Annotated in this window: 63 protein-coding genes and 1 pseudogene (2 of these 64 cut by a window edge); 57 read left to right on the forward strand and 7 right to left on the reverse strand. The window is 70.9% G+C overall.

What is annotated here, in order from left to right; genetic code table 11:
- The 20 genes from rplC to rplO form a co-directional block, all read left to right on the forward strand.
- A protein-coding gene (gene rplC / locus BMY61_RS12125; RefSeq protein WP_042451745.1) for a 50S ribosomal protein L3 crosses the window boundary here: on the forward strand, positions 1–476 show its 3' portion. The gene continues 169 nt to the left of window position 1, outside the view; 476 of the gene's 645 nt are visible here — the last part of the coding sequence; the start codon falls outside the window, past its left edge; it ends in the stop codon at positions 474–476.
- 4 nt (positions 477–480) lie between these two features.
- Entirely contained in the window at positions 481–1158 is a 678-nt protein-coding gene (rplD, locus tag BMY61_RS12130) for a 50S ribosomal protein L4 (RefSeq protein WP_042451747.1), read from the forward strand.
- Positions 1158–1475 (forward strand): 50S ribosomal protein L23, encoded by a 318-nt coding sequence (rplW, locus tag BMY61_RS12135; RefSeq protein ID WP_042451749.1) that lies wholly within the window; start codon positions 1158–1160, stop codon positions 1473–1475. Before rplD ends, rplW begins: the two co-directional genes overlap by 1 nt.
- A 42-nt stretch (positions 1476–1517) precedes the next feature.
- The gene (rplB, locus tag BMY61_RS12140) at positions 1518–2354 is read left to right on the forward strand and encodes a 50S ribosomal protein L2 (protein ID WP_042451751.1); all 837 of its coding nucleotides are present in this window, start codon (positions 1518–1520) and stop codon (positions 2352–2354) included.
- An 11-nt stretch (positions 2355–2365) separates the two neighbouring features.
- On the forward strand, positions 2366–2647 hold the full coding sequence (gene rpsS / locus BMY61_RS12145; RefSeq protein WP_042451753.1) for a 30S ribosomal protein S19: 282 nt from the start codon (positions 2366–2368) through the stop codon (positions 2645–2647).
- A gap of 46 nt (positions 2648–2693) precedes the next feature.
- On the forward strand, positions 2694–3041 hold the full coding sequence (gene rplV, locus BMY61_RS12150) for a 50S ribosomal protein L22 (RefSeq protein WP_042451909.1): 348 nt from the start codon (positions 2694–2696) through the stop codon (positions 3039–3041).
- Complete coding sequence (gene rpsC, locus BMY61_RS12155; RefSeq protein WP_042451755.1) at positions 3041–3865, forward strand: 30S ribosomal protein S3; 825 nt, start codon at positions 3041–3043, stop codon at positions 3863–3865. The genes rplV and rpsC overlap by 1 nt, the downstream gene beginning before the upstream one ends.
- 2 nt (positions 3866–3867) lie before the next feature.
- Positions 3868–4287 (forward strand): 50S ribosomal protein L16, encoded by a 420-nt coding sequence (gene rplP / locus BMY61_RS12160; RefSeq protein ID WP_042367673.1) that lies wholly within the window; start codon positions 3868–3870, stop codon positions 4285–4287.
- Complete coding sequence (gene rpmC / locus BMY61_RS12165; protein ID WP_042367671.1) at positions 4284–4508, forward strand: 50S ribosomal protein L29; 225 nt, start codon at positions 4284–4286, stop codon at positions 4506–4508. Before rplP ends, rpmC begins: the two co-directional genes overlap by 4 nt.
- A complete protein-coding gene (gene rpsQ, locus BMY61_RS12170; protein WP_042451758.1) occupies positions 4508–4780 on the forward strand; it encodes a 30S ribosomal protein S17 in 273 nt (90 codons plus the stop codon). The genes rpmC and rpsQ overlap by 1 nt, the downstream gene beginning before the upstream one ends.
- Positions 4781–4879: 99 nt before the next feature.
- Positions 4880–5251: a 50S ribosomal protein L14 gene (gene rplN, locus BMY61_RS12175; protein ID WP_042451761.1), complete on the forward strand. Its 372-nt coding sequence runs from the start codon at positions 4880–4882 to the stop codon at positions 5249–5251.
- 15 nt (positions 5252–5266) lie between these two features.
- The gene (rplX, locus tag BMY61_RS12180; RefSeq protein WP_042367806.1) at positions 5267–5590 is read left to right on the forward strand and encodes a 50S ribosomal protein L24; all 324 of its coding nucleotides are present in this window, start codon (positions 5267–5269) and stop codon (positions 5588–5590) included.
- A complete protein-coding gene (gene rplE, locus BMY61_RS12185; protein ID WP_042451763.1) occupies positions 5590–6159 on the forward strand; it encodes a 50S ribosomal protein L5 in 570 nt (189 codons plus the stop codon). The genes rplX and rplE overlap by 1 nt, the downstream gene beginning before the upstream one ends.
- Positions 6160–6162: 3 nt before the next feature.
- On the forward strand, positions 6163–6348 hold the full coding sequence (locus BMY61_RS12190) for a type Z 30S ribosomal protein S14 (RefSeq protein WP_037575347.1): 186 nt from the start codon (positions 6163–6165) through the stop codon (positions 6346–6348).
- 174 nt (positions 6349–6522) lie between these two features.
- Positions 6523–6930: a 30S ribosomal protein S8 gene (gene rpsH, locus BMY61_RS12195; protein ID WP_042387004.1), complete on the forward strand. Its 408-nt coding sequence runs from the start codon at positions 6523–6525 to the stop codon at positions 6928–6930.
- A 23-nt stretch (positions 6931–6953) separates the two neighbouring features.
- Entirely contained in the window at positions 6954–7493 is a 540-nt protein-coding gene (gene rplF / locus BMY61_RS12200) for a 50S ribosomal protein L6 (protein WP_042451765.1), read from the forward strand.
- A gap of 3 nt (positions 7494–7496) precedes the next feature.
- On the forward strand, positions 7497–7880 hold the full coding sequence (gene rplR, locus BMY61_RS12205; RefSeq protein WP_042451767.1) for a 50S ribosomal protein L18: 384 nt from the start codon (positions 7497–7499) through the stop codon (positions 7878–7880).
- A 46-nt stretch (positions 7881–7926) separates the two neighbouring features.
- Positions 7927–8553: a 30S ribosomal protein S5 gene (gene rpsE / locus BMY61_RS12210; protein WP_042451769.1), complete on the forward strand. Its 627-nt coding sequence runs from the start codon at positions 7927–7929 to the stop codon at positions 8551–8553.
- On the forward strand, positions 8553–8735 hold the full coding sequence (gene rpmD, locus BMY61_RS12215; RefSeq protein ID WP_037605696.1) for a 50S ribosomal protein L30: 183 nt from the start codon (positions 8553–8555) through the stop codon (positions 8733–8735). The genes rpsE and rpmD overlap by 1 nt, the downstream gene beginning before the upstream one ends.
- Before the next feature lies 1 nt (position 8736).
- Positions 8737–9192 (forward strand): 50S ribosomal protein L15, encoded by a 456-nt coding sequence (gene rplO, locus BMY61_RS12220; protein ID WP_042367651.1) that lies wholly within the window; start codon positions 8737–8739, stop codon positions 9190–9192.
- Positions 9193–9293: 101 nt separating this feature from the next.
- Here rplO and BMY61_RS12225 read toward each other — a convergent pair whose 3' ends face one another.
- The gene (locus BMY61_RS12225; protein ID WP_161791293.1) at positions 9294–10727 is read right to left on the reverse strand and encodes a glycosyltransferase family 39 protein; all 1434 of its coding nucleotides are present in this window, start codon (positions 10725–10727) and stop codon (positions 9294–9296) included.
- Positions 10728–11119: 392 nt separating this feature from the next.
- Here BMY61_RS12225 and secY point away from each other — a divergent pair, with 392 nt between their 5' ends.
- From secY to truA, 10 genes are all read left to right on the forward strand, one after another.
- Positions 11120–12433: a preprotein translocase subunit SecY gene (gene secY / locus BMY61_RS12230; RefSeq protein WP_042451771.1), complete on the forward strand. Its 1314-nt coding sequence runs from the start codon at positions 11120–11122 to the stop codon at positions 12431–12433.
- Positions 12433–13092: an adenylate kinase gene (locus BMY61_RS12235; protein ID WP_042451773.1), complete on the forward strand. Its 660-nt coding sequence runs from the start codon at positions 12433–12435 to the stop codon at positions 13090–13092. The genes secY and BMY61_RS12235 overlap by 1 nt, the downstream gene beginning before the upstream one ends.
- 112 nt (positions 13093–13204) lie before the next feature.
- Positions 13205–14038, forward strand: a complete 834-nt coding sequence (gene map / locus BMY61_RS12240; RefSeq protein ID WP_042451776.1) for a type I methionyl aminopeptidase — start codon at positions 13205–13207, stop codon at positions 14036–14038.
- Positions 14039–14199: 161 nt separating this feature from the next.
- A complete protein-coding gene (infA, locus tag BMY61_RS12245) occupies positions 14200–14421 on the forward strand; it encodes a translation initiation factor IF-1 (RefSeq protein WP_003956442.1) in 222 nt (73 codons plus the stop codon).
- Positions 14422–14454: 33 nt separating this feature from the next.
- The gene (rpmJ, locus tag BMY61_RS12250; RefSeq protein WP_009740505.1) at positions 14455–14568 is read left to right on the forward strand and encodes a 50S ribosomal protein L36; all 114 of its coding nucleotides are present in this window, start codon (positions 14455–14457) and stop codon (positions 14566–14568) included.
- Between the two features lie 191 nt (positions 14569–14759).
- Positions 14760–15140: a 30S ribosomal protein S13 gene (rpsM, locus tag BMY61_RS12255; RefSeq protein ID WP_042451778.1), complete on the forward strand. Its 381-nt coding sequence runs from the start codon at positions 14760–14762 to the stop codon at positions 15138–15140.
- A gap of 77 nt (positions 15141–15217) precedes the next feature.
- Complete coding sequence (rpsK, locus tag BMY61_RS12260) at positions 15218–15625, forward strand: 30S ribosomal protein S11 (protein WP_042367634.1); 408 nt, start codon at positions 15218–15220, stop codon at positions 15623–15625.
- Positions 15626–15755: 130 nt separating this feature from the next.
- The gene (locus tag BMY61_RS12265) at positions 15756–16775 is read left to right on the forward strand and encodes a DNA-directed RNA polymerase subunit alpha (RefSeq protein WP_042367633.1); all 1020 of its coding nucleotides are present in this window, start codon (positions 15756–15758) and stop codon (positions 16773–16775) included.
- A gap of 167 nt (positions 16776–16942) precedes the next feature.
- Positions 16943–17380 carry a 50S ribosomal protein L17 gene (gene rplQ / locus BMY61_RS12270; protein ID WP_042451781.1) on the forward strand — a complete coding sequence of 146 codons (438 nt, stop codon included), beginning with the start codon at positions 16943–16945 and terminating at the stop codon, positions 17378–17380.
- Between the two features lie 70 nt (positions 17381–17450).
- Positions 17451–18374 (forward strand): tRNA pseudouridine(38-40) synthase TruA, encoded by a 924-nt coding sequence (gene truA / locus BMY61_RS12275; RefSeq protein ID WP_042451784.1) that lies wholly within the window; start codon positions 17451–17453, stop codon positions 18372–18374.
- Here the strand turns inward: truA and BMY61_RS12280 are convergent.
- A complete protein-coding gene (locus BMY61_RS12280) occupies positions 18368–19453 on the reverse strand; it encodes a hypothetical protein (RefSeq protein ID WP_143094298.1) in 1086 nt (361 codons plus the stop codon). The two genes, truA and BMY61_RS12280, sit on opposite strands and share 7 nt — an antisense overlap.
- Positions 19454–19535: 82 nt before the next feature.
- Here BMY61_RS12280 and BMY61_RS12285 point away from each other — a divergent pair, with 82 nt between their 5' ends.
- The 6 genes from BMY61_RS12285 (at position 19536) to BMY61_RS12310 (ending at position 25860) form a co-directional block, all read left to right on the forward strand.
- Complete coding sequence (locus BMY61_RS12285) at positions 19536–21200, forward strand: ABC-F family ATP-binding cassette domain-containing protein (protein ID WP_042451787.1); 1665 nt, start codon at positions 19536–19538, stop codon at positions 21198–21200.
- Positions 21201–21470: 270 nt separating this feature from the next.
- The gene (gene rplM / locus BMY61_RS12290) at positions 21471–21914 is read left to right on the forward strand and encodes a 50S ribosomal protein L13 (RefSeq protein WP_042451789.1); all 444 of its coding nucleotides are present in this window, start codon (positions 21471–21473) and stop codon (positions 21912–21914) included.
- Positions 21915–21958: 44 nt separating this feature from the next.
- A complete protein-coding gene (rpsI, locus tag BMY61_RS12295) occupies positions 21959–22450 on the forward strand; it encodes a 30S ribosomal protein S9 (RefSeq protein WP_042451790.1) in 492 nt (163 codons plus the stop codon).
- Between the two features lie 122 nt (positions 22451–22572).
- Entirely contained in the window at positions 22573–23931 is a 1359-nt protein-coding gene (gene glmM / locus BMY61_RS12300; protein ID WP_042451792.1) for a phosphoglucosamine mutase, read from the forward strand.
- 135 nt (positions 23932–24066) lie between these two features.
- On the forward strand, positions 24067–25296 hold the full coding sequence (locus BMY61_RS12305) for an aspartate aminotransferase type Ic (protein ID WP_236656201.1): 1230 nt from the start codon (positions 24067–24069) through the stop codon (positions 25294–25296).
- Between the two features lie 69 nt (positions 25297–25365).
- Complete coding sequence (locus BMY61_RS12310; RefSeq protein ID WP_052438976.1) at positions 25366–25860, forward strand: hypothetical protein; 495 nt, start codon at positions 25366–25368, stop codon at positions 25858–25860.
- Here BMY61_RS12310 and coaA read toward each other — a convergent pair.
- Positions 25857–26837, reverse strand: a complete 981-nt coding sequence (gene coaA / locus BMY61_RS12315) for a type I pantothenate kinase (RefSeq protein ID WP_042451797.1) — start codon at positions 26835–26837, stop codon at positions 25857–25859. The two genes, BMY61_RS12310 and coaA, sit on opposite strands and share 4 nt — an antisense overlap.
- 66 nt (positions 26838–26903) lie before the next feature.
- Positions 26904–27401, reverse strand: coding sequence for an FBP domain-containing protein (locus tag BMY61_RS12320; protein ID WP_042451799.1), 498 nt, complete (start codon positions 27399–27401; stop codon positions 26904–26906).
- A gap of 155 nt (positions 27402–27556) precedes the next feature.
- Here BMY61_RS12320 and BMY61_RS12325 point away from each other — a divergent pair, with 155 nt between their 5' ends.
- Positions 27557–28531 (forward strand): daunorubicin resistance protein DrrA family ABC transporter ATP-binding protein, encoded by a 975-nt coding sequence (locus tag BMY61_RS12325; RefSeq protein WP_042451801.1) that lies wholly within the window; start codon positions 27557–27559, stop codon positions 28529–28531.
- 13 nt (positions 28532–28544) lie between these two features.
- A complete protein-coding gene (locus BMY61_RS12330; RefSeq protein WP_201777604.1) occupies positions 28545–29345 on the forward strand; it encodes an ABC transporter permease in 801 nt (266 codons plus the stop codon).
- On the opposite strand, the gene BMY61_RS12335 is transcribed toward BMY61_RS12330, so the two are convergent.
- Positions 29320–32787, reverse strand: coding sequence for an AfsR/SARP family transcriptional regulator (locus BMY61_RS12335; RefSeq protein ID WP_075003889.1), 3468 nt, complete (start codon positions 32785–32787; stop codon positions 29320–29322). The two genes, BMY61_RS12330 and BMY61_RS12335, sit on opposite strands and share 26 nt — an antisense overlap.
- A gap of 164 nt (positions 32788–32951) precedes the next feature.
- Here BMY61_RS12335 and BMY61_RS12340 point away from each other — a divergent pair, with 164 nt between their 5' ends.
- The 13 genes and pseudogenes from BMY61_RS12340 (at position 32952) to BMY61_RS12395 (ending at position 47467) form a co-directional block, all read left to right on the forward strand.
- Positions 32952–33851: an ABC transporter ATP-binding protein gene (locus BMY61_RS12340; RefSeq protein WP_042451807.1), complete on the forward strand. Its 900-nt coding sequence runs from the start codon at positions 32952–32954 to the stop codon at positions 33849–33851.
- A gap of 38 nt (positions 33852–33889) precedes the next feature.
- Positions 33890–34651, forward strand: coding sequence for an ABC transporter permease (locus BMY61_RS12345; RefSeq protein WP_052438985.1), 762 nt, complete (start codon positions 33890–33892; stop codon positions 34649–34651).
- A gap of 38 nt (positions 34652–34689) precedes the next feature.
- Positions 34690–35922 (forward strand): sensor histidine kinase, encoded by a 1233-nt coding sequence (locus BMY61_RS12350; protein ID WP_042451808.1) that lies wholly within the window; start codon positions 34690–34692, stop codon positions 35920–35922.
- Positions 35919–36560: a response regulator gene (locus BMY61_RS12355; protein ID WP_042451810.1), complete on the forward strand. Its 642-nt coding sequence runs from the start codon at positions 35919–35921 to the stop codon at positions 36558–36560. Before BMY61_RS12350 ends, BMY61_RS12355 begins: the two co-directional genes overlap by 4 nt.
- A gap of 234 nt (positions 36561–36794) precedes the next feature.
- The gene (glmS, locus tag BMY61_RS12360) at positions 36795–38663 is read left to right on the forward strand and encodes a glutamine--fructose-6-phosphate transaminase (isomerizing) (RefSeq protein ID WP_075003868.1); all 1869 of its coding nucleotides are present in this window, start codon (positions 36795–36797) and stop codon (positions 38661–38663) included.
- Positions 38664–38735: 72 nt separating this feature from the next.
- The gene (locus BMY61_RS12365) at positions 38736–39104 is read left to right on the forward strand and encodes a holo-ACP synthase (protein ID WP_042451812.1); all 369 of its coding nucleotides are present in this window, start codon (positions 38736–38738) and stop codon (positions 39102–39104) included.
- A 15-nt stretch (positions 39105–39119) separates the two neighbouring features.
- Positions 39120–40688 (forward strand): bifunctional ADP-dependent NAD(P)H-hydrate dehydratase/NAD(P)H-hydrate epimerase, encoded by a 1569-nt coding sequence (locus BMY61_RS12370; RefSeq protein WP_075003869.1) that lies wholly within the window; start codon positions 39120–39122, stop codon positions 40686–40688.
- A gap of 211 nt (positions 40689–40899) precedes the next feature.
- Positions 40900–41271: pseudogene (locus tag BMY61_RS47550) on the forward strand (L,D-transpeptidase); the annotation flags it as partial.
- Positions 41272–41363: 92 nt separating this feature from the next.
- The gene (alr, locus tag BMY61_RS12380) at positions 41364–42539 is read left to right on the forward strand and encodes an alanine racemase (protein WP_042451815.1); all 1176 of its coding nucleotides are present in this window, start codon (positions 41364–41366) and stop codon (positions 42537–42539) included.
- A gap of 689 nt (positions 42540–43228) precedes the next feature.
- Positions 43229–44398, forward strand: coding sequence for an alpha/beta fold hydrolase (locus tag BMY61_RS47060; protein WP_244904209.1), 1170 nt, complete (start codon positions 43229–43231; stop codon positions 44396–44398).
- A 38-nt stretch (positions 44399–44436) separates the two neighbouring features.
- Positions 44437–44970 (forward strand): tRNA (adenosine(37)-N6)-threonylcarbamoyltransferase complex ATPase subunit type 1 TsaE, encoded by a 534-nt coding sequence (gene tsaE, locus BMY61_RS12390; RefSeq protein ID WP_042451819.1) that lies wholly within the window; start codon positions 44437–44439, stop codon positions 44968–44970.
- 136 nt (positions 44971–45106) lie between these two features.
- Positions 45107–45271 (forward strand): hypothetical protein, encoded by a 165-nt coding sequence (locus tag BMY61_RS46075; RefSeq protein WP_161791295.1) that lies wholly within the window; start codon positions 45107–45109, stop codon positions 45269–45271.
- A 222-nt stretch (positions 45272–45493) separates the two neighbouring features.
- A complete protein-coding gene (locus tag BMY61_RS12395) occupies positions 45494–47467 on the forward strand; it encodes a S53 family peptidase (protein ID WP_042451820.1) in 1974 nt (657 codons plus the stop codon).
- A 73-nt stretch (positions 47468–47540) separates the two neighbouring features.
- Here BMY61_RS12395 and BMY61_RS12400 read toward each other — a convergent pair whose 3' ends face one another.
- Positions 47541–48113 carry a hypothetical protein gene (locus tag BMY61_RS12400; protein ID WP_042451822.1) on the reverse strand — a complete coding sequence of 191 codons (573 nt, stop codon included), beginning with the start codon at positions 48111–48113 and terminating at the stop codon, positions 47541–47543.
- A gap of 346 nt (positions 48114–48459) precedes the next feature.
- On the opposite strand from BMY61_RS12400, the gene tsaB reads away from it, so the two are divergent.
- The 4 genes from tsaB to BMY61_RS12420 are packed head-to-tail and all read left to right on the forward strand — an operon-like array spanning position 48460 to position 51614.
- Entirely contained in the window at positions 48460–49146 is a 687-nt protein-coding gene (gene tsaB / locus BMY61_RS12405; RefSeq protein WP_042451824.1) for a tRNA (adenosine(37)-N6)-threonylcarbamoyltransferase complex dimerization subunit type 1 TsaB, read from the forward strand.
- Positions 49143–49670 (forward strand): ribosomal protein S18-alanine N-acetyltransferase, encoded by a 528-nt coding sequence (gene rimI, locus BMY61_RS12410; protein WP_042451826.1) that lies wholly within the window; start codon positions 49143–49145, stop codon positions 49668–49670. Before tsaB ends, rimI begins: the two co-directional genes overlap by 4 nt.
- Positions 49660–50736, forward strand: a complete 1077-nt coding sequence (tsaD, locus tag BMY61_RS12415) for a tRNA (adenosine(37)-N6)-threonylcarbamoyltransferase complex transferase subunit TsaD (RefSeq protein WP_042451827.1) — start codon at positions 49660–49662, stop codon at positions 50734–50736. Before rimI ends, tsaD begins: the two co-directional genes overlap by 11 nt.
- Positions 50737–50756: 20 nt before the next feature.
- Positions 50757–51614 carry a polysaccharide deacetylase family protein gene (locus BMY61_RS12420; protein WP_042451828.1) on the forward strand — a complete coding sequence of 286 codons (858 nt, stop codon included), beginning with the start codon at positions 50757–50759 and terminating at the stop codon, positions 51612–51614.
- 4 nt (positions 51615–51618) lie between these two features.
- On the opposite strand, the gene BMY61_RS12425 is transcribed toward BMY61_RS12420, so the two are convergent.
- Positions 51619–52785, reverse strand: coding sequence for a class I SAM-dependent methyltransferase (locus tag BMY61_RS12425; RefSeq protein WP_236656203.1), 1167 nt, complete (start codon positions 52783–52785; stop codon positions 51619–51621).
- A 218-nt stretch (positions 52786–53003) separates the two neighbouring features.
- Here BMY61_RS12425 and groES point away from each other — a divergent pair, with 218 nt between their 5' ends.
- On the forward strand, positions 53004–53312 hold the full coding sequence (groES, locus tag BMY61_RS12430; RefSeq protein ID WP_042451831.1) for a co-chaperone GroES: 309 nt from the start codon (positions 53004–53006) through the stop codon (positions 53310–53312).
- A 108-nt stretch (positions 53313–53420) separates the two neighbouring features.
- Positions 53421–54306 carry the 5' portion of a chaperonin GroEL gene (groL, locus tag BMY61_RS12435; protein WP_042451833.1) on the forward strand. 749 nt of this gene lie beyond the right edge of the window, so the window shows 886 of its 1635 coding nt (coding positions 1–886); its start codon is at positions 53421–53423; its stop codon lies beyond the right edge, outside the window.

A 54306-nucleotide genomic window follows, 5' to 3' on the forward strand; every position in this document is an offset into this window, starting at 1 on the left:
GCGACATCGACCCGCGCAAGGTGAACAAGCCCCTCGCGGGTCACTTCGCCAAGGCCGGCGTGACCCCGCGCCGCCACCTGGTCGAGCTGCGCACGGCCGACGCCTCCGAGTACACCCTCGGCCAGGAGATCACCGCTGAGGTGTTCGAGGCCGGTGTCAAGGTCGACGTGACCGGCACCAGCAAGGGCAAGGGCTTCGCCGGTGTCATGAAGCGTCACAACTTCAAGGGCCTCGGCGCCGGTCACGGTGTCCAGCGCAAGCACCGCTCTCCCGGTTCCATCGGTGGCTGCGCCACCCCGGGCCGCGTCTTCAAGGGTCTGAAGATGGCCGGTCGCATGGGCCACGAGCGTGTCACCACGCAGAACCTCACCATCCACGCCGTTGACGCGGAGAAGGGTCTGCTGCTCATCAAGGGCGCCGTCCCCGGTCCGAACGGCGGCCTCATCCTGGTCCGCACTGCGGCGAAGGGGGCCTGAAGCAATGAGCTCCATCAACGTTCTCTCCCCCGCGGGTGAGACCGTCGGCACCGTCGAGCTGCCGGCTGAGATTTTCGACGCCAAGGTCAGCGTTCCGCTGCTGCACCAGGTCGTCGTGGCTCAGCTCGCCGCTGCTCGTCAGGGCACGCACAAGACCAAGCGTCGTGGCGAGGTCCGTGGTGGCGGCAAGAAGCCGTACCGCCAGAAGGGCACCGGCCGCGCCCGTCAGGGCTCGACCCGCGCGCCGCAGTTCGCCGGTGGTGGCGTCGTGCACGGTCCCGTGCCGCGTGACTACTCGCAGCGGACGCCCAAGAAGATGAAGGCCGCCGCTCTGCGTGGCGCCCTGACCGACCGGGCCCGCCACAACCGCATCCACGTCGTCACCGGCGTGACCGCGACCGAGGCGCCGTCCACCAAGGCTGCCCGCACGCTGCTCGGCAAGATCAGCGAGCGCAAGAACGTCCTGCTGGTCGTCGAGCGTGACGACGAGCTGGGCTACCTGAGCGCCCGCAACCTGCCGACCGTGCACATCCTGGACGCCGGCCAGCTGAACACCTACGACGTGCTCGTCTCCGACGACGTGGTCTTCACTCAGGCTGCTTTCGAGCGCTTCGTGGCCGGTCCGGTCGCGTCCGCCAAGGCTGTCGCCGCTGAGGGCGAGCTCGATGGGAGCGCCGCCTGATGAGCGAGATCACGAGCAAGACGTTCACGGACCCCCGTGACGTCCTGATCAAGCCGGTCATCTCGGAGAAGAGCTACGCGCTCCTCGACGAGTCGAAGTACACGTTCATCGTGTCGCCGGACGCCAACAAGACCCAGATCAAGCAGGCCGTCGAGGCCGTGTTCTCGGTCAAGGTCGCCGACGTCAACACGATCAACCGCAAGGGCAAGCGCAAGCGCTCCCGCACCGGTTTCGGCAAGCGCAAGGACACCAAGCGCGCCATCGTGACGCTGGCAGAGGGCAGCATCGACATCTTCGGGAACGCCCCGGCCGCCTGAGGCAGCCAGGGAATCCCGTAACGGTTAAGGACAGAAGAAGCCATGGGCATCCGCAAGTACAAGCCGACAACGCCGGGCCGTCGCGGCTCCAGCGTTGCCGACTTTGTCGAGATCACGCGGTCCGAGCCGGAGAAGTCGCTGGTCCGCCCGCTGCACAGCAAGGGCGGTCGCAACAACACCGGTCGCGTGACCGTTCGCCACCAGGGTGGCGGCCACAAGCGCGCGTACCGTGTGATCGACTTCCGTCGTCACGACAAGGACGGCGTCCCGGCCAAGGTCGCGCACATCGAGTACGACCCGAACCGCACCGCGCGCATCGCGCTGCTGCACTACGCAGACGGCGAGAAGCGCTACATCATCGCTCCGGCCAAGCTCGGCCAGGGCGACCGGGTTGAGAACGGCCCCGCGGCCGACATCAAGCCGGGCAACAACCTCCCGCTGCGCAACATCCCCGTGGGTACGGTCATCCACGCGGTGGAGCTGCGTCCGGGCGGCGGCGCCAAGCTGGCCCGTTCCGCCGGTTCCAGCATCCAGCTGCTCGCGAAGGAGGGCGTCTACGCCCACCTGCGCATGCCGTCGGGCGAGGTCCGCCTCGTCGACGCGCGTTGCCGCGCGACGATCGGCGAGGTCGGCAACGCCGAGCAGTCGAACATCAACTGGGGCAAGGCCGGCCGTATGCGCTGGAAGGGCGTCCGCCCGACCGTGCGTGGTGTCGCCATGAACCCGATCGACCACCCGCACGGTGGTGGTGAGGGTAAGACCTCCGGTGGTCGCCACCCGGTTTCGCCGTGGGGTCAGAAGGAGGGTCGTACTCGCAAGCCGAAGAAGGCTAGCGACAAGATGATCGTCCGCCGCCGCAAGACGAACAAGAAGCGCTAGGAGCAGTCTCGATGCCGCGCAGTCTCAAGAAGGGGCCCTTCGTCGACGACCACCTCATGAAGAAGGTGGACGCTCAGAACGAGGCCGGTACCCAGAACGTCATCAAGACCTGGTCCCGTCGCTCCATGATCGTTCCGGCGATGCTGGGCCACACCCTCGCGGTGCACGACGGCCGCAAGCACATCCCCGTGTTTGTCAGCGAGTCGATGGTCGGCCACAAGCTCGGCGAGTTCGCGCCGACCCGCACGTTCAAGGGTCACGTCAAGGACGACCGCAAGTCCAAGCGTCGCTGACCTGCGAAGCGAAGACACGATGACAATCACCATCAAGGGGACAACCATGGAAGCCAGGGCAGCGGCGCGGTACATCCGCGTAACGCCCATGAAGGCCCGCCGCGTGGTGGACCTTGTCCGTGGCATGAGTGCCACGGAGGCCCAGGCGGTCCTGCGATTCGCTCCGCAGGCTGCTTCGGTGCCCGTTCTCAAGGTGCTCAACAGCGCCGTTGCGAACGCCGCGCACAACTACAACCACAACGACGTCGACAGCCTCTACATCTCCGAGGCTTACGTCGACGAGGGCCCGACCCTCAAGCGTTTCCGTCCGCGGGCCCAGGGCCGCGCGTACCGGATCCGCAAGCGGACGAGCCACATCACCGTGGTCGTCGCGTCGAAGGAAGGGACCCGGTAATGGGCCAGAAGGTTAACCCGCACGGGTTCCGCCTCGGCATCACCACGGACTTCAAGTCCCGTTGGTACGCCGACAAGCTGTACAAGGACTACGTCAAGGAAGACGTCGCCATCCGTCGGATGATGACGTCCGGCATGGAGCGCGCCGGCATCTCGAAGGTTGAGATCGAGCGCACCCGTGACCGCGTGCGGGTGGACATCCACACCGCTCGTCCGGGCATCGTCATCGGCCGTCGCGGCACCGAGGCCGACCGCATCCGCGGCGACCTCGAGAAGCTGACGGGCAAGCAGGTTCAGCTGAACATCCTCGAGGTCAAGAACCCCGAGCTGGACGCCCAGCTCGTGGCTCAGGGCGTCGCGGAGCAGCTGTCCTCCCGCGTCTCCTTCCGTCGCGCCATGCGTAAGAGCATGCAGGGCACGATGAAGTCCGGCGCCAAGGGCATCAAGATCCAGTGCTCCGGCCGTCTGGGCGGCGCTGAGATGTCCCGCAGCGAGTTCTACCGTGAGGGTCGTGTGCCGCTGCACACGCTCCGCGCCAACGTGGACTACGGCTTCTTCGAGGCCAAGACCACCTTCGGTCGCATCGGTGTCAAGGTCTGGATCTACAAGGGTGATGTCAAGAACATCGCCGAGGTCCGCGCCGACAACGCCGCTGCCAAGGCCGGGAACCGTCCGCCGCGCGCGGGTGGCCCGGGCGAGCGCCCCCGTCGGGGCGGCGACCGTCCCGCCGGCGGCCGTGGCCGCCGTCCGCAGCAGAACGCCGAGGCCGCCGCTCCCGCGGTGACCGAGGCTCCGGCTGCGGCTGAGACCACTACGGAGGCCTGACCATGCTGATCCCTCGCAGGGTCAAGCACCGCAAGCAGCACCACCCCAAGCGTCGTGGTGCGGCCAAGGGCGGTACCGAGGTTACGTTCGGCGAGTGGGGCCTGCAGGCCGTCACCCCGGCGTATGTGACGAACCGGCAGATCGAGTCCGCTCGTATCTCCATCACGCGTCACATCAAGCGTGGCGGCAAGGTGTGGATCAACATCTACCCGGACCGTCCGCTGACGAAGAAGCCTGCCGAGACCCGCATGGGTTCCGGTAAGGGTTCGCCGGAGTGGTGGATCGCCAACGTGCACCCGGGTCGGGTCATGTTCGAGCTGTCCTACCCGAACGAGAAGATGGCTCGTGAGGCGCTGACGCGTGCGGCTCACAAGCTCCCGATGAAGTGCCGGATCGTCCGGCGCGAGGCAGGTGAGAGCTGATGGCCGGCACCAAGGCTGCTGAGCTCCGTGAGCTGGACAACGAGGGTCTCGTTGCGCAGCTGCGTGAGCGCAAGGAGGAGCTGTTCAACCTCCGCTTCCAGGCGGCGACCGGGCAGCTCGACAACCACGGGCGGCTCAAGCTCGTCAAGAAGGACATCGCGCGGATCTACACCCTGATGCGCGAGCGCGAGCTGGGCATCGACACGGTGAAGGACGCCTGATGACTGACAACACCAACGAGACGCGCGGTTTCCGCAAGACCCGTGAGGGTCTCGTCGTCAGCGACAAGATGGACAAGACCGTCGTCGTCGCCGTCGAGGACCGCGTCAAGCACGCGCTGTACGGCAAGGTCATCCGCCGTACGAACAAGCTGAAGGCGCACGACGAGGCCAACGCCTGCGGCATCGGTGACCGCGTTCTCCTCATGGAGACGCGCCCCACCTCCGCGACGAAGCGCTGGCGCGTCGTCGAGATCCTCGAGAAGGCCAAGTAACGAACGCGATTGGGTGCCGCCGTATGTGCATCAGGCCCTAGGGCGCTGATGTGAGCAGCGGCGGACCCGGTCCCGATCGTTGACGATCAGGAGAAAGACGTGATCCAGCAGGAGTCGCGACTGCGTGTCGCCGACAACACGGGCGCGAAGGAAATCCTTTGCATCCGCGTTCTCGGCGGCTCCGGCCGGCGCTACGCGGGCATCGGCGACGTCATCGTGGCGACCGTCAAGGACGCGATCCCCGGTGGCAATGTGAAGAAGGGCGACGTGGTCAAGGCCGTCATCGTCCGGACCGTGAAGGAGCGCCGTCGTCCCGACGGTTCCTACATCCGGTTCGACGAGAACGCCGCCGTCATCCTCAAGAACACCGACGGTGACCCCCGTGGTACCCGCATCTTCGGCCCCGTCGGCCGTGAGCTGCGTGAGAAGAAGTTCATGAAGATCATCTCGCTCGCGCCGGAGGTGCTCTAACCAATGGCTAACAGCATGAAGATCAAGAAGGGTGACCTGGTCCAGGTCATCACCGGCAAGGACAAGGGCAAGCAGGGCAAGGTCATTCAGGCCTTCCCGACCACGTCCAAGGTCCTGGTCGAGGGTGTCAACCGGGTCAAGAAGCACACCAAGGCCACGCCCACCGCCAACGGCTCCAAGGCCGGCGGCATCGTGACCGTCGAGGCCCCGATCCACGTGAGCAACGTTCAGCTCGTGGTGGAGAAGGACGGCAAGAAGGTCGTCACCCGCGTCGGCTACCGATTCGACGAGCAGGGCAACAAGATCCGCGTTGCCAAGCGCACCGGTGAGGACATCTGATGACCGACACCTCGATTGAGAAGGTCAGCCCCCGTCTCAAGGAGCGCTACCGCTCCGAGATCAAGGGTCAGCTGAACGAGCAGTTCGCTTACGAGAACGTCATGCTGATCCCCGGCCTGGTCAAGGTCGTGGTCAACATGGGTGTGGGCGACGCCGCCCGCGACTCGAAGCTGATCGACGGTGCGGTCAAGGACCTCACCGCGATCACCGGCCAGAAGCCGACCGTGACCAAGGCTCGCAAGAGCATCGCGCAGTTCAAGCTGCGTGAGGGTCAGCCGATCGGCGCCCACGTCACCCTTCGTGGTGACCGCATGTGGGAGTTCCTGGACCGCCTGATCTCGCTGGCGCTCCCGCGTATCCGCGACTTCCGTGGTCTGTCGCCGAAGCAGTTCGACGGCAAGGGCAACTACACCTTCGGTCTGACCGAGCAGGTGATGTTCCACGAGATCGACCAGGACAAGGTCGACCGTCCCCGTGGTATGGACATCACCGTGGTGACCACCGCCCAGACCGACGACGAGGGCCGGGCGCTGCTGCGGGCTCTCGGCTTCCCGTTCAAGGAGAGCTGACCCATGGCGAAGAAGGCGCTGATCGCCAAGGCGGAGCGCAAGCCGAAGTTCGGCGTCCGGGGTTACACCCGGTGCCAGCGCTGCGGCCGTCCGCACTCCGTGTACCGCAAGTTCGGCCTCTGCCGTGTCTGCCTTCGTGAGATGGCGCACCGCGGCGAGCTGCCGGGCGTGACCAAGAGCTCCTGGTAATCCTCCAGAAGTTCTGAGGTAAGCAACCTCGGATCAGTCGGGCTCCCGGCCTCCTGTAACCTTTGGAGGTCGGGGCCCGTGCTGCCCCGAATTCGTCTTACTACACCGCAGGTCCCGTGCCCCTTCTGCAAACGAGGCGCGCGGAAACCACGGTGAGAGAGGCCTTAGGCCATCATGACCATGACCGACCCGATCGCAGACATGCTGACGCGTCTGCGAAACGCGAACTCGGCCTACCACGACTCCGTCGTGATGCCCCACTCGAAGATCAAGACTCACATCGCGGAGATCCTCAAGCAGGAGGGTTACATCACCTCCTGGAAGGTCGAGGACCCGAGCGAGGGCGAGGTCGGCAAGAAGCTGACCATCGACCTCAAGTTCGGCCCGAACCGTGAGCGCTCGATCGCGGGCATCAAGCGGATCTCGAAGCCGGGTCTGCGGGTCTACACCAAGTCCACCGCTATGCCGAAGGTGCTCGGCGGCCTGGGCGTGGCGATCATCTCCACGTCGCAGGGTCTGCTCACCGGCCAGCAGGCTGCCAAGAAGGGCGTGGGTGGGGAAGTCCTCGCCTACGTCTGGTAACTAAGGGAAACGGAGGTACAGCAATGTCTCGCATTGGACGGCTGCCCATCCCGGTTCCCGCCGGCGTGGACGTCACCATCGATGGCCGCACGGTCTCGGTGAAGGGCCCCAAGGGCTCTCTCACCCACGCCGTCGCCGCGCCGATCGAGATCGTGAAGGACGAGGACGGCACGCTTGTCGTCTCCCGCCCGAACGACGAGCGCATGTCGAAGGCCCTGCACGGCCTGACCCGCACGCTGGTGGCGAACATGATCACCGGCGTGACCGCGGGCTACCGCAAGTCGCTCGAGATCAGCGGTGTTGGTTACCGTGTCGCGGCGAAGGGCTCCGACATGGAGTTCTCCCTCGGCTACAGCCACCCGATCCTGGTCCCGGCCCCGGAGGGCATCTCCTTCGTGGTCGAGTCGCCGACCAAGTTCCACGTGGACGGCATCGACAAGCAGAAGGTCGGCGAGGTCGCCGCGAAGATCCGCAAGCTGCGTAAGCCCGACCCGTACAAGGCCAAGGGCGTTAAGTACGCGGGCGAGGTCATCCGCCGCAAGGTCGGAAAGAGTGGTAAGTAACCCATGACTGTCGGTGTGAAGATCGGCAAGGGCAACGGCTACAAGGCCGCCGCCCGCAAGCGCCGCGCCATCCGCGTCCGCAAGCGCGTCTCCGGTACTCCGGTTCGTCCGCGCCTCGTGGTCTCTCGGTCCAACCGCCACATCGTGGCGCAGGTGATCGACGACCTCGCGGGCCACACCCTGGCTTCGGCGTCCACCCTCGACGTGTCCATCAAGGGCGCCGAGGCTGACAAGACCGAGCAGGCCAAGAAGGTCGGAGCCCTGGTCGCCGAGCGCGCCAAGGCTGCCGGTATCGAGCAGGTCGTGTTCGACCGCGCGGGCAACCAGTACGCCGGCCGCATTGCGGCTCTGGCGGACGCTGCCCGCGAGGCCGGTCTGGACTTCTGACCCGCTGGCCACAGGCTGACGGACGTAAACGAGAGAGGTAAATCCAATGGCTGGACCCCAGCGCCGCGGTAGCGGCGCCGGCGGCGGCACCGGCGGTGGCGAGCGGCGGGACCGTAAGCGGGATGGTCGTGACGGCAACGCCGTCGTCGAGAAGACCGCCTACGTCGAGCGCGTCGTAGCGATCAACCGTGTCGCCAAGGTTGTCAAGGGTGGTCGTCGCTTCTCCTTCACCGCGCTGGTCGTGGTGGGCGACGGTGACGGCACCGTGGGTGTCGGTTACGGCAAGGCCAAGGAGGTGCCGGCCGCCATCGCCAAGGGTGTTGAGGAGGCCAAGAAGCACTTCTTCAAGGTCCCCCGTATCCAGGGCACCATTCCTCACCCCATCCAGGGCGAGAAGGCCGCGGGCGTCGTCCTGCTCAAGCCGGCTTCCCCGGGTACCGGCGTCATCGCCGGTGGTCCGGTGCGTGCCGTGCTCGAGTGCGCCGGCGTGCACGACATCCTGTCGAAGTCCCTGGGCTCCGACAACGCGATCAACATCGTCCACGCGACCGTGGCCGCGCTGAAGGGCCTTTCGCGCCCCGAGGAGATCGCTGCCCGTCGTGGTCTGCCGCTGGAGGACGTCGCTCCGGCCGCGCTGCTGCGCGCCCGGGCTGCTGGGCAGGGGGCTGCGTAATGGCTCGCCTGAAGATCACCCAGGTCAAGTCCTACATCGGTAGCAAGCAGAACCACCGTGACACCCTGCGTTCGCTTGGTCTCAAGCGCATGCACGACGTGGTCGTGAAGGAGGACCGTCCCGAGATCCGCGGGATGGCCCACACCGTCCGCCACCTCGTCACGGTCGAGGAGGTGGACTGAGATGGCGGAGCAGAACCCGCTGAAGATCCACAACCTGCGGCCCGCCCCGGGCGCCAAGACCGCCAAGACCCGTGTCGGTCGTGGTGAGGCGTCCAAGGGTAAGACCGCTGGTCGTGGTACCAAGGGCACCAAGGCCCGTTACCAGGTTCCGCAGCGCTTCGAGGGTGGGCAGATGCCCCTCCACATGCGTCTGCCGAAGCTGAAGGGCTTCAAGAACCCGTTCCGCGTCGAGTTCCAGGTCGTGAACCTGGACAAGCTGGCCGCGCTCTACCCGCAGGGTGGCGAGGTCACGGTCGAGGACCTGGTCGCGAAGGGTGCCGTTCGTAAGAACGCCCTCGTCAAGGTGCTCGGCACCGGCGAGATCTCCGTGGCGCTGCAGGTGTCGGTCGACGCCGTCTCCGGCTCCGCCGCCGAGAAGATCACCGCCGCCGGCGGCACGGTGACCGAGCTCATCTGAGCTCGTCGCTGACGATCACGCACGAAGGCCCGGTTCCCCGCAAGGGGAGCCGGGCCTTCGTCGTTGTCCGGTCGCTGTCCCGTCGGTGCCCGGGAGCCGGTTCAGTCGGCGGTCAGCAGACCGACGGTGAGGCCCTTCAGGTAGTGCACCCCGGCGACTTGGTAGTGCCCGCGCAGCGCGGCCTGCTGGGACTTCGGGAGCCCGCTCAGGGGATCGCTCGCGTGGCCGAAGGTGACCACCCAGACCCGCGGGGCGCCGTTCAGGCAGGCGACCGGGTGCGCACACTCCTTGACCATGAGGTCGTCGCGCGCCACCGCGCTCTGTGCGACGAAGAGGTCCTTGGGGTGGACGCGGGCGGGGAAGTAGTAGTCGAGGCCGAGGTCGACCATGTAGACGGCCGAGCCGCCTCGTTCCGGCACGACCGCGTCGCCGGGGTGGTATTGCGCGCCGATGAGGCGGGCCGCGCCGCGCCAGTCGGTGCCGGTGTGGGACCACGCGTCGCTCTGCGCCTTGAGGCCCGGAAAGGCGAGCGCCGCGACCAGGACCACCGCGGCGGGAGCGGTCCAACGTGCGCGGGGGAGCCTCTCCGCGCCCGCGCCCGCCAGGATTGTCCACAGCGGGACGGTGAAGAGCAGGTAGCGCTCGACCCAGTAGGAGTTCGTGCCCTGGGAGGCGATCCAGATCGTCACGATCGGCAGGATCGGCACCGGCAGGTACCGCAGACCGTCGCGTCGGGTGCACGCGAGGACGGCCAGCACCAGCAGCGCGACCGAGATCGGCCACGAGTAGGTGAGGTCGTGGATCATGCCGGGGAAGGCGACCAGGTTCGGCCGCGGGATCCAGTTGATCTGCCGCCCGGACTGCGCGTGCCCGGCGACCAGCAGCGGTGAGAGCAGCAGCACCGCCGACACCGTGGCCGCCAGCAGGCCGCGCCACGCGCCGCGCCGGCGGGTGAGGACCAGCCACAGGTGCGAGGTCAGCACCGCCAGGGCGACCAGGTGCAACAGGCCGACGAGGACCAGCGTGCCCGCGTAGCCGAGCCATTCCAGGCGCATCCGGCGCCGCGACCAGCCGGGCTTGCAGGAAAGGATGCGGACCAGCTGCCAGGTGGCCAGCAGGACCGCGGCGGTGACCATCCCGTAGGCCCGTGCCTCCTGCGCGTATCGCAGGACCGCGGGGGTGAGCGCGAAGAGCAGGCCCGCCCAGAGGCCGGCCCGGGCGCCGAAGAGCCGCTTGCCGGTCGCGGCGGTGAGCCCGGCGGCCAGGCCCGTGGCCAGCACGCTGGGGGTGCGCAGCGCGACGGGGGAGTCGCCGAGGACGGCGGTCCAGCCGTGCAGGAAGAGGTAGTAGGCGCCGGAGACGGCGTCGACGTTGCCCAGCAGGCCCCACAGCTGCCCGAGGCTGCGGTTCGCCGCGCTCCAGGTGGCGAGCTCGTCGCGCCACAGGAGGGGGCGGCCGAGCTGCCAGAAGCCCAGCAGCAGCGCCAGCAGGGCCGACGGGAGCCAGACGGGCGTGCGCCGGAGTCGTCGCAACAACAAAGAGAGCCTCGGTCGTTCGTTTGGCCGTCCCCCGGATGGCGTCCTGTCTACCAGCCCGGGATGTGCCAGTGTGCGGCGCGAGGCGCTGTTCATGGGCAATTCACGGCTCAATTACTCCTAACGGGCACCGACGGTGAACGGCTGGGCGGACAGATCGGACAAGACACCCCGTCCCACCCGGACAAAGGTCGTCAGCAGATGAACTGGCCCTACCCCGCCCGGGTTCCGTGCTTCTTTCCTGGCACCACCGGCTGTTAGAGTCCGTGGAGTCCACTTGTAGGTTGGCCCCCCGTCTCGGTACAAGCGCTGCGAAGCGCAACCACCCGGACGGCGCCCCCCTGATCCACCGTCCCTCCCGCCGCAGTCGGCCGGGAGCAGCAGGAGGCCCCGTGCTCACCGCGTTCGCCCGGGCGTTCAAGACGCCCGACCTGCGCAAGAAGCTGCTGTTCACGCTGGGCATCATGGTCGTGTTCCGGATGGGCGCGCACATCCCCGTGCCGGGCGTGAACTACGCGGGCGTGCAGAGCTGCCTCACCACCATGAACAAGAACGGTGGCAACCAGCTGCTCGGCCTGGTGAACCTGTTCTCCGGCGGTGCGCTGCTGCAGATCACCATCTTCGCGCTCGGGATCATGCCGTACATCACGTCGAGCATCATCCTGCAGCTGCTGACCGTGGTGATCCCGCGCCTGGACGCCCTCAAGAAGGAGGGTCAGGCCGGTACGGCGAAGATCACGCAGTACACGCGTTACCTGACCATCGCCCTCGCGATCCTCCAGGCCACCGCGATCTCCGCCACCGCCCAGAACGGCGCGCTCTTCGGCAACGCCTGCCCCGGCAGCACCGTCGTCCCGAACCAGTCGGTCTTCACCGTCGCCACCATGGTCATCACGATGACCGCGGGCACCACCGTCATCATGTGGCTGGGCGAGCTGATCACCGACCGCGGCATCGGCAACGGCATGTCGATCCTCATCTTCACCTCGGTCGCCGCGCAGTTCCCCACGCAGCTGTGGAGCATCAAGGCGAGCAAGGGCTGGCTGACCTTCTTCATCGTCATCGCGATGGGTCTGGCCATGGTCGGCCTGGTGGTCTTCGTCGAGCAGGCCCAGCGCCGGATCCCGGTCCAGTACGCGAAGCGCATGATCGGTCGTCGCGCGTACGGCGGCACCTCGACCTACATCCCGCTGAAGGTCAACCAGGCGGGTGTGATCCCCGTCATCTTCGCGAGCTCGCTGCTCTACATCCCCGCGCTGGTCGTGCAGCTCAGCGGCTCGGCCCAGAAGGGCTGGGGTCAGTGGATCGACCAGAACCTCGCGAAGAACACCGACAGTGCGCTGTACATGGTCGTGTACTTCATCCTGATTGTCTTTTTTGCCTTCTTCTACGTGGCCATCTCGTTCAACCCCGAAGAAGTCGCCGACAACATGAAGAAGTATGGTGGGTTCATCCCGGGCATCCGGGCCGGCCGCCCGACGGCGGAATACCTGAACTATGTGCTGACCAGGATCACCTGGCCGGGCTCGCTCTACCTGGGCATCATCGCCCTGGTGCCCCTGATCGCACTCGGGCTGTTCTCGGCGTCTTCGAACTTCCCGTTCGGCGGTACGAGCATCCTCATCGTTGTGGGTGTCGGCCTTGAAACTGTGAAGCAGATCGAGAGCCAGCTCCAGCAGCGTAACTACGAAGGGTTCCTCCGCTGATGCGTATCGTCCTCGTCGGACCCCCCGGGGCCGGGAAGGGTACTCAGGCCGAACGGCTGACGAAGACCCTGTCCATCCCGCACGTGTCCACCGGCGACCTGTTCCGCGCCAACATCTCGCAGGGCACCGAGCTCGGTCGCCTGGCGAAGAGCATCATGGACACGGGCAAGCTGGTACCCGACGAGGTCACCATCGCGATGGTGAAGGACCGCCTGCAGCACGCCGACACCGAGAACGGCTTCCTGCTGGACGGTTTCCCGCGCAACACCGCGCAGGCCGTCGCGCTGGACGAGATCCTCAAGGAGTTCGGCATCGCCCTCGACGGCGTGCTGGACCTGGAGGTTCCCGAGGAGGAGGTCGTCGGCCGCATCGCGGGCCGTCGCCTGTGCCGGAACGACAGCCAGCACATCTACCACGTGATCTACAAGCAGCCGGCCGCCGAGGGCGTCTGCGACGAGTGCGGTGGCGAGCTGTACCAGCGCTCGGACGACTCCGAGGAGACCGTGCGCACCCGGCTCGAGGTCTACCACACGGAGACCGAGCCGATCATCGACTACTACCGCAAGCAGGGCCTGGTCACCACGATCTCGGCTCTCGGCACGGTCGACGAGGTCACCGAGCGCGCGATCGCCGCGCTGCGGGAGAACGCGAACGACTAGTTTCACCTTCTGGCCGCGGCCGTGACACCCTTGAGGGATGTCACGGCCGCGGTGCTGTTTCCGGATGATGCAGCGTGTCTGGGCCTTTGGTTGAGGAGAGCGGGAAGAGTGCATGGTTGAGATCAAGACGCCCGAGCAGATCGCGAAGATGCGGGAGGCCGGGCTGATCGTGGCCGAGGCGCTGAAGGCGGCGAGCGAGGCGGCCGTTCCGGGCGTGACCACGGGTGAGCTCGACGCCATCGCCAAGAAGGTCATCGAGGGCCACGGTGCGAAGTCCAACTTCCTCGGCTACCACGGCTTCACCGGTGTGATCTGCGCCTCCGTCAACGAGGAGGTCGTCCACGGCATCCCCGGCGAGCGGGTGCTGAACGACGGCGACATGATCTCCATCGACTGCGGCGCGATCGTCGACGGCTGGCACGGCGACGCGGCCGTGACCGTCTTCGTCGGTGGCGGTCACGCTCCGGAGCTGCACGCGCTGAGCGCGACCACCGAGGGCTCCATGTGGGCCGGCATCGCGCAGGTCAAGAAGAACAACCGACTCTCCGACATCAGCCGCGGCATCGAGGGCTACATCCGCCGCCAGCCGCTGCCGCCGCGCGGCAAGTACGGCATCGTCGAGGACTACGGCGGCCACGGCATCGGCTCCGCCATGCACATGGACCCGCACCTGCTGAACTACGTCGACCGCCGGCGCGGCCGCGGCATGAAGCTGGTCCCGGGCTTCTGCATCGCCATCGAGCCGATGATCACGCTCGGCACCCCGAAGACCCACACCCTCGCGGACGAGTGGACGGTCGTCAGCAACGACGGCACCTGGTCCTCGCACTGGGAGCACTCCGTCGCGCTGACGGAGGAGGGCCCGTTCGTGCTCACCGCCTTCGACGGCGGCAAGGCGAAGCTCGCGGAGCTCGGTGTGACGGTCGCTCCCGACCCGCTGGGCTGATTTCGCGTTCACTTGCCTACTGACGTAGACTGCTGTGTCGGCTCACTCGTAGCTTGCTTCCGCATGTCCTCGCCCGCTAGGGGCTGAGGGTGGATCTGAACAAGGTCCCTGCGTGAGTGCCGACTACGGTAGTCGATTCCGGAAGGCAATCCCGCAGGATTATGGCCAAGAAGCAAGGCGCCATCGAGATCGAGGGCACCGTGATCGAGTCTCTGCCGAACGCGATGTTCAAGGTGGAGCTGCAGAACGGTCACAAGGTTCTCGCGCACATCAGCGGCAAGATGCGCATGCACTACATCCGCATCCTCCCGGACGACCGGGTCGTCGTCGAGCTCAGCCCGTACGACCTGACCCGTGGTCGCATCGTCTACCGGTACAAGTAACCAGCAGATCCAGACCCGGAGATTGACAGTCAGATGAAGGTCAAGCCGAGCGTCAAGAAGATCTGCGACAAGTGCAAGGTGATCCGCCGTCACGGCCGGGTCATGGTGATCTGCGAGAACCTGCGCCACAAGCAGCGCCAGGGCTGATTTCACCCCCTGTACGGGTCGTAACTCTTCGCGCGACGCGAAAAACAACATGAAACGGGACGCCCGATCCCTCGTTCTCCACTTTGAACGTGCGGACTGCCACCCCCGGTCGGAGGCCGGGGCTCGATCAGCGGGAGCTGAACGGGTAGGCGTTTCGTCAGACCTCCGAGGAAACAACAGGAGCCAGATTCATGGCACGCCTCAGTGGCGTTGATCTCCCCCGCGAGAAGCGGATCGAGATCGCCCTCACCTACGTCTACGGCATCGGCCGCACCCTCGCCAAGAAGGCGCTGGCGGAGACCGGTGTGAACCCGGACATCCGCGTCCGCGACATCACCGAGGACGACCTCGTCGCGCTGCAGAAGTTCGTCGACGCGAACTTCGAGGTCGAGGGTGACCTCCGCCGCGCCGTCGCCGCCGACATCCGCCGCAAGGTCGAGATCGGCTGCTACGAGGGTCTGCGTCACCGCCGTGGCCTGCCGGTCCGCGGTCAGCGCACCCACACCAACGCGCGTACCCGCAAGGGCCCGCGTCGCGCGATTGCCGGTAAGAAGAAGCCGGGCAAGAAGTAGTAGTCCGCCCCACACACCGGACTTAATCCGGCCCGCTGGGCTAGCGGACCGACCACCTCAGTAGGAGAAATCAGCTCATGCCTCCCAAGGGCCGTCAGGCTGCCGGCGCGAAGAAGATCCGCCGCAAGGAGAAGAAGAACGTCGCTCACGGGCACGCCCACATCAAGAGCACGTTCAACAACACGATCGTCTCGATCACCGACCCGTCGGGCAACGTGATCGCCTGGGCGTCCTCGGGCCACGTCGGCTTCAAGGGCTCCCGCAAGTCGACCCCGTTCGCCGCGCAGATGGCCGCCGAGGCCGCTGCTCGCCGCGCGCAGGAGCACGGCATGCGCAAGGTCGACGTCTTCGTCAAGGGCCCGGGCTCCGGCCGCGAGACCGCGATCCGCTCCATCCAGGCCACCGGCCTGGAGGTCGGCTCGATCCAGGACGTCACGCCGGTTCCGCACAACGGCTGCCGCCCGCCGAAGCGTCGCCGCGTCTGACGCTTCGCGCTGCACAAGCGCTTCGCAGTAACACCCAAAAGATGCGGCCTCCGGTTCACCCGGAGGCCGTATCCTTTGTTCGTCGGCATCAAATAGTGGGTGCCGAAGATCTACATGGAGGATTCACCTCATGCTTATCGCTCAGCGCCCCACGCTGACCGAAGAGGTTGTTGACGAGTTCCGCTCCCGGTTCGTCATCGAGCCGCTGGAGCCGGGCTTCGGCTACACCCTCGGCAACTCTCTCCGTCGCACCCTCCTCTCCTCGATCCCCGGCGCCGCTGTCACCAGCATCCGGATCGACGGCGTGCTGCACGAGTTCACCACCGTGCCGGGCGTCAAGGAGGACGTCACCGACCTGATCCTCAACATCAAGCAGCTGGTCGTCTCCTCGGAGCACGACGAGCCGGTCGTGATGTACCTGCGCAAGCAGGGCCCGGGTCTGGTCACCGCCGCCGACATCGCGCCGCCGGCCGGTGTCGAGGTGCACAACCCCGAGCTGGTCCTCGCCACGCTGAACGGCAAGGGCAAGCTGGAGATGGAGCTGACCGTCGAGCGCGGTCGCGGCTACGTCTCCGCCGTGCAGAACAAGCAGTCCGGCCAGGAGATCGGCCGCATCCCGGTCGACTCGATCTACAGCCCCGTGCTGAAGGTCACCTACAAGGTCGAGGCCACCCGTGTCGAGCAGCGCACCGACTTCGACAAGCTGATCGTCGACGTCGAGACCAAGCCGGCCATGCGTCCGCGTGACGCCATGGCGTCGGCCGGTAAGACCCTGGTCGAGCTGTTCGGCCTGGCGCGCGAGCTCAACCTCGACGCCGAGGGCATCGACATGGGCCCGTCCCCGACGGACGCCGCCCTGGCCGCCGACCTGGCGCTGCCGATCGAGGAGCTGGAGCTCACGGTCCGCTCCTACAACTGCCTCAAGCGCGAGGGCATCCACACCGTGGGTGAGCTCGTCGCCCGCTCCGAGGCCGACCTGCTCGACATCCGCAACTTCGGTGCGAAGTCGATCGACGAGGTCAAGGCGAAGCTGGCCGGCATGGGCCTGGCCCTCAAGGACAGCCCGCCCGGATTCGACCCGACCGCCGCCGCCGACGCCTTCGGCGCCGACGACGACGACACGGGCTTCGCGGAGACCGAGCAGTACTGAGACTGACGTCTCGCCGACTCTTCTGATTCACGGAGTCATCTGGGGTACGGGACCGCTTCGGCGGTCCCGTACTCTTGTTAGCTGTATGTCTAAGTCGTGCGGGCGCACCGCCCGTACGCCCGGCCCGGTTCCTCACACGGCCGACGCCGGATATTGAAGGAGACACCATGCCTGCTCCCGCCAAGGGTGCCCGCCTCGGCGGCGGTCCGTCCCACGAGCGTCTGCTGCTCGCCGGTCTGGCCCGTGAGCTGTTCCAGCACGGCCGCATCACCACGACGGAGGCCAAGGCCCGCCGTCTGCGTCCGTACGCGGAGAAGCTGATCACCAAGGCGAAGAAGGGTGACCTGCACAACCGCCGTGAGGTCCGCAAGGTCATCACGGACATCGCGGTTCTGCACACCCTCTTCACCGAGATCGGTCCTCGCTACGAGAACCGTCCGGGTGGCTACACCCGTATCACCAAGATCGGTACGCGCCGTGGCGACAACGCGCCCATGGCCGTCATCGAGCTGGTCGAGGGCCTGACCGTGGCCCAGGAGGCCGTCGGCGAGGCCGAGGCCGCGACCAAGGTCGCCGCGAAGACGGAGGAGACCGCGGCGGAGTAATCCTCCCGCGTGATCCACAACGGACCCGTCCCCTTTCGAGGGGACGGGTCCTTTGCCTAAGAGAGAGTCAATGCTCTGTCAACAAGAAGCGGGCGAAGCAGAGCCGCGCCGCGACGGACCGGCTGATGGTTTCGTCCGGATCCGGCTGGACCTGGCCTACGACGGCGCGGAGTTCTCCGGCTGGGCGCGGCAGAAGAACGGTCGGCGGACCGTCCAGCAGGAGTTGGAAGAGGCGATCTCGGTGGTCACCCGGCAGCGGGAGATCTTCGCCCTGACGGTCGCGGGCCGTACCGACGCAGGGGTCCATGCGCGCGGTCAGGTGGCCCACGTCGACCTCCCCGAGGCGATTTGGCAGGCCGAGGGCGACAAGCTGCCGCGCCGTCTCGCGGGGCGGCTGCCCGGGGACATCCGGGTGTGGCGGCTCTCCGAGGCGCCGGCCGGGTTCGACGCGCGGTTCAGCGCCGTGTGGCGCCGGTACGCGTACCGCATCTGCGACACCCAGGGCGGCGTCGACCCGCTGCGGCGCGGGCACGTGCTCTGGCACGACCGGCCGCTGGACGTCGCGCTGATGAACGAGGCCGCACGGCGGCTGGTCGGCGAGCACGACTTCGCCGCGTACTGCAAGAAGCGCGAGGGTGCGACGACCATCCGCGAGCTGTTGGAGTTCTCCTGGGAGCGGACCGAGGGCGACGCGCTGCTCGGGCCCGGCGTTCCGGGCCTGGTGATCGGCACGGTCCGCGCGGACGCGTTCTGCCACAACATGGTGCGCGCGCTCGTCGGGTCCATGCTGCTGGTCGGCGGTGGCCAGCGGCCGCTGGACTTCCCGGCGGAGGTGCTCTCCGGGGGCGTGCGGAACTCCGCCGTCAACGTGGTCCGGCCCTACGGGCTGACCCTCGAAGAGGTCGGCTACCCGGCGGACGAGCTGCTCGCCGAGCGGAATCGGGCCGCCCGGCGGTTGCGGGTGCTTGGAAGCAGCAGCCTCGGGGGTCAGTGAGGCAGCTCGGAACGGCCGCGGTCGGCGAGGTCCTGGAAGGCGAGTGACGCGAGGTCGTTGCTCGCCGTCAGGGCGACCGTGTCGTTGGCCGGGACCGCCTTGCCGGTCGGGTAGCCGGCGACGGTGAAGTAGGCGTAGCGGCCGACCGCGTTGGTGGAGATCCGGCAGACCTCCTTCTGGCAGAAGGGCTTCACCGCTCCGCCGAAGAGCGAGGCGATGTTGCCGGTCATGGCCGCCGCCTTCACCGCGGTGGCCTGGGCGGCGTTGTCGAAGACGGCGATGCCGACGGTGACCTCCGCCTGGCCGTTGCCGTAGGTGGCGCGGAAGACGCCCTGGCAGCCGTTCTTGGCGAGGATGCCCGCGAGGGCCGGTGAGGCGGCCTGGGCGCACGGGGACGTCGCGGTCAGGGCCTGGGTGTAGGAATGGCCGTTGACGGTGACGTTCTTCCCGGGGAAGAGCGTGGCCGCGCTGAGCGGCGCCTTGTCCGTGGCGGCGTTGGAGAGCAGCGCGACGGGGTCGATCAGGGTCGGGCTGGGGGTCGGCTGTGCCGAGGGAACGGCGGAGGGGACGGCCGAGGGCGTCGTCGGCGCGGCGGCCGCCTGGGTCGTGGCGGCCGCGGCGGCGGTGCGGTGCGCGCGGTGGCCGCCGTCGAGCGCCAGGGCGGCCGCTGTGCCGCCGACGAGGAGGACGACGGCGGTGCCCAGGACGAGCGTGCGGCGGCGGAAGCGTCTGCGCCGGGCGGTGGTGGCCGCGTAGGGCTGGGTCAGCTCGTCCAGATCGGGCGTGGGCCCCTCGTCGTCCGGGCTGCCGGGGCGGATCGCGAAGGCCGTGGCCGTGCGGGCGCCGACGCGGCTCGGCGCGCCCTGCTGCGGTTCGGGCGTGGGTGGCGTGGGCGCTCCCGGCCGGACGCGCACCGCGCTGCTGCGCAGCGCGCTCTTCGCGGCGGCGCGGAGCCTGCCGCTGCCGGGGGTGTACTGCGTCGGTATCCGCCCGTGCGCCTGCCGGTCGCGCCGGGGGAGCGGTGTGCCCTGACGGTCGCCCTGCTGGTTGTCCGGAGTCTGACCAGACCCTGTCGTCATGCGCCGGAAGCGTACTGGTAGGGGTGCGCCGAGGGAAAAACGGGTTTGGACCGGGCCCGGGCGGGAGCGAGAATCGCTGCTCATGGGACACGTCGAGATTTCGCACCTGGAGTACTACCTGCCGGACGGACGGGTGCTGTTCGGCGACGCGTCCTTCCGGGTCGGTGAGGGCGCGGCCGTCGCGCTGGTCGGGGCCAACGGCGCCGGCAAGACGACGCTGCTGCGGCTGATCGCGGGTGATCTGAAGCCGCACGGCGGCTCGGTGACGGTCAGCGGCGGGCTGGGCGTGATGCGCCAGTTCGTCGGCACGACCGGTCGCGAGGCGACGCGGCAGGACGACGGCGCCGAGGCGCCGCTCGCGCCCGACGCGTCCGTGCGCGACCTGCTGGTCTCCGTCGCCCCGGGGAAGGTGAAGATCGCCGCGCGGGCCGTGGACGCGGCCGAGCTGGCGATGATGACGCAGGAGGACGAGGAGACCCAGCTCGCCTACGCGCAGGCGCTGGCGGACTGGGCGGACGCGGGCGGCTACGAGTACGAGACCGTCTGGGACGTCTGCACCATGGCCGCCCTCGGCACCCCGTACGAGCGGGCGCAGTGGCGGGCACTCAACACCCTCTCGGGCGGCGAGCAGAAGCGCCTGGTGCTGGAGTCGCTGCTGCGCGGCCCGGACGAGGTGCTGCTGCTGGACGAGCCGGACAACTACCTCGACGTGCCGGGCAAGCGGTGGCTGGAGGAGCAGCTCAAGGAGACCCGCAAGACGGTGCTCTTCATCTCGCACGACCGCGAGCTGCTGAACAACGCCGCCAAGAAGATCGTCAGCGTGGAGACGGGCGTCGACGGCAGCGAGATCTGGGTGCACGGCGCCGGGTTCGCGACCTACCACGAGGCCCGCGAGGAGCGCTTCGCCCGCTTCGAGGAGCTGCGCCGCCGTTGGGACGAGAAACACACCCAGCTGAAGAAGCTGGTGGTGGAGCTGCGCGAGTTCGCGAAGCGCTCGCCCGACATGGCCTCGCGGTACTCGGCCATGCAGACCCGGCTGCGCAAGTTCGAGGAGGCCGGCCCGCCGCCGGAGCCGCCGCGCAAGCAGGCGGTGACGATGCGGCTCAAGGGCGGGCGCACCGGCGTGCGGGCGTTCACCTTCGAGCAGCTGGAGCTGACCGGGCTGATGAAGCCGTTCGACCTGGAGGTCTACTACGGCGAGCGGGTCGCGGTGCTGGGCTCCAACGGGTCCGGCAAGTCGCACTTCCTGCGGCTGATCGCGGGGGAGCCGGTCACGCACACGGGCGGGTGGAAGCTCGGCGCCCGGGTCGTGCCCGGCCACTTCGCGCAGACGCACGCCCACCCGGAGCTGCACGGCCGTACCGCCCGGGAGATCCTCGAGTCCGAGCACGCGCTGGACCGCAAGGCCGCGATGAGCGTGCTGCGCCGCTATGAGTTGCATCACCAGGAGGCGGTCCGCTTCGAGAACCTCTCCGGCGGCCAGCAGGCCCGGCTCATGATCCTGCGCCTGGAGCTGTCCGGCACGACGGCGCTGCTGCTGGACGAGCCGACGGACAACCTGGACCTGGAGAGCGCGGAGGCGCTGCAGGAGGGCCTGGAGGCCTTCGACGGGACGGTGCTGGCCGTCACGCACGACCGCTGGTTCGCCCGTTCCTTCGACCGCTTTCTGGTGTTCGGCCAGGACGGTCGGGTCTACGAGGCCCCGGAGCCGGTCTGGGACGAGAAGCGCGTGGCACGCGAACGCTGACGGGGGACGTAGACTGGTACACAGCTTGTGGATAACCAGCGCGGCGTGTGGGCGGCGTTTTGACCCGCCCGCCGCCGTGCCGGTATTCTGCGAGTTCGTTGTGCGTATTGGCTCGCTCTATCTCACGTGAGAGGTCGGTACGCCGGTCCGCCAGGCCGATGAGCGGCGGCATCGAACACCCGATTGCGTCCGGGTCCGGTGCTCAGGCTGTTCCGATCGTCCTGTTGGTCCTGTCAGGCACACACTCACTGAAAAGCGAAGGCTACGACCGTGCGTACGTACAGCCCCAAGCCCGGCGACGTCCAGCGTCAGTGGCTCGTCATCGACGCCCAGGACGTTGTCCTCGGCCGTCTGGCCTCTCAGGCCGCCTCCCTTCTGCGGGGCAAGCACAAGCCGGTGTACGCGCCGCACCTTGACATGGGTGACTTCGTCATCATCGTCAACGCGGACAAGGTGCACCTGTCCGGGAACAAGAAGACCCAGAAGATGGCCTACCGCCACTCGGGTTACCCGGGCGGTCTGCGCTCCGTGCGTTACGACGAGCTCATGGACAAGAACCCGGAGAAGGCCGTCGAGAAGGCCATCAAGGGCATGCTTCCGAAGAACTCCCTGGGTCGTCAGATGCTCTCGAAGCTGAAGGTGTACTCGGGCGACCAGCACCCCCACGCTGCGCAGCAGCCGGTGGCGTTCGAGATCACCCAGGTCGCTCAGTAAGACCGGCCACACCCCAAATCTGACGAGAAGAACAGAGGACAACCGTGGCCGAGACCACTGCTGAGCTCCCCCTCGAGGTCGAGGAGACCTTCGAGGTCGAGGAGACCGAGTACACCAGCGAGTCCCTTCCCTCCCGCTTCGGCGAGGCCCTGCCGGGCGCCGGCCTGGGTCGCCGCAAGGAGGCGATCGCCCGCGTGCGCATCGTCCCCGGCACCGGCCAGTGGAAGATCAACGGTCGCACCCTGGAGGAGTACTTCCCCAACAAGGTGCACCAGCAGACCGTCAACGAGCCCTTCAAGATCCTTGAGCTCGATGACCGCTACGACGTCGTCGCCCGCATCAACGGTGGCGGCATCTCCGGCCAGGCCTACGCCCTGCGTCTCGGTGTCGCCCGCGCCCTGAACGAGGCCGACGTCGACGCCAACCGCCCGGCGCTGAAGAAGGCCGGCTTCCTGACGCGTGACCCGCGTGCGGTCGAGCGCAAGAAGGCCGGTCTCAAGAAGGCCCGCAAGGCGCCGCAGTACAGCAAGCGCTAAGTCGCACCCCGCTCCGCCGATCTTTGCTCGGGGGAGCTGGTTTTCGCCACGCCCTGGGAGCACGGTTGTGTTCCCAGGGCGTGGTTTCGTTCATACGCGGCATTACCCGGAAGGCTTCAGCAGTGGGACGACTCTTTGGTACCGACGGCGTTCGCGGCCTCGCGAACGTGGACCTGACCGCGGAGCTCGCGATGGGCCTGTCCGTCGCCGCGGCGCACGTGCTCGGTGATCTGGGCGCGTTCGAGGGCCACCGCCCGGTGGCCGTGGTCGGTCGGGACCCGAGGGCTTCCGGCGAGTTCCTGGAGGCCGCGGTCGTCGCCGGCCTCGCCAGCTCCGGCGTCGACGTGCTGCGTCTCGGCGTGCTGCCGACGCCCGCCGTGGCCTACCTGACGGACGCCCTGAACGCCGACTTCGGCGTGATGCTGTCGGCCAGTCACAACTCCATGCCCGACAACGGGCTCAAGTTCCTGGCCAAGGGCGGCTTCAAGCTCGACGACGCGATCGAGGACGCCATCGAGGCGCACTACGAGCGCTTCGGCACGGAGGAGTGGTCCCGCCCGACCGGTGCCGCGGTCGGTCGCGTCCGCGACCACGAGTCCGGTCTCGACCAGTACGTCCGGCACCTGCTCGGCGCCATGCCGAACCGCCTGGACGGCCTGAAGGTCGTCATCGACGCCGCGCACGGCGCGGCGGCCGCCGCCTCCCCGCAGGCGTTCCGCGCCGCGGGCGCCGAGGTGCTCGCGGTCATCGGCGCCGAGCCGGACGGCCTCAACATCAACGACGGCGTCGGCTCCACCCACCTCGGCCCGCTGCGCGCGGCCGTCGTCGAGCACGGCGCGGACCTCGGCATCGCCCACGACGGCGACGCCGACCGCTGCCTCGCGGTGGACCGCGAGGGCAACGAGATCGACGGCGACCAGATCCTGGCGGTCCTGGCGGTGGGCCTGCGCGAGGCCGGCGTGCTGGCCAAGGACACCGTCGTGGCGACGGTCATGTCCAACCTCGGCTTCAAGCTGGCGCTGCAGCGCGAGGGCATCGAGCTCATCCAGACCGCGGTCGGCGACCGCTACGTGCTGGAGTCGATGAAGGAGCACGGCTTCACGCTCGGCGGCGAGCAGTCCGGCCACGTGATCATGCTGGACCACGCGACGACCGGCGACGGCACGCTGACCGGCCTGCTGCTGGCCGCTCGCGTCGCGGCGACGGGCAAGCCGCTGGCCGAGCTGGCCGCGGTGATGACGCGACTCCCGCAGGTCATGATCAACGTCAAGGGCGTGGACAAGTCCCGCGCGTCCCAGGACGAGGAGCTGCTCGCGGCTGTCGCCGCGGCGGAGGCGGAACTCGGCGAGACCGGCCGCGTCCTGCTGCGTCCCTCCGGGACGGAGCCGCTCGTTAGGGTCATGGTGGAAGCAGCGAACCACGAGCAGGCGCAGAGCGTGTGCGAGCGGCTCGCGGAAGTTGTTCGGCAGAGGCTCAGCTAGGCAATATCCAGGGGCGCGAGGAACTGCGCGAGAAACCACCGGCGTGCGGATGGCCCTGCGCGTTCGGGGACTCACGGCACAGGGTGGTTTCTCGCGCAGTTCCTCGCGCCCCTCAGTGGATCCGTGGGAGTAAAAGTGACGCTTCGTGAGGAATACGCAGAGCTCCAGTCCAAGGGGCTGAAGCTGGATCTGACGCGAGGCAAGCCCTCGCCGGAGCAGCTGAACCTGTCGAACCGGATGCTGGAGTTGCCGGGGGCCGGGGACTACCTCGCCGCCGACGGGACCGACACCCGCAACTACGGCGGGCTGACCGGGTTGCCCGAGCTCGTCGAGATCTTCGCGCCGCTGCTCGGCATCCCGAAGGGCCAACTGCTGGCCCTCGGCAACGCCAGCCTGCAGATCATGCACGACGTCATCGCGAACGCGATGCTCTCCCCCGTGCCCGGCGCCGCGCGCCGGTGGGTGGAGGAGGACGAGGTCGTGTTCCTGTGCCCGGTGCCGGGCTACGACCGGCACTTCGGGCTCTGCGAGCGTTTCGGCATCACCATGGTGCCGGTCGCGCTCACGGGCCAGGGCCCGGACATGGACGAGGTCGAGCGTCTGGTCGCCGAGGACCCGCGGATCAAGGGCATCTGGTGCGTCCCGGCCTACAGCAACCCCTCCGGTGAGGTCTACAGCGCCGAGACCGTGCGCCGCCTCGCCGCCATGACGACCGCCGCGCCGGACTTCCGGATCTTCTGGGACAACGCCTACGCGATCCACGACCTCACCGAGCAGCGCGCCGAGCTCGCGGACGTCCTGGACGCGTGCGCGCGGGCCGGGAACCCGGACCGGGCCTTCGTCTTCGCGTCCACCTCGAAGATCACCCTCGCCGGGGCCGGCGTCGCGTTCCTCGGTTCCTCGACGGCCAACGTCGAGTGGCTGAAGGCGCTGATGTCGAAGCAGACCATCGGCCCGGACAAGGTCAACCAGCTGCGCCACGTCCGCTTCTTCGGCGACGCGGACGGCGTGCTGGCGCACATGGCCAAGCACCGTGCGCTGCTCGCGCCGCGCTTCGAGACGGTCGAGCACGTGCTGGAGCGTGAGCTCGGCGGTCGGGGCATCGCCCGGTGGAGCCGGCCGGAGGGCGGGTACTTCGTCAGCCTGGAGGTGCCGGACGGCTGCGCGGCGGAGGTCGTGCGACTGGCCAAGGAGGCGGGCGTCGCGCTCACCCCGGCCGGTGCGGCGTTCCCGTACGGGCACGACCCGCGGGACCACCACATCCGCCTGGCCCCGAGCTACCCGTCGCTGACGGAGCTGCGGGAGGCGATGGAGGCCGTGGCGCTCTGCGTGCGCCTCGCGGCCGAGGAGCAGAAGCAGGGGTGACACCGGTGAGCGGGATCGGATAGCGTCCGCGGGCGTTGTCCGATCCTGCTCACGCTTCACGGGGGTTCCATGCTCGACATCAGCGCGCATCCGTTCATCGCCATCTACGTGCTGTTGCTGTTGATCAGCGGCGTCGGCCTGGTGGTGCTCAGCGCCATGGGATCCGGGGGGCAGACGGTCGGCTGGCGGATCTTCGGCGTGATCGCCGGTCTCGCCTTCTTCGGTTACGGGATCTACCTGGGCTTCTTCTTCACCGGCGGCACCTACATCATCTCGTTCAAGGCGGTCATCCTGCCGTTCGTGATGCTCGCGGGCGTCATCGGCAAGCTGCGGGCGGGCAAGGCGCCGGACGCGGCCGCGCCGCAGGTGTACGTGGCGCCGCAGGGCGTGCAGCAGCACGCGTACAACGTCGCGGCTCCGTACGCCTCGCTGCCGCAGATGCCGCCGCCGCCCGTCGGGTACCAGCAGGAGCCTCCGGCGGGGTACCAGCCGGTGCAGCCCCAGGACGCCGCGCGTCCCTACGACGCCGCGCCGCCCCCGCCGATGGCGCCGCCGCAGGGCTAGAGCTTGCGCAGGCTGACCCGCTGCACCTTGTGGTCGGGGCCCTTGCGCAGCACGAGGTCGGCGCGGCCGCGGGTGGGGGCGACGTTCTCGACGAGGTTGGGGCGGTTGATCGTGCGCCACAGGTGGCGCGCGTAGTCGAGCGCCTCGGCCTCGGGAACCTCCGCGTAGCGCCGGAAGTACGACTCGGGGTCCTGGAACGCGGTCTCGCGCAGCTTGCGGAAGCGCTCCAGGTACCACTTCTCGATCTCGTCGGTGCGGGCGTCGACGTAGATGGAGAAGTCGAAGAAGTCCGCGACGGCGACGCGGGTGCGCCCGTCCTGCCCCGGCAGGGCGGGCTGCAGCACGTTCAGGCCCTCGACGATCAGGATGTCCGGGCGGTGCACCGTGAGCCGCTCGTCCGGGACGATGTCGTAGACCAGGTGCGAGTAGACCGGGGCGGTGACCTCCTCCTTGCCGGACTTCACGTCGGCGACGAAGCGGGTCAGCGCGCGGCGGTCGTAGGACTCGGGGAAGCCCTTGCGCGACATGAGCCCGCGACGGCGCAGCTCGTCGTTGGGCAGCAGGAAGCCGTCGGTGGTGACCAGCTCGACGCGCGGGTGCTCGGGCCAGCGGGCCAGCATGGCCTGCAGCAGGCGGGCCGTCGTGGACTTGCCGACGGCCACGGAGCCGGCCACGCCGATGACGAACGGTGTGCCGGGCTGGGTGTGGGTGTACTCGTTGCTGTCCAGGAAGTCGTTGAGCGCGCCCCGCAGCGCGCCCGTGGCCGTCACGTACAGGTTCAGCAGGCGTGACAGCGGCAGGTAGACGTCCTGGACCTCCTGCAGGTCGATGACGTCGCCGAGACCGCGCAGCCGCTCCAGCTCGGCGGCGGTCAGCGGGAGCGGGATGCGCTCGTGGAGCGCGCTCCACTCCGCTCGGTCGAGGTCGACGAAGGGGGACGCGTCAGCGCGGCGGTGGGCTTCCAGCGTTGGGGGCACGGTCCTATTGTCGGCCGAGTACCGGATGGTCCGCGCCGAGAGATATGTCTCAGCGTCGGTAAATGTTCACGCAAGGACCTTGTCGAGGAACTCGTTCAGCTTGGTGTTCAGCCGCTCGAGCTGTCCCTCCACGCTGAGCGACTCCTCGAACCGGGCCCCCGGTTCGGCCTGCTTGAGGCCCCGGACGTAGAGCGGGCAGGCGAGGTCGGTGCACATGTAGAGCCCGACGGAGTTGCCCTCCCGCCCCGCCCTGCCGGCGCGGCGCGCGGTCAGCAGGGAGACTCCGCTGCGCGGGTGGGTGGTGTAGCAGAGCGAGCAGAGGCTGCGCTGGAGGAAGCCCCGCTGCGGAGGCGGGAAACGCAGGGTGATGCCGACCAGCGCGCCGTCCGGCCGCTCGGCGACCAGCGCGCAGCGGTCGGGTGCCCCTGGGTCGCGCCATCCGAAGAAGTCGAGGCCCTCCCACGGGCGGTCGTCCAGGTCGTGCGGGATGTACAGGCGCGCGGCCTCGCCCTTGCTGCAGTTGACGAACGACGCGCGGATCCGGGATTCGGTGAGCTTCTCCATGATCTCGACGGTAGGGTTTCCTAGTGATCCTAGGCAAATGAATAAACACTGTAGGTGGACGTCCGTGCCGCTGACGCGCGCTGATACGGCCCCGTCAGCGTGGTGTCAGCGCCCTCCCGCACCGTGGTCACCACGACACGGAAGGAGAGCGCGAGATGGAATTCGCGATCCAGGCGGAGGGCCTGGTCAAGACGTTCGGGAGCACGCGGGCGCTGGACGGGGTGGATCTCGTGGCGCGCGCCGGGACGGTGCTCGGGGTGCTGGGGCCGAACGGCGCGGGCAAGACCACCACCGTCCGGATCCTGGCGACCCTGCTGCGGCCGGACGCCGGCAGGGCCTCCGTCGGCGGTCTGGACGTGGTCCGTGACGCCGGCGCGGTCCGCGCCGCGATCGGGCTGACGGGGCAGTACGCCGCCGTCGACGAGATGCTGACCGGGACCGAGAACCTGGTGATGATCGGCCGCCTGCTCGGCCTGCCGCGCCGGGACGCCAAGTCCCGTGCCGCGCAGCTGCTGGAGCGCTTCGCGCTCACCGACGCGGCCGGTCGCGCGGCCGGGACGTACTCCGGCGGCATGCGCCGGCGGCTGGACCTGGCCGCGTCGCTCGTCGGGCGGCCGAGCGTGCTGTTCCTGGACGAGCCGACGACCGGTCTCGACCCGCACAGCCGCGGCGAGTTGTGGGACATCGTGCGCGGACTGGTCGCCGACGGCGTCACCGTGCTGCTCACCACTCAGTACCTGGAGGAGGCCGACCAGCTCGCCGACGAGATCGCGGTGATCGACCACGGCCGGGTCATCGCCGGTGGCACGCCCGACCAGCTGAAGGCGCAGGTCGGCGGCCAGACGCTGGAGCTGCGCCCGGCGCGGCCCGCCGAGCTCGGGCCGGTGCGGACGGTCCTGGCCGCGGTCTCCGGTCACGAGCCGGAGCTCTCGCCGACCGGCGTGCTCAGCGTGCCGGTGCGGGACGACGCCGTGCTGCCGGCCCTCGTGGCCCGGCTGACCGAGGCCGGGCTGGTCGCGGGTGAGCTCGCGCTGCGCCGCAGCAGCCTCGACGAGGTGTTCCTCACGCTGACCGGCCACCGGGAGGCCAGGCCGCACGACGACGCCGACAAGACGAAGGTGGGGGTCTGAACCCATGGCGACCATGACGATCACTTCGGGGACGGCACCTGCGAAACGCCGTGTCGGCGTCCTTGCGGGGCTGGAGCACACGGCGACCCTCGCCTGGCGCAACCTGGTCCAGATCAAGCACAACCCGATGGAGCTGATGGACCTGTCCATCCAGCCCGTCATGTTCCTGCTGCTGTTCACCTACGTGTTCGGCGGGCAGATGTCCGGCTCGACCCACGCCTACCTGAACTTCGCGCTCGCCGGGATCATCGTGCAGAACGGCCTGTTCGCGACGCTCAGCACGGCCGTCGGGCTCAACAACGACATCCAGAAGGGCGTCTTCGACCGGCTGCGCAGCCTGCCCATCGCCCGGTCCGCGCCGCTGGCCGGGCGGGTGGCCGCGGACCTGGTCAAGCAGCTGTGGTCGATGCTGCTGATGCTGGGCATCGGTGTCGCCCTCGGGTTCCGGCCCCACAGTGCCGTCGGCGTGCTCGGCGCGGCGGCGCTGATGCTGGTCTTCGCCCTCGCCATGTCCTGGCTGTCGGTGCTGATCGGCATGCTCGCCTCCAGCCCGGAGAAGGTGCAGATGATGGCCTTCGTGGTGATGTTCCCGCTGACCTTCTCCTCCAGCGCCTTCGTCTCGCCCTCGACCATGCCGGGCTGGATGCAGGCGTGGGTGAAGGTCAACCCGGTCACCTCGCTGGTGGACGCGATGCGCGCGCTGCTGGACGGCGGCCCGCTGGCCGCGTCACTCACGCACACGCTGCTGTGGGCGGCCGCGCTGGCGGCGGTCTTCTTCCCGCTGGCGCTCAGGGCGTACCAGCGGCGGACCTGAACCCGGCCGGGCGGGCGTCGCCCACGCCGAGCAACTCCAGCACCTCCTGGCGCGGGGCCGAACGGCCCCGCGCCGAGGCGCGTTCGTACGGTTCCCCGCCCAGGGCTGCGAGCGCCGCCGCGCCGCTCGCGGCCACCTCCGGGTTCGAGCGGTCCGGCACGCCGCGCTGGCCCTCGGCCGCGCCGAGCAGGAACGCGGCACGTTCGGGGTCGTTCTGGCGCAGCGCCAGATCCGCGAAGCCCTGGAACGCGGCGGCGACGATCGGCCCGTCGTAGGCCTGGACCCCCGCACGCAGGGCCTGCCGGTGGGAGTCGGCCGCCTCGTCGAGCCGGCCGCAGGCACCGAGGGTCAGGCCCAGCTCGGTGTGGAGCAACGAGGTCATCTGCGGGAGCCCGTTGAGCCGTCGGTCCACCAGCCCCAGCGCCTCCTGCAGCAGCGGCAGGGCCCGTTCGGGCGCGCCCGTGCGCCGGTAGGCGGCGGCGAGCGCCGAGTGGGCCACCAGCGTCGGCGACCAGGACTCGCTGGCCCGGACCGTGACCACCAGCCGCTCCAGTTCGGCGACGGCCTCCGGGGTGCCGGCGCCGCCGTACCGGGCGGCGATCATCCGGGCCCGGTACTCGGGGGCGTCCGCGTTGACGCCCATGGCCTGCTCGAAGGCGACGGCCTGCTCCCACAGCTCGACCGCCCCCGCGACGTCCCCCCGCCACAGGGCGTAGTCGGCCAGGCCCGAGCAGCAGAACGAGCGGCCCCACAGGTCGCCGACCTCGCGGAACGCCTCCGCGGCGGCCCGCATCGCCGCCTCGGCCTCCTCGGCGCGGCCGTCGTTCTGCAGCGCGAACCCGAGGAAGAGCCGTCCGGCGGCCTGCACCCAGGGGTGCGGGACGTCGAAGAGCTGCCGGGCGAGGGTGGTGACGTTCCAGTCCTGCTGCTCGAAGAGCGCCGTCATGATGTCGAGCAGTGGCAGCAGCGGGTGGGCGGACGGGTCGGGCAGCCGGTCGCGCAGCGCCATGGCCTGGTGCAGCAGCGCGAGCGTCGAGTCGAGCATCCAGTCCGTGTCGAGGGCGTAGAGCGCGGTGATGCCGGAGGCGACCGCGCGCGGCAGCAGGTCCACCTCGTCGGCGGGCAGAGCCAGGGCCTGGTGCACCAGCGGCAGGTTCTCGCCCTGTTCGCCGCGGCGCCACAGGTACCAGCCGAGACCGGCGACCAGACGGACGGCGGTGTCCGCGTCGCCGCACTCCACCGACCGGCGCAGCGCGGCGATCAGGTCGTCGTGGGCGGCGGAGAAGGCGGCGAGGGTGGCGATCTGGCCCGGACCGTAGAGCTCGGGCTCGCCGCGTTCGGCGAGCGCGAGGTGGTAGGCGGCGTGCGCCCGACGGGTCCCGGTGGTCGCGCCCGCCTCGTCGAGGCGCTCGGCGGCGTAGACGCGGATGGTCTCCAGCAGCCGGTAGCGGCCCGCGTCGGTGCGCACCAGCAGGGACTTGTCGACCAGCGCGGCGAGCAGGTCGAAGACCTGGTCCGGCGTCACGTCGCCGTCCGCACCGGGGTCGGCCGCGCAGATCTGCTCGACGGCGGTGAGTTCGGCCGGGCCGGAGAAGACCGAGAGCCGGGCGAGCAGCGCCCGCTCGGGGGCGTCCAGCAGGTCCCAGCTCCAGTCGACGACGGCGCGCAGGGTTCGGTGCCGGGGCAGCGCGGCCCGGCTGCCACCGGTCAGCAGCCGGAACCGCTGCGCCAAGCGCTCCTCGATGCCCTGCGGGTCGAGAGTGCGCATCCGGGCGGCGGCGAGCTCGATCGCCAGCGGCTGCCCGTCCAGCGCCCGGCAGATGGCGACGACGGTCGCCAGCTCGGCGCCGGTCGCCCTCCAGTCGGGCCGGACGGCGGTGGCGCGGTCGGTGAAGAGCCGCACGGCGGCGTACCCGCCCGGGTCCTGCTGTTCCGCGTCGCCGGTCGGCAGGGCCAATGGCGGGACGGGCAGCAGCTGTTCGCCGGTGATGGCGAGCGGCTCCCGGCTGGTGGCCAGGACGCGCAGCCGGGGGCAGGCGGCGAGCAGCCGGGCGGCGAACGCGGCGGCCGCGTCGATCAGGTGCTCGCAGTTGTCCAGGATCAGCAGCAGGTCGGTCGTCCCGATGGTGTTGATCAGCCGTTCGGTGACGTCCGAGGGGCTCACGGCGGTCAGCGAGCGGGAGGGCGCGGCCTCGCGCCGGTGCAGCGTCGCGGCGACGGCGCCGGGCAGGTCGCCGGCGTCCTTGACGGGCGCCAGCTCGACCAGGCGCAGCGGGGTCGGGTGGCTGCGGGCGGACTCGACGGCGAGCCGGGTCTTGCCCGCGCCGCCGGGGCCGATCAGGGTGACCAGGCGGGCGGCGGTCAACGCCTGCCCCACGGCGGCGACTTCGTTGTCCCGGCCGAGGAAGCTGGTGAGCGCGGCCGGCAGGGCATGCGCGGCGAGCGCCTCCGGCGCCCCGGGCACCGCCGAACCGGGCCACACCTGGCCGGCGAGGCCCCCGCCTGCGCCGGGCAGGGCCGCGCTTGGGCCCGCTCCGGCTGCGCCGGGCAGGGCCGTGACTGCGCCGGGCGCCGCCGAGCCGTGCCAGGCCTGGTCGGCGAGGGCCCCGGCTGCGCCGGGCAGGACCGTGCCTGTGCCGGGCAGGGCCGTGACTGCGCCGGGTGCCGCCGAGCCGTGCCGGGCCTGGTCGGTGGGGGCCGTGCCTGCGCCCGCTCCGGCTGGGCCGGGCGTCGCTGGGGCGTTCCATGCCGTGCTGGTTGCGGCTGCGGGGGTCGCCCTCGGCGCAGTCAGGACCGCCAGGTGGGCGTCGCGCAGCAGCGGGGAGGGGTCCGCGCCCAGCTCCTCGGCCAGCACTGCCCGGGCCCGCTCGTACTCGGCGAGGGCCTCGGCGTCCCGGCCCGCCTGGTGCAGCGCGCGCAGCAGTTGCGCGCGCGGGCGCTCGCGCAGCGGGTCCGCGGCGACGTCGGCGCGCAGCGCCGGGATCTGCTGCTCGCCGCGTCCGGCGGCCAGCTCGGCGTCGACCACCTCGTCCTGCGCGGACTGGCGCAGGGCGAGCAGGCGGGCGGCCTCGTCCGGGTGGCCGGGCAGGTCGGGCGCGCCCCGCCACAGGGCCAACGCCTGCGGGTGCTCGGCGGACCGCAGCAGCCGGGCGAAGGCGGCCAGGTCGGTGTCGAGGGTCAGCCGGTAGCCGGCCGGGGTGAGTTCGACGGCGTCGCGGCCGAGCGCCGAACGCAGCCGGGAGGCGAGCGCCTGGACCGCGTTGGCGGGGTTGGCGGGCGGCTCGTCCGGCCACAGCGTGTCGGTCAGCGCGCCCAGCGGGACGGGCCTGCCGTCGGTCAGCGCCAGGGCCGCAAGGAGGGTGCGGACACGCTCACCCTTGAGCTCCACGGCGTCGCCGTCCGGGCCGGTGACGGACAGAGGTCCGAGAAGTCGAATCCGCACGCGGTCCATTGTGCCGGGCGGTCACGGACGGCCCGCCCATCAACCGATCGGTTGATGCCGGGCATCGACCGATCGGTGTGGCGGTCGAGCCTGCTGGTCGATCCGGGGAGCACCCCTCGCGCGGGAGCGTGGAGGCAGTCGGATCGACGAGGGGAGCGAGGACCATGGCGGTCATCGAGGTGGAGCAGCTGCACAAGCGCTACGGGGACGAGGTGGCCGTCGCCGACGTCTCCTTCGAGGTCGAGCAGGGCGAGATCTTCGGGGTGCTGGGACCGAACGGCGCCGGCAAGACGACGACGGTCGAGTGCCTGGCCGGGCTGCGCACCCCCGACGGCGGGCGCGTCCGGGTCCTCGGTCTCGACCCGGCGCGCGAGCGCGACGCGCTGCGGCAGGTGCTCGGCGTGCAGCTCCAGCACAGCGGTCTGCCCGACCGGCTGAGGGCGCGTGAGGCGCTGGAGCTGTACGCCTCCTTCTACCGCCGGCCCGCCGACGTCCCCGCCCTGCTGGACCGGCTCGGCCTGACGGAGAAGGCCGGCACCGCCTACAAGAAGCTCTCCGGCGGTCAGCAGCAGCGCCTCGCGATCGCGCTGGCGATGGTCGGCAGCCCGCGCGTGGTCGTGCTGGACGAGCTGACGACGGGTCTGGACCCGCACGCCCGCCGCGCCACCTGGGAGCTGGTGGAGCAGCTCCGCGACACGGGGGTGACGGTGCTGCTGGTCACGCACTTCATGGAGGAGGCCGAGCGGCTCTGCGACCGCGTCGCGCTGATCGACGCCGGACGGGTCGTGGCCGTGGACACCCCGGCCGGGCTCGCCGCGCGGGCCGGACAGCGGCAGCGCTTGCGGTTCCGCCCCTCGGCGCCGCTGGACGTCGAGGCGCTGCGCGCGCTGCCGGAGGTCACCGCGGTGTCCCGGCACGGCTCGCTGGTCGAGGTGGAGGGCACCGGCAACCTCGTCCACGCCGTCACCTCGTTGCTGGCCCGGCGGCAGATCATCGCCGGCGACCTGCGGGTCGAACAGGCCAGCCTCGACGACGCGTTCGTCTCGCTCACCGGTAACCGCTGAACCTCTGCCCCGCTCGCATCCCGTCAGGAGTGATGACCATGACCACCGTTGCTCTTCCCGCCGCCCCGATGACCCGCAAGGGGTTCACCACCCTCACCGCCGTCCAGGCCAGGCTGCTGCTGCGCGAGCCCGCCGCGCTGGCCTGGCTGGCCGTGCCCGTCGTGGTGGTGCTGGTGCTCGGCAGCATCCCCGGCTTCCGCACCCCGCAGGCCGCCCTCGGCGGGCAGCGGGTGATCGACGTCTACGTCCCCACCTGCGCGGCGATGGTGCCGCTCTTCCTCGCGCTCACCGCGCTGCCGGTGACGTTCGCCTCCTACCGGGAGAAGGCGGTGCTGCGTCGGCTCTCCGTCAGCCCCGTGCCCGCGGCCGGCGTGCTCGGCGCGCTGGTCACCGTGATCGCGGCGCTGGCCGCGGTCGGGGTGCTGACCGTCGTGGCGATCGGCGCGCTCGTCTTCGACGTCAAGGCCCCCGCGCACCCGGCCGCGGCGCTCGCGGGGTTCGTGCTGGGCGGTGCGGCCGTGCTGGCGCTCGGCCTGGTGGTGGCGGCGCGGGCGCGGACGGCGGGTGCCGCGAGCGGGCTCGGGGTGCCGCTGATGGTGCTGAACTTCTTCGCCGCCGGCCTCTACGTCCCCGTCGCCGAGCTGCCGCAGACCCTGCAGCGCGTCTGCGAGTTCGTCCCGTTCGGCGCGGTGACGGCGATCTGGTCGGGCCACGGCCCGCTCTGGCAGCACCTGCTGGTGCTGGCCGGCTGGACCGTTGCGGGCGGCCTGGCGGCGGTGCGCTTCTTCCGGTGGGAGTAGGAGGAGGGTCGGTGGGAGCGAGCGGGGAGGATGGGGTCGTGACCACCGACGCTGCCGCGCAGCAGACCCGCCAGGAGCGGATCCTGCACCTGGTTCCCTATGCCGGGCTCGCCCTGGCCGTGCCGCTGGCGCTGGCGACCGGCCCGGTGACCGCGCCGCGCCTGGCGGCCGTGCCGGCCCTGGCGGTCCTCGCCGCCGTCTGGCAGTTCCTGATGCACGTCCCGCAGGCCGAGCGGGAGGCGCACCGCACCAAGGCCGTCGTCTTCTACGGCGGCCTGCTGGTCCTCACCGGCCTGCTGGTGACGCTCAGCCCGTTCTTCGGCTTCTTCGGCTTCACCTGCTACCTCCAGGTCGGCCTGCTGCCGCGACGGCTCTGGCTGCCCGCGGTCGTGCTGACCGCCGCGCTGATGGCGACGACGCAGGTCGGCGGTGTGCCGATGCTGGCGCACGGGATGCTCGTGCCCTACCTCGGGCTGCTGGTCGTCAACGTCCTGATCGCCGGCACCATCACCTACCAGGCCCTGGACGAGGACCAGCGCAGCCGGGCCAGGGCCGCGCTCATCGAGGAGCTGGCCGAGGCCAACGCGAAGCTCCGGGAGGCGCTGGAGGAGAACACCGGTCTGCACGCGCAGCTCGTCGCGCAGGCCCGCGAGGCCGGGGTGCTGGACGAGCGGCAGCGGATGGCGGGCGAGATCCACGACACCATCGCGCAGGGCCTGACCGGCGTCGTCACCCAGCTGGAGGCCGCCGCGCACGCCGACCACGACCCGGAGCGGCGGGCCCGGCACCGCGACCTCGCGCACCGACTGGCCCGGGAGAGCCTGGCGGAGGCCCGCCGCTCGGTGCAGGCGCTCCGTCCCGGGCCGCTCGCCCAGGCCCATCTGCCGGAGGCGGTGCAGGAGCTGGCGGAGCGCTGGTCGCAGACCACGGGCGTGCCGGTACGGGTCGAGGTCACCGGCAACCCGGCGCCGCTGCTGCCGGCCGTGGAGGTGGTGCTGTTCCGCGCGGCACAGGAGGGGCTGGCCAACATCGCCAAGCACGCGGCGGCGAGCCGCGCCGGGCTCACCCTCTCCTACACCGACGAGCTCGTCCTGCTCGACGTCGTCGACGACGGCGCGGGCTTCCCCGCCGGGAGCGTGGGCGTACAGAGCTACGGACTGGAGGCGATGCGGCAGCGGCTGCGGCAGATCGGCGGGGCGCTGGAGGTCGAGTCCGAGCCGGGGGAAGGCACCGCGTTGAGCGTCCAGGTGCCCGCCCTGTGGGGACAATGACGGATGTGACCATACGTCTGCTCATCGTCGACGACCATCCGATCGTGCGGGACGGCCTGCGCGGCATCTTCGCCCAGGATCCGGACTTCGAGGTGGTCGGGGAGGCCTCCGACGGCGCCGAGGCCGTCGAGCGGGCCCTCGCCCTCACCCCCGACGTGGTGCTGCTGGACCTGCGGATGCCGGGGGTGGGCGGTGTGGAGGCGATCCGGCGGCTGCGCGAACGCGCGCCGCAGGTGCGGGTCCTGGTGGTCACCACCTACGACAGCGACGCCGACGTGCTGCCTGCGATCGAGGCGGGCGCGACGGGGTACCTGCTCAAGGACGCCCCGCGCGAGGAGCTGGTCCGGGCCGTCCGCGCGGCCCACCAGGGTCAGGCGGTCCTCGCGCCGACCGTCGCGCAGAAGCTGCTGGGTGCCGTCCGCGCCCCGCAGCCGGCGCCCACGGCGCTGCTGACCGACCGCGAGCTGGACATCCTTCGGCTGGTGGCGGCGGGAACCAGCAACAAGGAGGCCGCGAAGCGGCTCTTCATCAGCGAGGCGACGGTCAAGACGCACCTCCTGCACCTGTACGGCAAGCTCGGCGTCCGGGACCGCGCCGCCGCCGTGGCCGCCGGCTACCAGCGCGGGCTGCTCGGCTGACCCTCCTCCCCGGAGGGCTGCGCGTCGTGGTGGCCGTAGAGGAGGACGGTGGGCGGTCCGAGGCGGACGAGGTCGGCCGGGAGGCCGTCCGTCAGCGCTCGACGGTGGCCTCGAACATCTGCTCCCCTTTCACATGGCTTGTCCGATATGCACCTTATAAAGCTGTGAGCCTCGTCGCACTTTCGGTCCAGGAGCGGAGGCGGCGCCTCCGCGAGGGGGCCTTAAGCTGGGGCGATGTGCGGAATCGTTGGATACGTGGGCGAGCAGCCCGCCCTGGACGTCGTCCTGTCCGGGCTGCGGCGTCTTGAGTACCGGGGATACGACTCGGCCGGTGTGGCCGTGCAGACCCCCGAAGGCGACCTCGCGGTCGCGAAGAAGGCCGGAAAGCTCGCCAATCTCGAGGCGCTGCTCACCGAGACCCCCCTGGCTGAGGGCACAGTCGGGATAGGTCACACCCGGTGGGCCACCCACGGCGGTCCGACCGACGCCAACGCCCACCCCCACGTGGGTGGCGCGGGCAAGGTCGCCGTCGTGCACAACGGCATCATCGAGAACTTCGCGCGGCTGCGTCTGGAGCTGACCGAGCGCGGCCACGTGCTCCTCTCCGAGACCGACACCGAGGTCGTGGCGCACCTGCTGGCCGAGGCGGTGGACGCGCAGCGGGCAGGCGGCGCGGATCTCGACCTCGCCGAGGCGATGCGCAGCGTCTGCCGCCAGCTGGAGGGCGCCTTCACCCTCGTCGCCACCCACGCCGACGCCACCGGCGTCGTCGTCGCCGCGCGCCGCAACTCGCCGCTGGTCGTCGGCGTCGGAAAGGGCGAGAACTTCCTCGCCTCCGACGTGGCCGCCTTCATCGCGCACACCCGCGACGCCATCGAGCTGGGTCAGGACCAGGTCGTCGAGCTGCGCCGCGAGGGCGTCACCATCACCGACTTCCACGGCAAGCCCGGCGAGTTCCGCGAGTACCACGTGGACTGGGACGCCTCGGCCGCCGAGAAGGGCGGCTACGACTACTTCATGCTCAAGGAGATCGCCGAGCAGCCGAAGGCCGTCGCCGACACCCTCCTCGGCCGCATCGGCACCGACGGCCGGCTCACCCTCGACGAGCTGCGCATCGACGACTCCGTGCTGCGCGAGATCGACAAGGTCGTCATCGTCGCCTGTGGCACCGCGTTCCACGCCGGCATGATCGCCAAGTACGCGATCGAGCACTGGACCCGCGTCCCCTGCGAGGTCGAGGTCGCCTCGGAGTTCCGCTACCGCGACCCGATCCTGGACGCGCAGACCCTGGTCATCGCGATCTCCCAGTCCGGCGAGACCATGGACACCCTGATGGCGCTGCGTCACGCGCGCGAGCAGGGCGCCAAGGTGCTGGCCATCTGCAACACCAACGGCTCCACCATCCCGCGCGAGTCCGACGCCGTGCTCTACACGCACGCCGGTCCCGAGGTCGCCGTCGCCTCCACCAAGGCGTTCCTGACCCAGCTGGTCGCCTGCTACCTGGTCGCCCTGTACCTGGGTCAGGTCCGCGGCACCAAGTGGGGCGACGAGATCGTCGAGATCATCCACCAGCTCGCCGACGCCCCGCGCCAGGTCGAGCAGGTGCTGGAGACCATGGAGCCGGTCCGCGAGCTGGCCCGCTCGCTGGCCGACGCCAAGTCGGTCCTCTTCCTCGGCCGCCACGTGGGCTTCCCGGTGGCGCTGGAGGGCGCGCTCAAGCTCAAGGAGCTCGCCTACATGCACGCCGAGGGCTTCGCCGCCGGTGAGCTGAAGCACGGCCCGATCGCGCTGATCGAGGAGGGCCTGCCGGTCGTCGTGGTCGTCCCGTCGCCGCGCGGCCGCTCGGTCCTGCACGACAAGATCGTCTCCAACATCCAGGAGATCCGCGCGCGCGGCGCCCGCACGCTCGTGATCGCCGAGGAGGGCGACGAGGCGGTCGTGCCCTACGCCGACCACCTGGTCCGCATCCCGCAGACGCCGACGCTGCTGCAGCCGCTGGTCGCGACCGTCCCGCTGCAGGTCTTCGCCTGCGAGCTGGCCACGGCCAAGGGCCACGAGGTCGACCAGCCGCGCAACCTGGCCAAGTCGGTGACGGTCGAGTAGACCGCCCCTGACAGAGTGGGGTCCGGACGCACCGCGCGTCCGGACCCTTCGTCGTTCTACGGGAGCCTCGCAATGATCATCGGAGTCGGCATCGACGTCGCGGAGATCAGCCGCTTCGAGGCGGCACTGGAGCGCACCCCCGCGATGGCCGACCGCCTCTTCACGGCGGACGAGCTGCTGCTCCCCAGCGGTGAACGGCGCGGCATCGCCTCGCTGGCGGCGCGGTTCGCCGCGAAGGAGGCCGTGGCCAAGGCGCTGGGCGCCCCCGGCAACCTGGAGTGGACCGACGCCGAGGTGCGCACCGAGTCCACCGGCCGTCCGGTGCTCACCGTGCGCGGCACCGTCGCGGAGTGCGCCGCGCGGCTGGGCGTGAAGACGTGGCATCTCTCCCTCAGCCACGACGCGGGCGTAGCGTCGGCGGTGGTGATCGCCGAGGGGTGAGGAGCGGAGTCGACCATGCGTCGAGCACATGCGGTGGAGTGGGTCCGGGCGGCCGAGGGCGAGCTGATCGCCCGTCTGCCCGAGGGCACGCTGATGCAACGGGCGGCGGCGGGCCTCGCGGCCACCTGCGCGGAGCTGCTGCGTGAGGGGGTGCCCGGCCGCGTCTACGCGAGCCGGGTGCTGGTGCTGGCGGGCAGCGGTGACAACGGCGGCGACGCGCTGTACGCGGGCGCGCGGCTGGCGCGCCGGGGCGCCCGGGTGCGGGCGGCGCTGCTGGCGCCCGCCCGCGTGCACGCGGGCGGGCTCGCCGCGCTCCTGGCAGCGGGCGGCCGGGTGACCGACGACCTCGCCGAGGCCGAACGGGCCGACCTGGTCCTCGACGGCATCGTCGGCATCGGCGGCCGCGGCCCGCTGCGGGACACGGCCCTCCCGTGGGTCGACGCCGCCGGGCGTGGCGCAGCCACCGTCGTCGCGGTGGACCTGCCCAGCGGCGTCGACCCGGACTCCGGCGCCGTCCCGGGCGCGGCGGTCCACGCGGACGTGACGGTCACTTTCGGCACCCACAAGCCGGGCCTGCTGGTCGACCCGGGCGCGTCGTACGCGGGCGTGGTCCGGCCGGTCGACATCGGCCTGGGGGAGGTGCGGGGGGCGGGCGCCGACGGCGAGGCCCTGTCCACCGGCGCCTCCGGCGCGGCGGGTCGGAGCCTGCGAGGCGCGGACACGACCCCCCTTCTCCTCGACGGGCACGTCGTCGAAGCGCTGCAGCAGGAGGACGTCGCGGCGCTGCTGCCCGCGCCGGACGCGGAGAGCGACAAGTACCGGCGCGGCGTCGTCGGGATCGCCGCGGGGTCCGCGCGCTACCCCGGGGCGGCGGTGCTGGCCGTCGGGGCGGCGCTGCACGGTGGGGTCGGCGCGGTGCGGTACGCGGGCGCGGCGGCACGGGAGGTGGTGCGGGCCCATCCCGAGGCGCTGGTCGGGGAGGGCGGACCGAAGGACGCCGGACGGGTGCAGGCGTGGGTCGTCGGCCCCGGACTCTCCCAGGACGCGGAGGCGGAGCGCGCGGTCGAGGAGGCGCTGGACGCGGGCGTCCCGGTGCTGGTCGACGCGGACGGGCTGCGCCTGCTGGCGCGGCGCGGCGCCGCACCGGCGGACGCCCTGCTCACCCCGCACGCCGGGGAGGCGGTCGCGCTGCTCGCCGGGATCGGCGTCACGGCCACGAGCGCCCAGGTCGAGGCCGAGCGACTGCGTTTCGCCCGGGAGCTCGCCCGCGGCTACGGCTGCACGGTGCTGCTCAAGGGCAGCACCACGGTCGTCACCGGCCCGCACGGTCCTGCCCGGGTCAACCCCACCGGCACCGCGCAGCTGGCCACCGCCGGCAGCGGGGACGTCCTCTCCGGTCTCGCGGGTGCCCTGCTGGCGGCCGGGCTCACCCCCCTCGACGCCGGCTCGGTGGCCGCCTACCTCCACGGTCTCGCCGGCCGCCTCGCCTCGGGGGGCGACGTGCCCGTGGCGGCAGGCGCGATCACCGCGGCGCTGCCGGAGGCCTGGCGTCGGTCCTGTCACTCCGGTGGTGCAACCGGCTGACCACTGCAACCATTCGCCCTCAGAGGTGGTCCTCACAGGCGAGGCCACTTTGGGTATCCGCCGTCGGCGGGAAGGCAGGGGCGAATTGAAGCGTTTGAGGGCGCGGGTGACGGCTGTCGCGCTGGCGACGGCCGCGTTGCTCGGTGGGGTGGGCGCCGTGGGTGCGGGGCAGGCGGACGCGGCGGCGCAGGCGCGCTGGTCACCGACGCACTGCCTGACCAACGTGGGCCGGGTGGCCTGCGTGGACCTGACCCACCAGAGGTTCTGGATCCAGGACGGCAGCAAGATCATCTACGGCCCGGTCAGGGTCCGCACCGGCCGAGCCGGTTACGTGACCCGCGACGGGCTCTTCCACATCTACAGCCGCCAGCGCAACCACTGGTCCACGCTGTACAACGTCGAGATGCCGTACAGCCAGTTCTTCAGCGGCGGTGAGGCCCTGCACGCGGTCTTCATCCCGATCTCGACGCCGCCGGGCTCGCACGGCTGCGTCAACATGACGATGCACGACGCCGCGGCCGCCTGGAACCTGCTGAAGCTCGGCTCCCCGGTCGACGTCTTCGGCCGCAAGCCCGGCACCTGATCCCGGTCGAACATCCCCGCGCACGACGCGCACGCTGTGGCGCCCGTCACGTTTGGGCGGGCGCCCTCGTGCTTCTGGGAGACTGTCATCCGATGGACACTGCACAGCGAGCCGAAGCCCTGATCGACCTGGCGGCGCTGCGCGGCAACCTTGCCGCGCTGCGCGAGCGCACCCGGCGCACGGGGTCGGCCCAGATCATGTCCGTGGTCAAGGCGGACGCCTACGGCCACGGCGCGGTGCCGTGCGCCCGCGCGGCGCTCGCCGCGGGCGTGCGCTGGCTCGGCACGGCCACGCCGGAGGAGGCCCTCGCGCTGCGCGCCGCCGGGATCGCGCTCGAGCAGGCCCGCGTGCTGTGCTGGCTGTGGACGCCCGGCAGCCCCTGGCGCGACGCCGTCGCGCAGGACCTCGACATCTCCGTCAGCGGCCTGTGGGCGTTGCCGCACGTGCTGGACGCGGTGCGCGCCGTCGGCCGTCCCGCCCGCGTGCAGCTGAAGGCCGACACCGGCCTGGGCCGCAACGGCGCCCAGCCCGCCGACTGGCCGGAGCTCGTCGCCGCCGCGCGCGCCGCCGAGCGGGACGGCCTGATCGCCGTCACCGGCGTCTGGTCACACTTCGCCTGCGCGGACGAGCCCGGACACCCCTCCATCGCCGCCCAGCTGGACGTCTTCCGCGAGGCCCTGGCTGTCGCCGAGGCCGCCGGGCTGCGCCCGGAGGTGCGGCACATCGCCAACTCCCCGGCGACGCTCACGCTCCCGGAGTCGCACTTCGACCTGGTCCGCACCGGGCTCGCCCAGTACGGGCTCTCGCCCGTCCCGGAGGTCGGCTCGCCCGCCGACTTCGGCCTGCGGCCGGTGATGACGCTCCAGGCGCGCGTCGCCAACGTCAAGCGCGTCCCGGCCGAACACGGCGTCTCCTACGGGCACACCTACACCACCCCCGGCGAGACCACGCTCGCCCTGGTCCCGATCGGCTACGCGGACGGCATCCCGCGCCACGCCAGCGGCACCGGCCCGCTCCGGCTCGCCGACAAGTGGCACACCGTCGCCGGGCGCGTGGCGATGGACCAGTTCGTCGTCGACCTCGGCGGCGACTCGGCCGAGGTCGGGGACCTCGCGGTGCTGTTCGGCCCCGGCGACCGCGGCGAGCCCACGGCCGAGGACTGGGCCCGTGCCGCCGGGACGATCTCGTACGAGATCGTCACCCGCATCGGCGCGCGGGTGCCGCGCAGGTATGTGGGGGAGCAGGCGAGCGTGGGTGAGCACGACTGATGGCCGAGGAGGGGGGCTCCGGGCTCGTCGCGGGCGCGGGCGAGGTGGTGCGCCAGGTCCGTGACGCGGCCGGGTCCGTCGTCGGCGACGTCGCCGCGGGCCGCTGGAGCCGCGCCGGGATCGTCGGGGTCTCCCTCGGTGTCGTCGCCGCGGGCGCGGCGGCCGGTGTCGCCATCGAGCGCCTCTCCGTCGGCCGCGAGATGCGCCGCCGCGCCGAGGCCGAACTCGACGCGGCCGCCGCCTTCGGCTCCCTGCGCGGCACCCCGCTCCACCTCCCGGCCCCCGACGGCACCGACCTCTACGTCGAACTCGACGGCACGGGCTGGGCCGGTACGGAAGCCACCATCGCCCGCGAGGCCGCTGCGCGGGCAGCAGCCGGACCTGACTCCGACGCCGGCGCTCCGCGCGGCGGCGTGGCCGGCCCGGAGGCCCAGACCCCCGACGGCTCCGCCGGGCGGGCCACGCCACCCGAGATCGACGCCCCCTCCCCGCGCTCCACGCGCGGGGGCGCGGCCGGGCAGGGCCCGTCGGCCGGGCTGGCCGCAGCCCGCGCCTCGCGCACGGACGCAGCCGGTCCGCAGGCGCCGGCTCCCGGCGGCTCCGCCGGGCGGGCCACGCCACCCGAGATCGACGCCCCCTCCCCGCGCTCCACGCGCGGGGGCGCGGCCGGGCAGGGCCCGGCGGCCGGGCTGGCCGCAGCCCGCGCCTCGCGCACGGACGCGGCCGGTCCGCAGGCTCCGGCTCCCGGCGGCTCCGCCGGGCGGGCCACCGCCCCCGAGATCGACGGCACCTCCGTGCGTGCGGACGCCGCGCCGAACGGCAGGAGGCAGGGCCGCCTGCGCGGGTGGCTCGGTCGGCGCCGCGGCGGCGGGGAGCCGCAGCCGGGGCCGCTCGGCGGGGTGCTGTCCGGGGTCGGGACGTGGCTCGGCATGCCGCCGACCCCGCCGTTGACGGTGGTGTTCGTGCACGGGTACTGCCTGAACCAGGACAGCTGGCACTTCCAGCGCGAGGCGTTCCGGGACGGCCTGCGGCTGGTCTTCTACGACCAGCGCAGCCACGGCCGCTCCGAGCGCTCCCGCAGCCACCTCGCCGGGGAGCCCGCCTCCATCGACCAGCTGGGCGGCGACCTGGGCGCCGTCATCGACGCCGTCGCGCCGACCGGGCCGCTGGTGCTGGTCGGACACTCGATGGGCGGCATGACCGTGATGGCGCTCGCCGACCAGCGGCCCGAGCTCTTCGCCGAGCGGGTCGCCGGCGTCGCGCTGCTCGGTACCACCGCGGGGAACTGGCGCGACGTCACGCTCGGCCTGCCCGGCATAGGAGCGAAGGTGTTCCACCGGGTCGGCCCCGGGGTCATCAAGGCGCTGGGCCGTCAGGCGGGGCTGGTCGAGCGCGGCAGACGCCTCAGCAGCGACCTGACCGCCGCCGTCTACCACCGCTTCTCCTTCGGCACCGACGACGTCGACCCGGCCCGCGCCCGCTTCGCGCAGCAACTGCTGGAGTCGACGCCCGTCGACGTCGTCGCCGAGTTCTTCCCGGCCTTCCCGGCCCACGACAAGACCGCCGCGCTGGCGGTCCTGCAGGAGCTGCCGACGCTCGTGCTGGCGGGGGACAAGGACCTGCTCACGCCGCCCACGCACAGCGAGGCGATCGCCGAGCGGCTGCCCGACGCCGAGCTGGAGATACTGGCCGACACCGGGCACCTGCTCATGCTGGAGCGTCCGGAGCAGGTCAACGCCCGCCTGGCCGGCCTGCTGGAGCGTGCCGCCGCGTTCTGCGGCGCCGCCCTGCCGCCGTCCGTCCACGCGCTCGCCTCGCCCGCCGAACCCGTCGCGCCCGCCGACGCCCGACACGCCTGAACCCTCACGCACAGCACCACGGAAGGACCCCGAACGTCATGGGCAACGCCGTCACCCTCACCGTCCCGGACCCGGCCGCGATGCAGGAGCTGGGTCGTACGCTCGCCACCGTGCTCCGGCCGGGCGACCTGGTGCTGCTCTCCGGCGAGCTGGGCGCCGGCAAGACGACGCTGACGCGGGGTCTGGGCGAGGGCCTGGGCGTGCGCGGCGCGGTCACCTCGCCGACCTTCGTGATCGCCCGGGTGCACCCCTCGCTGGTCGGCGGGCCGGCGCTGGTCCATGTGGACGCCTACCGGCTCGGCGGGGGCCTGGACCAGATGGAGGACCTGGACCTCGACGTGTCGCTGCCGGATTCGGTGGTCGTGGTCGAGTGGGGTGAGGGCAAGGTCGAGGGGCTGTCGGAGTCGCGGCTCGAGGTGCGCATCGACCGGACCCTGGGCGGCGAGGAGGAGCTCTCGTTGGACCAGGACCTCGACCCGGACGTGCCGGACGAGCGCAGGGTGACCCTGGACGGCATCGGGCCGCGCTGGGCGGCGGCCGACCTGGGCACGCTGGCGGCGGCCCGCGCCTGAGCGGGCGCGTCCTGCCGGGTGTCACCGCACGTCCGGCCGCCTCGCAGGGGTGAGGCCCACCGGTCGGCGGTTGTGTTCCCGACGCGGTGTCGGGAAGATGGCCCCAGCCAGCGCCGACACCCCTCGGGGAGACCGCATGCCCGGCACGACCCCTTCCGTCCGTCACGTCGCCGATGTCCGGGATGTTCCCGCCCGGTGCGAGGCGGCCGCCCAGCAGCAGGTCCCCGCGCCCGAGGTGACGGTGGCCCGACTGCTCGCCTGCCAGGCCTCCGTCGCGGCCGTTTCCCGGCCACCCGAGTGACTTGGCGTCACTTTTCTTTTAGAGCCCAGGATCACGGTAAAGGGATTTGTCGACCCGGGGCCGAAGCATTGCCGTTCGTAAAATCTCGCCTTGTCACCACGCGAGTCGGTAACACACCACCTCGCACTCTTGACCGATCATTCATTCCCCGGTTCGATTCCCTCTATCACCACAGGGGGATCGTGAAGCCCACTGTTCATGCGGCCCGGGGAGGGGCGTTTGATGCACATCAGGGGAGTCAATCGGCGAGCAGGCGTGGCACTGGCAGCGACACTGCCGTTGCTTGCCGCTGCCGTCGCCGTGGGAGCGCCCGCCGTCGCTGCGTCGCCCTCGGGGCACGTTGTCGCAGGCGGTAAGCCGGCGTGGACCGCGGCAGCTGTCGACCGCGGCCAGACCGCGGCGCACAACTCCGTCACCGCACGCGTTTATGTGATGGGGGATCAGGCCGGGCTGCAGGCGTTCGCCGCCGCGGCGTCCGACCCGAGCAACGCCGCCTACGGGCACTACCTGAGCCCCGCTCAGGTCAAGCAGCGCTACGGGGCCACCAAGGCCCAGATCGACCGGATCGTCACCTGGCTCAAGGGTGCCGGTCTGCGCACGTCCGTCGACCCGGCCGGCAACTACGTCTCCGTCACCGGTGACGTGTCCACCGTCCAGGCCGCCTTCAGCGTCAAGCTGCACGACTACGCCGTGTCGGGCCACGTCTACCGCGCCCCGGCCACCTCGCCGGTCGTGCCGGCCGACATCGCGTCGGACATCGTCGCCATCACCGGCCTGGACAACAAGCCGACGCAGGCGACGCACGACGACACGCTGCCCGGCCCGGGCGCCGCGTTCGTCAACGCCGGTCCGTTCTCGTCGTACTACGGCCAGAACCTGGCCAAGTCCCTGCCGAAGGCGTACGGCAGGACCGTCCCGTACACCGTCAAGGGCTACAACGGCCACCAGCTGCGTGACGCCTACGGCGCCACCGCCAGCGGCCGGACCGGCAAGGGCGTCACCGTCGCCATCGTCGACGCGTACGACTCGCCGACCATCAAGTCGGACATCGCCACCTACGCCCACCGCAACGGCGACGCGCCGTACAAGGCGGGCCAGTTCAAGCAGATCGACGCGGCCACCTGGACCAACACCGGTGACCCGTCCCAGGCCAACCCCAACGGCTGCGGCGCGTCGGGCTGGTACGGCGAGCAGACGCTCGACATCGAGGCGGTCCACGCGGTCGCCCCGGCGGCGGACATCCGCTACGTCGGTGCCGCGTCCTGCCAGGACAGCGACCTGATCAACGCGCTGAGCTACATCGTCGACCACCGCACGGCCACCATCGTCTCCGACTCCTGGGGCGAGCCGGAGCTGGGCAGCGACGCGGCCAACGACGCGGTCTACGACAACATCTTCCTGCGCGGTGCGGCCGAGGGCATCGGTTTCTACTTCTCCTCCGGTGACAACGGCGACGAGGTCGCCAACACCGGCACGAAGCAGAGCGACTCGCCGGCCTCCCTGCCGTACGTGACGGCCGTCGGCGGTACCTCGCTGGCTGTCGGCAAGCACGGCAACTACGAGTTCGAGACGGGCTGGGGCACCGGCAAGTCCACCCTGTCCACCGACGGCAAGAGCTGGGTCGGCTTCCCCGGCGCCTACCACGGCGGCGCGGGCGGCGGCACCAGCGCGCGCACCACGCAGCCCTGGTACCAGCACGGCATCGTGCCGGCGGCGCTGTCGCACGCGAACGGCACCAAGGCCGCGATGCGCGTCGTGCCGGACGTGGCGGCCGTCGCCGACCCGAACACCGGCTTCCTGGTCGGCCAGACCCAGACCTGGCCGAACGGCACCGTCAAGTACGGTGAGTACCGCATCGGCGGCACCAGCCTGGCCTCCCCGGTCTTCGCGGCCATCCAGGCGCTGGCGCAGCAGGAGCAGGGCTTCCCGCTCGGCTTCGCCAACCCGGCGATCTACGCCCGCCACGGTCTGCTCCACGACGTGACCGACCACCCGTTCGGCCCGAAGGTCGGCCTGGCGGTCGCCCGCGTGGACTTCGCGAACGGCGTCGACGCGAGCAACGGCCTCGCGGTCTCGCTCCGCACCCTGGGTCAGGACTCCTCGCTCGCGGCCACCAAGGGCTACGACGACGTGACCGGTGTCGGCTCGCCGACGCTGTCCTACATCGAGTCGTACAACTGGCACCACTTCCGGTGACCTGAGCACCACGTAACGGACGGGCCCCTCACGCCGACGGCGTGAGGGGCCCGTTCCGTTGTCCCTCGGCGGCTCACGCCACGACGACGACCTTGGTGTCGAACGGCGCGAAGGCGAACAGCGCCTGTCCGTCGGCGACGGTCTCGCGGATGCCGCCGGTCTTCCTGGCCGGGTCCGGGGCGGGCGTGGAGCCGTCGACCGCCGCGCTGAAGCCGATGAAGAGGCCCCCGCGGGTGGTGAAGCGGACGATGTTCTCGACCTTCTTGCCGTCCGAGCCGGTGGCCGGGCCGGCCTCGGTGCTCATCACCGCGTAACTGCCCGGCGCCGGGTCGAGCGTGCCGGGCTGGACGGTGAACGTGCGCGTCGCGCCCGACTGGGCCGGGTCGACCAGCCACACCCGCTTCTGGCCGACCGAGTACACCACGCGCTTGCCGCTGCCCGAGTCCTTCGGCACGGCGACCGGCTTGTCGGGGGTCGCCTTCGTGCCCGGCTTGCTGCTGGCGGAGACGGCCGGCGCCTTGCCGCCCGCACCGGACGCGGTCGTCGTCGACGCGGAGCTCTTGGCCTGCACGGCGAGCATGGCCACGACGGCGAGCGCGCCGGCGGTCAGCGCGGTGACGACCGAGCCCGAACCGAGTTTCGCCACGGGGATCCTCCAACGACAGCGGCAAGCAGTGGCCTAAGCCTCTCATCCTTCCACCTGCCCGCGGCGACAAGCAGGGCGGCACCGGCCCGGAGCGGGACACCAGAGGGTCCGGCAGCGAGGGGCCGGCGTCGCGACGCCCGGACTCTCCCCCAGCCTTCGGCCGGGGGTGCCCCTGGCCGGGTTGTCCTCAGTCGCCGATGCTCCGCACGGACTCTCCCCCAGCCTTCGGCCGGGAGGTGCCCCTCTCGTCCGCCCCGCCCAGACTCGGCCCGCTGTGAACACCAGCCGCTCCGCGGCGGGCGCTCCTCCCCCGGCCCCCCGCTGCCGGACCCTCTAACCTGGGACCGTGCTTCTGCTTGCGTTCGACACCGCCACGCCCGCCGTCACGGCCGCCGTCCTCGACACCGGGACCGGTGAGGTCCTCGCGTCCGCCGACCAGATCGACGCCCGACGCCACGGCGAACTGCTGCTGCCGACGATCGACGCGGTGCTGAGGGAGGCCGGCGTCGCCAAGGAGCGGGTCGGCGGCATCGCCGTCGGCGTCGGTCCCGGCCCCTACACCGGCCTGCGGGTGGGCCTCGCCACCGCCGCCGCCCTCGGGCACGCGCTTGGCATCCCCGTGCACGGCGTCTGCACCCTCGACGGCATCGCCCGCGCCGCCCGTGACACCGGCGCCGTCAGCGGCCCGTTCGTGGTCGCGACCGACGCCCGCCGCAAGGAGGTCTACTGGGCCCGCTACGACGCCGACGGCGTCCGCGTCGAGGGCCCCGCCGTGGACCGCCCGGCCGACATCGCCGAGAAGGTCGCGGGGCTGCCCTCCGTCGGGGCCGGGGCGCTGCTCTACCCGGAGACATTCCCCGGCGCGGTGCAGGACGGCCCGGCCCACCAGTCCGCCGCCGCGCTCGCCGCCTTCGCCGCCGACGCCGTCGCGGCCGGGACCTCCGCCGAGCTGCCCTCTCCGAGTACGCCGCTGTACCTGCGCCGCCCCGACGCCGAGGTGCCGAAGAACTACAAGACGGTGCTGCCCGCATGACGACCTCGCTCGAACCGCGCACGGCGACGCTCCGCGAGATGCGCTGGTGGGACATCGAGCCGGTGCTGGAGCTGGAGCGCGAGCTCTTCCCCGAGGACGCCTGGTCGGCGGGGATGTTCTGGTCCGAGCTCGCCGACGCCCGGCACGCCCGCGCCACCCGCTGGTACACGGTCGCCGAGGACGCGGACGGCCGCCTCGTCGGGTACGCGGGCCTGATGGCGATCTCCGGTGAGGGCGACGTGCAGACCATCGCCGTGGCCGAGGACCAGTGGGGCACCGGCCTCGGCGCACGGCTGCTGCAGCGCCTGCTCGACCAGGCCGAGTCGGCCCGCTGCACCGAACTGCTGCTGGAGGTGCGCGTCGACAACGACCGCGCGCAGCGTCTCTACACGCGCTTCGGCTTCGAGCCGGTGGGCTTCCGCCGCAACTACTACCAACCGTCCGGCGTCGACGCCCTGGTGATGCGCCGCCTGATGGCCGACGGTCCGACGACAGATGAGGGAAGCACTGACGATGGCCGCTGACGAACCGCTGGTCCTCGGGATCGAGACCTCCTGCGACGAGACCGGCGTCGGCATCGTCCGGGGCACCACCCTGCTCGCCGACGCCGTCGCCTCCAGTGTCGAGGAGCACGGCCGCTTCGGCGGCGTCGTGCCCGAGATCGCCAGCCGCGCGCACCTGGAGGCCATGGTGCCGACCGTGCAGCGGGCGCTGGACGAGGCCGGGATCAAGGCGAGCGACCTCGACGGCATCGCCGTCACCGCCGGGCCCGGCCTCGCGGGCGCGCTGCTGGTCGGCGTCAGCGCCGCCAAGGCCTACGCGTACGCGCTCGGCAAGCCCCTCTACGGCGTCAACCACCTTGCCTCGCACATCTGCGTCGACCAGCTGGAGCACGGCCGACTGCCCTCGCCGACGATGGCGCTGCTGGTCTCCGGCGGCCACTCCTCGCTGCTGTTCACCGAGGACATCACCAGCGAGGTCCGCTCGCTCGGCGCCACCATCGACGACGCGGCCGGCGAGGCCTTCGACAAGGTCGCCCGCCTGCTCAACCTGGGCTTCCCCGGCGGCCCGGTGATCGACCGCTACGCCCGCGAGGGCGACCCGGCCGCCATCGCCTTCCCCCGCGGGCTGTCCGGCGCCAAGGACCCCGCCTACGACTTCTCCTTCTCGGGCCTGAAGACCGCCGTCTCGCGCTGGGTCGAGGCCAAGCGCCGGGCCGGCGAGGAGGTGCCGGTCCGCGACGTCTCCGCCTCGTTCCAGGAGGCCGTCGTCGACGTGCTGACCCGCAAGGCCGTCCGCGCCTGCAAGGACGAGGGCGTCGACCACCTGATGATCGGCGGCGGCGTCGCCGCCAACTCCCGGCTGCGGGCGATGGCCCAGGAGCGCTGCGACCGCGCGGGCATCACCCTGCGTGTCCCGCGTCCGAAGCTCTGCACCGACAACGGCGCGATGGTCGCCGCGCTCGGCGCGGAGATGGTCCGGCGCGACCGGGCCCCCTCGGCGTTCGATCTCTCGGCGGACTCTTCCCTTCCCGTAACCGAGACGCACGTTCCGGCGTCTCATGATGAGTTGCACCGTCTGTCCGAGTAGAGAGCACCAGGTTCGTAGAAATGAAGAAGTGGCTCGGCGCGGTGACCGCGCTCGGGATGGCCCTGACCGTCGCGGCCTGCGGAAGCGGGTCGGGTGCCAAGGCCGCGCCGCAGCCGACGGGCGTCCCCACCGAGACGGCCTCACCGCTCGGCGACGGCACGTCCAACGACTCCGTCCCCGCGGCCCTGTGGGCCAAGTGGGGCCTCAAGCCGCTGCTCCCCGCGCCCGCGCCGCCGGCGGACAAGCCGGTCAAGCTGTCGGCGACGGGCAAGGTGCCGGTGATCTCGCACATCCCGACCACCGACAAGGTCGTCTTCATCACCCTCGACGACGGCGCCGAGAAGGACCCGCGCTTCGTGAAGCTGATGGAGGATCTGAAGATCCCCGTCACGATGTTCCTGACCAAGGACATCATCAAGAACGACTACGGCTACTTCAAGCCGCTCCAGGCGCTCGGCAACCGCATCGAGAACCACACCGTCAGCCACCCGCCGATGAACACCATCTCGCTCGCGGCGCAGAAGCAGCAGGTCTGCGAGGACCAGAAGACGCTGACCTCCGTCTACGGCACCGCGCCCTACCTGTTCCGCCCGCCCTACGGCGCGGGCGCGTACACCGGCAGCCTCAACACCGCCGTCCAGGCGTGCGGCCCGCGCGCGATCATCCTGTGGAAGGAGACGATGCAGATCACGGGCTTCCAGTACCAGGCGGCGGACAGGAAGCTGCGCCCCGGCGACATCATCCTCGCCCACTTCCGCGGGCCCTCCGAGCTCAAGGGCGAGTCCATGGTGGCGATGTTCGTCAACATGGTGAAGCGGATCGAGGAGCAGGGCTTCAGCGTGGCCCGGCTCGAGGACTACATCGCTCCGCCGGCCTGACCCTTCAGGCGGGCCGACCCACCAGCATCACGGGTGCACCGGCGGCCCGGGTCAACACCACGACCGCCGAGTTCACCCCCTCCGGCTTGATCTTCTTGCGCAGCTCCTCCGGCTCGATCGCGGAGCCGCGCTTCTTGATGACCAGGGTCCCGATGCCGCGCTCGCGGACCAGCGCCTTGAGCTTCTTCAGGTTGAACGGCAGCGTGTCGGTGATCTCGTAGGCGGTGGCCCAGGGAGTGGGCGTCAGCTGGTCCGTCGTCAGGTACGCGATGGTCGGGTCGATGAGGGTGGCCTCCAGCTCGGCGGCCACCTCGGCGACCAGGTGCGCGCGGATCACGGCGCCGTCCGGCTCGTAGAGGTAGCGCCGGACCGGCCCCGGCTCCGGGTCCGGCAGCCGACCGCCCGTCAGACTGGCCCCGGCGGGCAGCAGCGTCGCCCGGTGCGGCTCGGCGGCCTTCGTGCCGAACCAGATCGCCGCCTCCTTCACGTCCCCGGCCTCCGACACCCACTCCGCCTCGGCGTCCTCGGGGACGGCCTCGTGCGGGATGCCCGGGGCCACCTTGATGGCACCCACGGAGGCCTTGCGGGCGGCCTGTACGGCCCAGCTGAGCGGCGGGGCGTAGGCCTCCGGGTCGAAGATGCGGCCGCGCCCGCCACGGCGCGCAGGGTCCACGAAGACGGCGTCGCAGCCGGTCGTGTCGACCTCCGCGACGTCCGCGCAGCGGGCCTCGATCAGGTCGGCCAGGCCCAGCGCCTCGGCATTGGCCTGCGCGACGGCGTGGGTGACCGGGTCCAGGTCCACCGCCAGCACCCTGATCCCGGCCCGGGCCAGCGCGATCGCATCCCCGCCGATGCCCGAGCAGAGGTCCGCGACGGAGGTGACCCCGAGCGCCCTCATCCGCTGCGCCCGCCACTCGGCCACGTTGCGGCGGGTGGACTGCTCGACGCCGTTGGGCGTGAACCACATCCGGGCCGCGTCCGCGCCGAACTTCGGCTCCGCCCGGCTGCGCAGCCGCGCCTGCGCGAGCGCGGCGGAGACCAGCTCCGCCGGGTGCGTCCGCCGCAGCCGCGTGGCCAGCGCCAACTCGTCGCCGGGGGAGTAGTCCCGCAGCTCGGCCAGCAGGTCCTGGCCCTCGGGCGTCAGCAGGGCGTGGAGGTCTTCGGTGCGCACGGGACCATTGTGACGGGGCCCCGCCGTCGAAACACATGGGCGACGCGTTGGCACTCTGGTTGACCGAGTGCTAACCGCCGCCTACAGTCGTCGTTGGCACTCTCCACACGAGAGCGCTAAGCGTGAGACGGTACGTCCGGCACCGCGACGACGGGCATGCCATGTCTTCACGCCCCAAGACATGTGTACCCCGGATCTCCGAAGGGGGAGGTCGGATCGTGACGACCACCAGCTCCAAGGTTGCCATCAAGCCGCTCGAGGACCGCATTGTGGTCCAGCCGCTCGACGCCGAGCAGACCACCGCCTCTGGCCTGGTCATCCCGGACACCGCGAAGGAGAAGCCCCAGGAGGGCGTCGTCCTCGCGATCGGTCCGGGCCGCTTCGAGGACGGCCAGCGTCTTCCGCTGGATGTCGCCGTCGGCGACGTCGTCCTCTACAGCAAGTACGGCGGCACCGAGGTCAAGTACCAGGGCCAGGAGTACCTGGTCCTCTCGGCCCGTGACGTGCTCGCGGTCATCGAGAAGTAAGACCTGACCAGCTGACCGCTCCGGCGGCCAAGGCATAGTCGTGACCCGCCCCGGCACTCCGTACCACGGGGTCCGGGGCGCGGTCGTTTCGAGAGGGAAACCCCAGGCATGGCCAAGATCCTGCAGTTCGACGAGGACGCCCGCCGCTCGCTGGAGCGCGGTGTCAACAAGCTGGCCGACACCGTCAAGGTGACGATCGGCCCCAAGGGCCGCAATGTCGTCATCGACAAGAAGTTCGGTGCGCCGACCATCACCAACGACGGTGTCACCATCGCCCGCGAGGTCGAGCTGGACGACCCGTACGAGAACCTTGGCGCGCAGCTCGTCAAGGAGGTCGCCACCAAGACCAACGACATCGCGGGTGACGGCACCACCACCGCGACCGTCCTGGCCCAGGCGCTCGTCAACGAGGGTCTGCGCAACGTCACCGCGGGCGCCGGTCCGGCCGCCCTCAAGCGCGGCATCGACGCAGCCGTCAAGGCCGTCTCCGCGCACCTGCTCTCCGTCGCCCGCGAGGTCGAGGGCAAGGAGGACATCGCCGCCGTCGCCGCGCTGTCCGCGCAGGACCAGACCGTCGGCGAGCTCATCGCCGAGGCCATGGACAAGGTGGGCAAGGACGGTGTCATCACCGTCGAGGAGTCCAACACCTTCGGCCTGGAGCTCGAGTTCACCGAGGGCATGCAGTTCGACAAGGGTTACCTGTCGCCCTACATGACCACGGACCAGGAGCGCATGGAGGCCGTGCTCGAGGACCCGTACATCCTCGTCCACCAGGGCAAGATCTCCTCGATCCAGGACCTGCTCCCGCTGCTGGAGAAGATCCTCCAGGGTGGTGCCTCCAAGCCGCTGCTGATCATCGCCGAGGACGTCGAGGGCGAGGCGCTCTCCACCCTCGTCGTCAACAAGATCCGTGGCACCTTCAACGCCGTCGCCGTCAAGGCCCCCGGCTTCGGTGACCGCCGCAAGGCCATGCTGGGCGACATCGCCACGCTGA

This window comes from Streptacidiphilus jiangxiensis (assembly GCF_900109465.1).
Classification (GTDB): domain Bacteria; phylum Actinomycetota; class Actinomycetes; order Streptomycetales; family Streptomycetaceae; genus Streptacidiphilus; species Streptacidiphilus jiangxiensis.

What these genes read in the sequence shown, in the direction of transcription:
- rplD (WP_042451747.1), top strand. Translation starts at nt 481, where the DNA reads ATGAGCTCCATCAACGTTCTCTCCCCCGCGGGTGAGACCGTCGGCACC.
- rplW (WP_042451749.1), top strand. Translation starts at nt 1,158, where the DNA reads ATGAGCGAGATCACGAGCAAGACGTTCACGGACCCCCGTGACGTCCTG.
- rplB (WP_042451751.1), top strand. Translation starts at nt 1,518, where the DNA reads ATGGGCATCCGCAAGTACAAGCCGACAACGCCGGGCCGTCGCGGCTCC.
- rpsS (WP_042451753.1), top strand. Translation starts at nt 2,366, where the DNA reads ATGCCGCGCAGTCTCAAGAAGGGGCCCTTCGTCGACGACCACCTCATG.
- rplV (WP_042451909.1), top strand. Translation starts at nt 2,694, where the DNA reads ATGGAAGCCAGGGCAGCGGCGCGGTACATCCGCGTAACGCCCATGAAG.
- rpsC (WP_042451755.1), top strand. Translation starts at nt 3,041, where the DNA reads ATGGGCCAGAAGGTTAACCCGCACGGGTTCCGCCTCGGCATCACCACG.
- rplP (WP_042367673.1), top strand. Translation starts at nt 3,868, where the DNA reads ATGCTGATCCCTCGCAGGGTCAAGCACCGCAAGCAGCACCACCCCAAG.
- rpsQ (WP_042451758.1), top strand. Translation starts at nt 4,508, where the DNA reads ATGACTGACAACACCAACGAGACGCGCGGTTTCCGCAAGACCCGTGAG.
- rplX (WP_042367806.1), top strand. Translation starts at nt 5,267, where the DNA reads ATGAAGATCAAGAAGGGTGACCTGGTCCAGGTCATCACCGGCAAGGAC.
- rplE (WP_042451763.1), top strand. Translation starts at nt 5,590, where the DNA reads ATGACCGACACCTCGATTGAGAAGGTCAGCCCCCGTCTCAAGGAGCGC.
- BMY61_RS12190 (WP_037575347.1), top strand. Translation starts at nt 6,163, where the DNA reads ATGGCGAAGAAGGCGCTGATCGCCAAGGCGGAGCGCAAGCCGAAGTTC.
- rpsH (WP_042387004.1), top strand. Translation starts at nt 6,523, where the DNA reads ATGACCATGACCGACCCGATCGCAGACATGCTGACGCGTCTGCGAAAC.
- rplF (WP_042451765.1), top strand. Translation starts at nt 6,954, where the DNA reads ATGTCTCGCATTGGACGGCTGCCCATCCCGGTTCCCGCCGGCGTGGAC.
- rplR (WP_042451767.1), top strand. Translation starts at nt 7,497, where the DNA reads ATGACTGTCGGTGTGAAGATCGGCAAGGGCAACGGCTACAAGGCCGCC.
- rpsE (WP_042451769.1), top strand. Translation starts at nt 7,927, where the DNA reads ATGGCTGGACCCCAGCGCCGCGGTAGCGGCGCCGGCGGCGGCACCGGC.
- rpmD (WP_037605696.1), top strand. Translation starts at nt 8,553, where the DNA reads ATGGCTCGCCTGAAGATCACCCAGGTCAAGTCCTACATCGGTAGCAAG.
- rplO (WP_042367651.1), top strand. Translation starts at nt 8,737, where the DNA reads ATGGCGGAGCAGAACCCGCTGAAGATCCACAACCTGCGGCCCGCCCCG.
- BMY61_RS12235 (WP_042451773.1), top strand. Translation starts at nt 12,433, where the DNA reads ATGCGTATCGTCCTCGTCGGACCCCCCGGGGCCGGGAAGGGTACTCAG.
- map (WP_042451776.1), top strand. Translation starts at nt 13,205, where the DNA reads ATGGTTGAGATCAAGACGCCCGAGCAGATCGCGAAGATGCGGGAGGCC.
- infA (WP_003956442.1), top strand. Translation starts at nt 14,200, where the DNA reads ATGGCCAAGAAGCAAGGCGCCATCGAGATCGAGGGCACCGTGATCGAG.
- rpmJ (WP_009740505.1), top strand. Translation starts at nt 14,455, where the DNA reads ATGAAGGTCAAGCCGAGCGTCAAGAAGATCTGCGACAAGTGCAAGGTG.
- rpsM (WP_042451778.1), top strand. Translation starts at nt 14,760, where the DNA reads ATGGCACGCCTCAGTGGCGTTGATCTCCCCCGCGAGAAGCGGATCGAG.
- rpsK (WP_042367634.1), top strand. Translation starts at nt 15,218, where the DNA reads ATGCCTCCCAAGGGCCGTCAGGCTGCCGGCGCGAAGAAGATCCGCCGC.
- BMY61_RS12265 (WP_042367633.1), top strand. Translation starts at nt 15,756, where the DNA reads ATGCTTATCGCTCAGCGCCCCACGCTGACCGAAGAGGTTGTTGACGAG.
- rplQ (WP_042451781.1), top strand. Translation starts at nt 16,943, where the DNA reads ATGCCTGCTCCCGCCAAGGGTGCCCGCCTCGGCGGCGGTCCGTCCCAC.
- truA (WP_042451784.1), top strand. Translation starts at nt 17,451, where the DNA reads ATGCTCTGTCAACAAGAAGCGGGCGAAGCAGAGCCGCGCCGCGACGGA.
- BMY61_RS12280 (WP_143094298.1), bottom strand. Translation starts at nt 19,453, where the DNA reads ATGACGACAGGGTCTGGTCAGACTCCGGACAACCAGCAGGGCGACCGT.
- BMY61_RS12285 (WP_042451787.1), top strand. Translation starts at nt 19,536, where the DNA reads ATGGGACACGTCGAGATTTCGCACCTGGAGTACTACCTGCCGGACGGA.
- BMY61_RS12310 (WP_052438976.1), top strand. Translation starts at nt 25,366, where the DNA reads ATGCTCGACATCAGCGCGCATCCGTTCATCGCCATCTACGTGCTGTTG.
- BMY61_RS12320 (WP_042451799.1), bottom strand. Translation starts at nt 27,401, where the DNA reads ATGGAGAAGCTCACCGAATCCCGGATCCGCGCGTCGTTCGTCAACTGC.
- BMY61_RS12325 (WP_042451801.1), top strand. Translation starts at nt 27,557, where the DNA reads ATGGAATTCGCGATCCAGGCGGAGGGCCTGGTCAAGACGTTCGGGAGC.
- BMY61_RS12330 (WP_201777604.1), top strand. Translation starts at nt 28,545, where the DNA reads ATGACGATCACTTCGGGGACGGCACCTGCGAAACGCCGTGTCGGCGTC.
- BMY61_RS12340 (WP_042451807.1), top strand. Translation starts at nt 32,952, where the DNA reads ATGGCGGTCATCGAGGTGGAGCAGCTGCACAAGCGCTACGGGGACGAG.
- BMY61_RS12345 (WP_052438985.1), top strand. Translation starts at nt 33,890, where the DNA reads ATGACCACCGTTGCTCTTCCCGCCGCCCCGATGACCCGCAAGGGGTTC.
- BMY61_RS12355 (WP_042451810.1), top strand. Translation starts at nt 35,919, where the DNA reads ATGACGGATGTGACCATACGTCTGCTCATCGTCGACGACCATCCGATC.
- glmS (WP_075003868.1), top strand. Translation starts at nt 36,795, where the DNA reads ATGTGCGGAATCGTTGGATACGTGGGCGAGCAGCCCGCCCTGGACGTC.
- BMY61_RS12365 (WP_042451812.1), top strand. Translation starts at nt 38,736, where the DNA reads ATGATCATCGGAGTCGGCATCGACGTCGCGGAGATCAGCCGCTTCGAG.
- BMY61_RS12370 (WP_075003869.1), top strand. Translation starts at nt 39,120, where the DNA reads ATGCGTCGAGCACATGCGGTGGAGTGGGTCCGGGCGGCCGAGGGCGAG.
- alr (WP_042451815.1), top strand. Translation starts at nt 41,364, where the DNA reads ATGGACACTGCACAGCGAGCCGAAGCCCTGATCGACCTGGCGGCGCTG.
- tsaE (WP_042451819.1), top strand. Translation starts at nt 44,437, where the DNA reads ATGGGCAACGCCGTCACCCTCACCGTCCCGGACCCGGCCGCGATGCAG.
- BMY61_RS46075 (WP_161791295.1), top strand. Translation starts at nt 45,107, where the DNA reads ATGCCCGGCACGACCCCTTCCGTCCGTCACGTCGCCGATGTCCGGGAT.
- BMY61_RS12395 (WP_042451820.1), top strand. Translation starts at nt 45,494, where the DNA reads ATGCACATCAGGGGAGTCAATCGGCGAGCAGGCGTGGCACTGGCAGCG.
- rimI (WP_042451826.1), top strand. Translation starts at nt 49,143, where the DNA reads ATGACGACCTCGCTCGAACCGCGCACGGCGACGCTCCGCGAGATGCGC.
- tsaD (WP_042451827.1), top strand. Translation starts at nt 49,660, where the DNA reads ATGGCCGCTGACGAACCGCTGGTCCTCGGGATCGAGACCTCCTGCGAC.
- BMY61_RS12420 (WP_042451828.1), top strand. Translation starts at nt 50,757, where the DNA reads ATGAAGAAGTGGCTCGGCGCGGTGACCGCGCTCGGGATGGCCCTGACC.